Annotated in this window: 29 protein-coding genes (2 of these 29 cut by a window edge); 12 read left to right on the top strand and 17 right to left on the bottom strand. The window is 46.7% G+C overall.

Annotated features, from left to right (window positions below):
- On the bottom strand, positions 1-338 hold the 5' end (the start) of the coding sequence (locus tag H6570_07460) for a penicillin acylase family protein (GenBank protein MCB9319100.1). Its footprint begins 2,035 nt before the window's first position; the window shows 338 of its 2,373 coding nt (coding positions 1-338); it begins with the start codon at positions 336-338; its stop codon lies beyond the left edge, outside the window.
- Positions 339-568: 230 nt separating this feature from the next.
- Here H6570_07460 and H6570_07465 point away from each other — a divergent pair, with 230 nt between their 5' ends.
- The 3 genes from H6570_07465 (at position 569) to H6570_07475 (ending at position 14,573) form a co-directional block, all read left to right on the top strand.
- Positions 569-1,714, top strand: a complete 1,146-nt coding sequence (locus H6570_07465) for a galactose mutarotase (GenBank protein MCB9319101.1) — start codon at positions 569-571, stop codon at positions 1,712-1,714.
- A 450-nt stretch (positions 1,715-2,164) separates the two neighbouring features.
- Positions 2,165-13,561, top strand: coding sequence for a VWA domain-containing protein (locus tag H6570_07470; protein ID MCB9319102.1), 11,397 nt, complete (start codon positions 2,165-2,167; stop codon positions 13,559-13,561).
- A 583-nt stretch (positions 13,562-14,144) separates the two neighbouring features.
- Positions 14,145-14,573 (top strand): hypothetical protein, encoded by a 429-nt coding sequence (locus tag H6570_07475; GenBank protein ID MCB9319103.1) that lies wholly within the window; start codon positions 14,145-14,147, stop codon positions 14,571-14,573.
- 19 nt (positions 14,574-14,592) lie between these two features.
- Here the strand turns inward: H6570_07475 and H6570_07480 are convergent, their stop codons facing one another.
- The 4 genes from H6570_07480 to H6570_07495 all read right to left on the bottom strand — a co-directional run bounded on the left by H6570_07480 (position 14,593) and on the right by H6570_07495 (position 20,283).
- Entirely contained in the window at positions 14,593-15,840 is a 1,248-nt protein-coding gene (locus H6570_07480; GenBank protein MCB9319104.1) for an MFS transporter, read from the bottom strand.
- Positions 15,841-15,985: 145 nt separating this feature from the next.
- Entirely contained in the window at positions 15,986-17,590 is a 1,605-nt protein-coding gene (locus H6570_07485; protein ID MCB9319105.1) for an amidohydrolase family protein, read from the bottom strand.
- Entirely contained in the window at positions 17,587-19,503 is a 1,917-nt protein-coding gene (glgB, locus tag H6570_07490) for a 1,4-alpha-glucan branching protein GlgB (protein ID MCB9319106.1), read from the bottom strand. Before glgB ends, H6570_07485 begins: the two co-directional genes overlap by 4 nt.
- 3 nt (positions 19,504-19,506) lie before the next feature.
- The gene (locus tag H6570_07495) at positions 19,507-20,283 is read right to left on the bottom strand and encodes an esterase family protein (protein MCB9319107.1); all 777 of its coding nucleotides are present in this window, start codon (positions 20,281-20,283) and stop codon (positions 19,507-19,509) included.
- A gap of 216 nt (positions 20,284-20,499) precedes the next feature.
- Between H6570_07495 and H6570_07500 the strand changes: the two genes are divergently transcribed.
- The 3 genes from H6570_07500 to H6570_07510 are packed head-to-tail and all read left to right on the top strand — an operon-like array spanning position 20,500 to position 23,532.
- Positions 20,500-21,477 carry a hypothetical protein gene (locus tag H6570_07500; GenBank protein ID MCB9319108.1) on the top strand — a complete coding sequence of 326 codons (978 nt, stop codon included), beginning with the start codon at positions 20,500-20,502 and terminating at the stop codon, positions 21,475-21,477.
- Positions 21,478-22,305: a GMP synthase gene (locus H6570_07505; GenBank protein MCB9319109.1), complete on the top strand. Its 828-nt coding sequence runs from the start codon at positions 21,478-21,480 to the stop codon at positions 22,303-22,305.
- 21 nt (positions 22,306-22,326) lie between these two features.
- Entirely contained in the window at positions 22,327-23,532 is a 1,206-nt protein-coding gene (locus H6570_07510; GenBank protein MCB9319110.1) for a hypothetical protein, read from the top strand.
- Between the two features lie 75 nt (positions 23,533-23,607).
- On the opposite strand, the gene H6570_07515 is transcribed toward H6570_07510, so the two are convergent.
- The 4 genes from H6570_07515 to H6570_07530 form a co-directional block, all read right to left on the bottom strand.
- Positions 23,608-24,816, bottom strand: a complete 1,209-nt coding sequence (locus H6570_07515; protein ID MCB9319111.1) for an ATPase — start codon at positions 24,814-24,816, stop codon at positions 23,608-23,610.
- A 7-nt stretch (positions 24,817-24,823) separates the two neighbouring features.
- Positions 24,824-26,104: a glucose-1-phosphate adenylyltransferase gene (locus H6570_07520; protein ID MCB9319112.1), complete on the bottom strand. Its 1,281-nt coding sequence runs from the start codon at positions 26,102-26,104 to the stop codon at positions 24,824-24,826.
- A gap of 33 nt (positions 26,105-26,137) precedes the next feature.
- Complete coding sequence (locus H6570_07525; protein ID MCB9319113.1) at positions 26,138-27,571, bottom strand: glycogen synthase; 1,434 nt, start codon at positions 27,569-27,571, stop codon at positions 26,138-26,140.
- A gap of 131 nt (positions 27,572-27,702) precedes the next feature.
- Entirely contained in the window at positions 27,703-29,151 is a 1,449-nt protein-coding gene (locus H6570_07530) for a leucyl aminopeptidase (protein ID MCB9319114.1), read from the bottom strand.
- A 695-nt stretch (positions 29,152-29,846) separates the two neighbouring features.
- Here H6570_07530 and H6570_07535 point away from each other — a divergent pair.
- Positions 29,847-39,179 (top strand): T9SS type A sorting domain-containing protein, encoded by a 9,333-nt coding sequence (locus tag H6570_07535; GenBank protein MCB9319115.1) that lies wholly within the window; start codon positions 29,847-29,849, stop codon positions 39,177-39,179.
- Positions 39,180-39,419: 240 nt separating this feature from the next.
- Positions 39,420-41,063: a M1 family metallopeptidase gene (locus H6570_07540; protein MCB9319116.1), complete on the top strand. Its 1,644-nt coding sequence runs from the start codon at positions 39,420-39,422 to the stop codon at positions 41,061-41,063.
- 1 nt (position 41,064) lies between these two features.
- Here H6570_07540 and H6570_07545 read toward each other — a convergent pair whose 3' ends face one another.
- From H6570_07545 to gltB, 3 genes are read right to left on the bottom strand one after another with little or no spacing between them, the layout of a single operon-like run.
- Complete coding sequence (locus H6570_07545) at positions 41,065-41,736, bottom strand: DUF4918 family protein (protein ID MCB9319117.1); 672 nt, start codon at positions 41,734-41,736, stop codon at positions 41,065-41,067.
- A gap of 28 nt (positions 41,737-41,764) precedes the next feature.
- On the bottom strand, positions 41,765-43,192 hold the full coding sequence (locus tag H6570_07550) for a glutamate synthase subunit beta (protein ID MCB9319118.1): 1,428 nt from the start codon (positions 43,190-43,192) through the stop codon (positions 41,765-41,767).
- Between the two features lie 12 nt (positions 43,193-43,204).
- Complete coding sequence (gene gltB / locus H6570_07555; GenBank protein ID MCB9319119.1) at positions 43,205-47,743, bottom strand: glutamate synthase large subunit; 4,539 nt, start codon at positions 47,741-47,743, stop codon at positions 43,205-43,207.
- A gap of 292 nt (positions 47,744-48,035) precedes the next feature.
- Between gltB and H6570_07560 the strand changes: the two genes are divergently transcribed.
- Entirely contained in the window at positions 48,036-49,154 is a 1,119-nt protein-coding gene (locus H6570_07560; protein ID MCB9319120.1) for a hypothetical protein, read from the top strand.
- Here the strand turns inward: H6570_07560 and H6570_07565 are convergent.
- Positions 49,151-50,530, bottom strand: a complete 1,380-nt coding sequence (locus H6570_07565; protein MCB9319121.1) for a beta-glucosidase — start codon at positions 50,528-50,530, stop codon at positions 49,151-49,153. The genes H6570_07560 and H6570_07565 overlap by 4 nt on opposite strands.
- The gene (locus tag H6570_07570) at positions 50,527-52,392 is read right to left on the bottom strand and encodes a Na+:solute symporter (GenBank protein ID MCB9319122.1); all 1,866 of its coding nucleotides are present in this window, start codon (positions 52,390-52,392) and stop codon (positions 50,527-50,529) included. Before H6570_07570 ends, H6570_07565 begins: the two co-directional genes overlap by 4 nt.
- Before the next feature lie 156 nt (positions 52,393-52,548).
- On the opposite strand from H6570_07570, the gene mgrA reads away from it, so the two are divergent.
- Both mgrA and H6570_07580 read left to right on the top strand, forming a co-directional pair.
- Complete coding sequence (gene mgrA / locus H6570_07575) at positions 52,549-53,541, top strand: L-glyceraldehyde 3-phosphate reductase (protein MCB9319123.1); 993 nt, start codon at positions 52,549-52,551, stop codon at positions 53,539-53,541.
- The gene (locus H6570_07580; protein ID MCB9319124.1) at positions 53,541-54,212 is read left to right on the top strand and encodes an HAD family phosphatase; all 672 of its coding nucleotides are present in this window, start codon (positions 53,541-53,543) and stop codon (positions 54,210-54,212) included. Before mgrA ends, H6570_07580 begins: the two co-directional genes overlap by 1 nt.
- A gap of 38 nt (positions 54,213-54,250) precedes the next feature.
- On the opposite strand, the gene H6570_07585 is transcribed toward H6570_07580, so the two are convergent.
- The 3 genes from H6570_07585 to H6570_07595 all read right to left on the bottom strand — a co-directional run bounded on the left by H6570_07585 (position 54,251) and on the right by H6570_07595 (position 57,311).
- On the bottom strand, positions 54,251-55,354 hold the full coding sequence (locus H6570_07585) for a beta-lactamase family protein (GenBank protein ID MCB9319125.1): 1,104 nt from the start codon (positions 55,352-55,354) through the stop codon (positions 54,251-54,253).
- A 249-nt stretch (positions 55,355-55,603) separates the two neighbouring features.
- Positions 55,604-56,434: an FRG domain-containing protein gene (locus H6570_07590; GenBank protein MCB9319126.1), complete on the bottom strand. Its 831-nt coding sequence runs from the start codon at positions 56,432-56,434 to the stop codon at positions 55,604-55,606.
- Positions 56,435-56,615: 181 nt separating this feature from the next.
- Positions 56,616-57,311, bottom strand: coding sequence for a hypothetical protein (locus tag H6570_07595; GenBank protein ID MCB9319127.1), 696 nt, complete (start codon positions 57,309-57,311; stop codon positions 56,616-56,618).
- Positions 57,312-57,406: 95 nt separating this feature from the next.
- Between H6570_07595 and H6570_07600 the strand changes: the two genes are divergently transcribed.
- Positions 57,407-57,671 carry the 5' end (the start) of a U32 family peptidase gene (locus H6570_07600; GenBank protein MCB9319128.1) on the top strand. 1,010 nt of this gene lie beyond the right edge of the window, so 265 of the gene's 1,275 nt are visible here — the first part of the coding sequence; it begins with the start codon at positions 57,407-57,409; its stop codon lies off the right edge, out of view.

Raw genomic sequence — 57,671 nt, forward strand, 5'->3', positions numbered from 1 at the left:
TAATGATTCATCTCCTGGGTCAGATCACCCCGGTATTTGAACAGCCTGGTACCGATATCGCGGTTCAGCTCGCGAATGCCCAACCATTCAGCACACGTGCCGGTAGCTTGGCGCCGCCACACTTCAAATTGGAACAGCCGGTCGCGTGCTGCATAATAACCCTGTGAGAAAAACAAATCGTGTTCGTTCTCGGCGTAAATGTGCGGTACACCCCAATCATCAACCAGGATTTCAACGGGTTGGATTAGGCCTTTGGCATTAAATACTTCCTTTTGAGACCATGTAATTCCGGCCAAGAAAAAGCTGATGATAAAAATGGGTATGGTTTTTGAATACATGTGTTATTGTTGATATGTATAAAACAATCTTTTCAAGATATCAGTAGTGTAATTACTGTAATCCCATCTCAGAATTTTCGTCTTTTCCTAGGTGCTTCATGTAAGCACCTTTTTTTGTTTTTCCTGGATCCACTCAAGCGCTGCTTAAAATATCATTTCTTTCCGAGATATGCACCTTAACATGTATCTTCGGAGTGATAACCTATACAATTACTTACAGTGTATTCCTTATGAAATACGGAATCTGGATCATGATCTTGTTGGCGGTAGTATCATGCCGGCAGCAGAATGAGCAAAATGAATCGGCAATGGATAATGGATTTAAACTGGATATGCGGGAATTCGGCAAACTAAGTGACGGACACGTCGTCACCCAATACATCATCACCAATCCGGGTGGTATGGAAATGCGGCTGCTGGATTACGGCTGCCTGATGACCAATCTTTTTGTTCCGGACCGCAATGGAAAACCAGTTGATGTTTTGATGGGTTTTGATTCACTTTCTGATTACGTGGATAAGTCACCTTACTTCGGGGCAGTAATAGGCCGCTATGGCAACCGGATTGCCAATGGAAAATTCGAATTGGACGGTACAACTTATACCTTGCCGCAAAACAATGGCCCCAACACCCTCCACGGAGGGATCAAAGGGTTTGATAAAGTGATGTGGCAAGCCTCGCCGGTAATCGATTCAAATGAATATGGAGTCGTCTTCACCTATACCAGTGTAGATGGAGAGGAGGGCTTCCCGGGCAGTATGAATGCCCATATCCGGATAACGCTGAATGCACAGAATGAGGTTACATTGGACTATACGGCCGTTACGGATAAGCCTACCGTCGTCAATTTGACCCAGCACAATTACTACAACCTGTCGGGGGAGGGGAGCTGCCTGGATCAGGAATTGGCCATATTCGCAAACCAGTATACACCGGTAGACAGCACACTCATCCCCACGGGAGAACTTGTACCGGTGGATGGCACGCCGTTTGATTTCCGGACCGCCAAACCCATCGGTAAAGACATCGGGGTTGATGATATACAACTTAAATACGGACTGGGCTATGACCATAACTTTGTATTGAACAAAGCGCAGGCTGGCATCATTTCCCTGGCTGCTGAGGCCTATTCTCCCAAAACCGGAATTACCATGGATGTACTTACTGAGGAACCTGGTATTCAGTTCTATTCAGGTAATTTCCTGGATGGATCCTTTAATGGAAAACATGGTGCAAAATGCGAATACAGGGGTGCTTTCTGTCTGGAGACCCAGCATTTTCCGGACAGCCCGAATCAACCTTCTTTTCCAAGTACACGGCTTAATCCTGGTGATATCTATCAGACCAGAACGGTTTACCGCTTTGGGATTCGATAGGTGACTTAATAGGGTCATGTTCCAGGGAACCTATCGCACTTAAAGCACTCCACTTAAACTAAGCTCCGGATGTGTTTTTATTCTGTAACCAAGTTCTCCTTTGCCATATTGAATTTGGGAGGAAAAATGATATGGATTGCTGGCTGGTTTCAGTTGATCCATAATGCCATCATGTCCCATGGCCACATCGCCAAGCCAGATAGGTATAAGAAATAGTGTAGCTTATTCATATTAAAAAAACATATATCGAAATTGTTATAATTTATAAAAACACCTATATTTACAGCTTAAATGGATGTGAATCTCTAGCAATATTCCATTTAATGATGTTCTCTCATCTAGATTCAAGGTCTCTCAAAAATTGAGGAAACTGCAATCCGCAGTCCCTCAGGTTTTATGCAATGTTGTTCAGGCAAAATGAATTGCCTGGGCTTAAACCTTGGTGAACCTATGAGAGGTCTGTACAAAAACACTTTGTTTGTTTTAGGTATGGGTGCTGTTGCTGTATTTGCGTATGCACTCAAATCCAGAAATTCAGCTTCACCCGAGCATTATTTATCACCGCCAACTGCGATGATGATGGCTTCGGTTGGTGGATTACAATTTATCGGCTACGATGCGGATGCAACTTCAGGCTTCAGTTTTGTTATATTGGAACCTGTCACCGCGGGAACCGTGTATTATTTTACCGATAGGGGATGGAGCACAACTATAGGATTTCCTGCAGTAGGGACGGAAGGAATTCTCACCGTGACCTTAAACAATAATTATAGTTGTGGAACCGAATTTGCTGTTTACGATGCTTCAGGAACTTGGGTCGTGGAGTCTTCGCAGGGTGGAAGTCCTTCAGTGACAGAATCCGGTAATTTTAATCTGGAGACCTCTGGAGATCAGATCTTTGCCTATCAGACTTCTGAGCCAACTGTGGGAAATGAAGGGAATTTTCTAGCAGCCATTCAAATGAATAACGGTTGGAATGGCTCCAATACTGGAAATAATAATTCACAACAACCAGTCTTTTTTACTTCCGGAAACCCCGGAGTCGGTCTCGATATTGTACTAACCCCTGAGGTTGATAATGCCAAATACGATTGCAGTACAAGCACCGGTGCAGCCTCCAACATACTATCGGCCATAAATACCGAAGGTAACTGGGACACGGATAATACCAATGCATTTGATCTCACGGCTTATTGCGGTATGTGTTGTGATAATTCAGCACCGGTAGTCCTGGCTCCCAATACCGTCGATCTTAATGCTGCTTATACCCTAACCTTTAATTCGGTTTTGCCCCCGGGAGAAAGTTGGGAAATCTACACCCAGGGTTGCGGGATAGGGCCCGTGCTTACGTCAACGATGGGGACATCCGTCCAGCTTATCGCACCAGGGGTGGCACAGGAGTTGGTTTATTTCATTAAATCAACCTCCGGTACCTGTTGCACCCGGGTGACCATCTGTGTTATCGACCCATTTGCGGTGTGCACCGACTGTTCTACCGGGCCGTTTGCCTGTGGTGAATGCGTGCTTTCGGATCCGGCACCCAATCCTCCATTGAGTGCAACCTGTGATGACCTTCAACTGGTTTTTATTATTGACGAATCTGGTTCTATCGGCAGCGCGGGAGCTACCGGAGATGTCCGGGACGGAACGCTTGCATTTCTCAATGCGCTCAATGGCTCAGGCGTTGATATTGCCATCATTGAATTTAGTACTGAAGCTCGCTTAGTAACCAACTATGTACCTATTGACAATGCGCTGATTTCAGCTGTCACCGGATATTTCAACGGAACTCCGTTTAACTCACAAACCTATTCTCCATCAGGAAGCACAAACTGGCATCATGCCTTGTACATCGCGGACACCTTGAGTATTCAGCCAGACATGGTCATTCTATTTACAGATGGATCTCCAACTGCATATGGTACTTCAACTGGGATAAGTTGTAACAATGACGCATCCCTGGTTAACCCGGTCAAAATTGCCAACCGGATGAAAAATGATGGATCTCACATATTTATGCTCGGGGTTGGTACCGTCGATTCAACCAATTTGAAGGCAATGTCCGGAGAACTTAAATACAATGCCGGAGTCAATACCATTGGTACGGCAGACTGGACCAATGAGAACTTCAATAACCTGGCTCAGTGCCTGGAAGATTTTGCCTATGAATTATGTGCCACGGTTATTTCTCTCGAAAAATCCATTGTTGACTTATCCTGTGATACAGCTACTTTCCAGCTGATCGTGCGTAACCTGGGCGGAACGAATGTTGCAACCTCGGTTATGGTAGTCGATACATTTCCTGCTGGTTATGGATCGGTGATTTATACAGGTCCCCAATCAGTGTGTATCGGGGCAGCATGCATGCCTGGGCAACCTGCTACCACCTTCAAATGGACTGTAGGCAGCATTCCGCCGAATGGTAGCGACACTTTACTCATAAGGGCTACAGTACTCAATAGTGGCAGTCGACTTAATACGGCTTGGGCTACATCAAGTACTGCGGATACTGCCTCCGCCAGTGTCGATGGAGTCGATTTGCAACCAGATACCCAGTCACCAATGATCGCATGCCCTGCAGATACTACCATTGATTGCGGCACGAGTACTATGCCCCTGGCAACGGGACAGGCATCCGCAACCGATGATACGGATCCCAACCCGGTAATAACTTACAGTGATTTAACATTCAGTGGTACGCTGCCTTGTATAGTGTTACAACGTACCTGGTCCGCGACAGACCTCTGTGGAAATATCGCGAGCTGCAATCAAATGATTACCATTCAGGATTCAGTGCCTCCCACCATTATATGCCCTTCTAACAGAACGGTGACTTGCCTGGATGATACTTCTCCGGCAAGCCAGGGCATGGCGACAGCCAGTGATAATTGTACCATTACGCCGGGCATTGTGTTTACAGACCAGACAAGTGGTGGGTCGTGTCCTGCGAATTTTATTTTATCCAGAACCTGGATAGCTACCGATGCCTGTTCAAATACCAATACCTGCGTCCAGACGATTAGTGGTGTAGACGATATGCCGCCGGCATTGACGCCCGCCCGGGATACGGTGGTTGAGTGTGATGGTTCTGGAAATACAGCTGCCTATTCGGAATGGATTACATTGCATGGAAGGGCAACGGCATCTGATCTATGTTCTACATTCACCTGGTCCAGTCAAGTTATTAGTTCGATGACCGGATGTGGTAACACCAGGCAGGATTCCGTCCGGTTTATCGTCATCGATGCTTGCGGGAATGCAGATACAACCATGGCAAAATTTATCATTAAAGACCTCACACCACCGACCATTACACCCGCGACGGCCATAACCATAGATTGTAACGCTTCTCCCAATGCCTTGTCAGACTGGCTATCAGCCCATGGAAATGCTATGGCATCCGATGTTTGCGGTAACATCACCTGGAGTAATAATTTTACTAGTGCCCCGGAAGCTTGCGCTGGTAGTGGGGTCATACCTGTCACATTTTATGCAACGGATGACTGCTTGAATGTCGATTCAACAACGGCCAATTTGACTGTTTCTGATGACTCGCCTCCTCATATTATTCAACCTGCGCGTGATACCATGGTTCAGTGTGAAGGAGGTGGCACCAGCGCTTATATGATTTGGCGTACCAACCTGGGTGGCGCACAGGCTACGGATGACTGTGGGGAGGTCACCTGGTCAGACCGGGAAATCAGTTCGACGCCTGGATGTGGGCTTACACGCAGTTATTTGGTTCGCTTTTATGTAGAAGATGCGTGTGGAAACATGGATAGCACTCAAGCGACATTCTCCTACATTGATACCGTACCACCCGTATTACCGGCACCACCGAATGACACCCTGGTAGACTGTCCGCCTAACGCGCCGGGAATTGTGCCTTTGGTTGCGATGGATGCCTGTTCGGGAGGACCCATCCTCGCCTTTCCAACCCGTGTTACGGAGTCTTTTTCATGTGACTATTATATTACGGACAAATGGATCTTCATGGATGCCTGTGGTAATAAGGATTCACTGGAAAGGAGAATCCATGTCAAGGATTCCATTGCCCCGGTATTTCCGACCCTGCTGGCCGGTGATACCATTTACTTCGATTGCGACGATCCGGTGCCAGGCGACCTGCCAGGAAGCACGGACAATTGCGGAAGTGTTGAAGCCGGGTACATCGATGTGGATCTGATGGTTACCTGCCCAAGTGAGCGGATCATCGAGAGAACCTACATGTCAACCGATGTATGTGGTAATTCTTCGGTAATAGTCAACTATCTCATTTTTAAAGATACCACTCCGCCGGTCCTTTCACCTGCCATGGATACTCTGGTTGACTGTGATGGAACCGGTAATACAACTGACCTGGCCAATTGGATTGCCAACCACGGTGGAGCAACGGCTTCGGACAATTGTGCATCGATGATCATATGGTCAAACCGGACGATATCAAGTTCACCTGCCTGTCCGAATACGAGGGATGACCTGGTACGATTTTATGCCAGGGATGAATGTGGAAATATTGATTCCACGGAGGCTCATTTTATCATAAGAGATGTGACACCGCCACTATTTACAAATGATCCTCAGGATATTACCATCGACTGCGGGATGATGCAAGGAGCTCTGCTGAATGACTGGTTAATGAATAATGGATACGCTGTGGCCACGGAAGAGTGCAGTGTGGTCTCCTGGTCAAATGATTTTGGAGGTGAGCCAGGGGCTTGCGGGGACAATAATTCCATCACCATTACCTTTACGGCAACAGACCAATGCAATAATAGTAGTGTGCGCACCGCACAGCTTACCATTCAGGATAATATTGCACCAACAGTTCTCAATGAAGCTTCCGATACGACAGTAGATTGTGACGGTCGCGGAAATATGGCAGAATTTGGTTCTTGGATAAATCGTCATGGTGGCGCCACAGCCACAGATGATTGTTCGGCTGTTTCCTGGGATACGACCCTGATGCAAAGAACCATATTATGTGATTTTACATCCACCTCGACGTATTATTTCATTGCGACGGATGGTTGCGGAAATGCAGATACGAGTACGGCGACGTTCACAATACGTGACATTACCCCCCCGTCACCGCCTCAGGCTCCAGCCAATATAACTGTGACCTGTTCCGGTGATATCCCCTCAGCTGCCAGTTTAAATGCCATGGACGTCTGTGCGGGTATTATTCCGGCAGTGGTATCAGATGTAGTCAGTGATTCTAATTGTTTGAATCAATTTGAAGTTTCCCGTACTTGGATTTTTACTGATCCCTGTGGAAACACTAGCAGTGTGCAACAATCGATTTTGGTGAGTGATGATGTGCCTCCGCAGATTCATGGAGTCAATGACCAGGAAGTGATCATTGTGTCCTGTGACCAACCGTTGCCAACCTTTAATGTAACAGCATCGGACAATTGTGGGATGGTAAGGTTAGTGCCGTCTATATCTTCCGGTACTGGTAGTTGCTCTGCAGAATCCATGCAAACACTTACCTGGACTGCCATTGATACGTGCCAGAACAGGACAACGGTTTCTATAACCATACAAATTGTTGATACTACCCCACCAGTCCTTACTATACCTGGAGACAGGATGATTTCCTGTGAACAGGACACAGCAGTGAATATCCTCGGTTTAGCGACCGCTATGGATAATTGTAGTGGCGTGACCATCAGTCATAATGATCGTACAATTCCCGGATCTTGCCGTCAGAATTACACCATCAATCGTACTTGGATCGCGGTAGACCTATGTATGAACAGTGCTTCAAGGATTCAGATTATTGAGGTGGTCGATACCACACCTCCCACCTATACTCCGCCTCAGAATATCACCATTGATTGTGGGGCCGGCCAAGCTTCTGACTTGCAGACCTGGTTAGATAACCATGCCAATAGCACTGGCTCGGATAATTGCAGTTTGGGAGTTATTTGGCGCTATGATCCTGTCATCTCCCCAGATGCCTGTGGGCTTGACAATTCTGTGCCTGTAAACTTTTACGTGGCAGATAGCTGTGGAAATGAAGCTTCATTCACGGCAATGTTAACAATAGTCGATGAAGTGCCGCCAACGATTTCAAGCGCAGCCAGAGATACCACCGTTGAATGTGATGGGGCAGGAAATGTTGCTGATTTCAACGGCTGGGCGAATCGACATGGAGGTGCTTCAGGATCAGATGATTGTGGAACCGTAAGCTGGTCTTATCAGGTGCTAACCTCGACACCCGGATGTGCAAGTACACGGGTGGATTCAGTCCGGTTTGTGATAAGAGACCTATGTGATAACCGGGATACGACCTATGCAAATTTCATCATCGTGGATAACACGCCTCCGATGATACAACTCCCGGTGGATCTTACGATTTTATGTGATGAGCCCGTGGATCCGTCTTTTACAGGATTGGGAATTGCAATTGATGAATGTGGTGGTGCTACGATCCGGTTCAATGACGCCATCACTCCAGGGAGTTGCCCGCAAGAATATCAGATCAGCAGAACCTGGGAAGCTGTCGATGCATGCAACAATTCAAATTCACGGATCCAGCAGATCAATGTAGTTGACACGGTTCCACCGATGATGATATGTCCTCCGGATAGTTTTGCAAACTGCTTCGCTGCTGAAATTGATACCTTCTATCATTGGTCTCAATATGTAGCAGGCGGAGGTTCAGCTACAGATGCCTGTGGGCTGGATACCAGCAGTTACCGGTTCCTTTATGAAACATCCACTATGATTCCTCAGGGTTTCGAGGTGTTGAGGTATTACACCGTCAGTGATTCTTGTGGAAATGCGGACACCTGTACGCACCGAATTATCATTCATGATAATATTCCTCCAGTGGCATTATGCCGGGATAGCTTTATGATCATGGCGGATTCTGCCGGAAATGTCCGGGTCATAGCCGATTCAGTGGATATCGGGTCATACGATAACTGTGGGATAGCATCCATTACCTTCTCACCAGCAGTGGTCTCTTGTACTTTCTTCTATAATACCACCATCTGGCGTGAGGTAACCATGATCGTAAGGGATTACGCCGGTAATATTTCCACTTGCACGTCCACGGTTCAGGTACGGTGTCCTTGCCCCCTGAACACGTTGCCACCTTCCTGTGCTGACGATGTGACCATTAGCCTGGGTTCATCCTGTGACTTCAAGCTGGATGTCGCCGATGTTTTGTACAATGATGTGACCGGATGTGACGATCCTTATAAAATCAATGTCACTGGTCGTGCCGGGTTGTCATTGGGTGATGTAGTGACCTCGGAATACATGGGCGAGACCCTGATTTATAACGTGATCGATACCATGACCGGAAACCGGTGCTGGGGAAGAATTCATGTGGAAGATAAGTTGCCACCTCAGTTCGTATGTCGCGATCTGACCATCAGTTGTTTTGAAGATATTCCGCCTCCACCGACTCCGATAGAGAACTGTGGCGTGATACCGGAGCCCGAGATCCTGGAAGAGGTCTATACCTCTTACTCCTGTGAAGACAATGCTGATTTTGTCGGTTACCTCCACCGTGCCGTAAGAGTATCGGACATCTGGGGCAATTTCCGGGAGTGCAGTCAGGACATCTATATTCGACGGGAATCTCTGGACAACCTCGTTTGCCCTGAACCCACAGAGATAGACTGCTGCGCAAAGGATGCCAGTGGGAATGCGCTCTTATGGAATACGAATCTGGTTGACATCGATGACCAGGGTTACCCACATCCGAAAGTGTTAATTGATGCAAATGGGAAAAACGTAGGCATCGCACCTCCTCCATACTTTGTGGTCGACGGTGATACCGCTTATGCCTTTAATTTGAATCATGCCTGCAACATCGTGGTAGATTATCAGGATGAGGTGATTCCAAATTGCGGTTCGAGTTATATGATCCGTCGCAACTGGGTCCTGAAGGACTGGTGTTATGGCAGCGAATTGCAGTGTTCGCAGTTGATTAAGATCATGGATACCCTGGCTCCTGTTCCGGAGCGTTTGGATGGCATCACGGTAGAGGTCAATGCTCATGCCTGCAAAGGTGAAGTGACCATTACACCTCCTGCCATTGCAGAAGAATGTTCCTTTAAATTCTACAAGTCGGATGCAGCATCTGCTTATGCATCCATCGGATATCACTATGAGATCATTTATTACGACCCGTCCCATCCAGGCAAGATGTTGGTGCAACAGGGTGAGTTAGCTTTTGGTCAGCAAGAAAAGCTGTATCTGCCTGAAGGTGATCATGAGATTATCTGGACCATCAGTGACGGGTGCTGGAATCAGGGCACTTATGTTCAACCTGTTTGGGTTCTCGATAATATGCCACCCGAGCCGGTTTGTGATGAAATAACGCAGGTTACCTTTACCGACAGTTGTTGGGCGAGGATTTATGCTAAGGACCTGGATGACGGAAGTTATGACGGCTGTTGCAGCGATTTGCATTTTGCCGTTGCTCAGATGGATAGCATTGATTACTGGCGGGCGTATTGGAATAATGTTTACCTGGAATGTTATGGCGAGTACCAATATGTACACCACCACGAAGAAATAACTGCTACGATTGAGCACTGGATAGACTGTTACGTTTTCCGGGATTATGTGGATGTCACAGAATGCGGAGAAGAGCAGCTGGTCGTCCGGATCTATGAAGCATGTGGATTGCCAGTTCTGGATCCGCATACTTTTGCCGGTACTGAGCACCAGTGGTATTGCTTTAATCTGTACGATGATTATGCATGTTTCCTGCGGCTGCACTATGATGAATTACAGCATTATGCCAATCCCAGACCAGTATTGGGTTGCGATTACGAGACACAAATGTGCGCTTACAGGGATCCATTTAATCTTGGTTATGAGACTCAGCCCAATCCTTTGTGTTGCGATTATGAGACTGCACCGGCAAATGATCCATTGCGTATCAAGTGGGAGTCGGTCAAAGAAGCGTACCCTGAACTGGTGACTTTGAGTGCAAACCGATGGACCTTTGATCACAGTTACAGTGAGTGCATGGTTCAGTTGCTTAAAGATGATAAGGTCGCTCCGGTCTGTATAGCACCTGAAAATATTACGGTGTTTTGCGACGGTACCCCCTGGGAAGTTGAAGTTCCGTTCAAACTGGATGAATACAATAATCCTTATGTTTTGAGAGGTCCTGGTGCGGCATGGAAAGTCTGCTCGCCAAAGGGTGATTATCTGAGTAATACGTCTTGTCCGGATAACGGATGGTATAATGGGATAGTGGGCGAACGTTGTTGCCTTGAGGTTCCCTACCAGCAAACCGGAATTGGATATTACGGAGGACCGGCAATGAGCTATTATTATGATCACCCGGACGACGATTGCGGATATACCACCTGGTCACCCGAAATGATGGATGGAGCAAAGGATGACTGGATTTCTTGGAAACCGGTGTATTGTATGCTCTGGTTGTGGTTGGACACTTTTGATGATCCTTCCTTTGGTAAACCAAAATTTAGGTTCGGAGAGGCAGAAATTAGTGATGCCTGTACCCCTCAGGAAGAATTGCAAATTGATGTGGTCGATGATGGAGCATTAAACACCTGCGGGACGGGTACGCTTAAACGCACCTGGACGGCCACAGATAAATGCGGCAATCAAACCTCCTGCTCGCAAACCATTACTGTGCTGCCAAGAAGCGACTTTGAGGTGGTATTCCCGGCAGACATCTATGTAAATTGTTCAGATGGTTTAAATCTGGATGCGGATAGGCAGGGAGCTGGTGCGCCCATACTCATGGATGATGATTGCGAATTGCTGGGAGTTACTTATAGTGATGAAACGGTGGATATCGGGCAGAATGGTTGTTATACAATCCTGCGAACCTGGAAGATCATCGATTGGTGTGTGTATGATCCGGATAAAACCGGATACCACCATAGCCCGTATCCGGACGTAATTGTGGACGACCGTGTGGTAGCAGGAGACGACCGGTCGTGTGTTTACCGCTATTTAAAGGATAACGGGGATGGCATCATAGAATATGTCCAGGTTATCCGGATCACGGATGATATTGCTCCCGAGATCACCTGCCGCCAGCATACGGACATATGCAGCTTCAGCAATGATTGCCAATCTACGGATCTTACATTGACATTGGGATCGGCACAGGACAACTGCACGCCATCCAAAAACCTGGCTTATCGTTATACAGTCTATGAAGGCGGAACCAAAAACCTGGTGGCAACTGGTCAGGATACGGTGGTAACGGGAACATTCAGCCTGGATGTCGATTACGATGTTCTTTTTGTTGTACGGGACTGGTGTGGAAATGAAGATTCATGTCTGACTAGTTTTGTGATCAGGGACTGTAAGAAGCCGACCCCGTATTGCCACGATGGAATTGTTACGGTCATTATGCCGTCGAGTGGGGAGGTTACGATTTGGGCGAAAGACCTGGATGCCGGCAGTTATGATAATTGCACCAATCCGGAAGATTTGACATTCAGCTTTAGCGAAGATGGTTCACAGGATTCTACGACCTATACCTGTACCGATATGCCGGATGGAGAGGAAGTTATTTCTGAAAAGCAGATCTGGGTATTTGACAAAGCCGGAAATAAAGATTTCTGTTCAGTAGAGATCCATGTTCAGGATGGCAGCGGTGACGTATGTTTACCGGACTCCTCGGCAGCATTTACATCGCTGCAGGGTGCGGTGACAACACCATTTGATCAGGGTATTGCAAGCGTCAACATCTTTGTAGGAGACCGATTGCGGTCTGCAACTAATCCTAATGGAAGTTATACGCTGACCCATATGGATAAGCATCTGCCTCAGATGATCAAACCATCCAAACTGGATCGGGCGGACAATGGGGTCACCACGCTGGATGTAGTTGCCCTACAGAAACATATTCTGGGATTGTCACGCATAGAATCCCCGTACCTGCTGCTGGCCGCAGACGTCAATGGTGATGGAGCTATTACTGTGGTTGATCTGGTGGAATTAAGAAAGTTAATCCTTGGCAGTATCACTGAATTCTCCAGTTCCCCTTCCTGGATTTTCGTAGACCGTAATTATGCTATGGATTTAACCCACTGGCAAAAAGCTCCGAATTACATTGAATTTACCGATTCAATGATCGGGCGCTCCATGGACTTCGTCGGAATAAAAGTCGGTGACCTGAACGGGACAGCACGAGTAAGTGAGTTGCAGCAATTAGCTGTGCGGTCGGTATCCGATTATACCTTGATCGTTGATAACGAAACCTGGTCACGGAACCAGCCGGTCACCATTCCGGTTCGTGCTTCCAGATCGCTGGATATTTCAGGAATACAGGCCGAATTTGAACTGGATAATCTGGTGGATGCAGAGATTATCGGAAATGTATTGCCGGTGACTCCTGTCCATTATCGCCGGGACGCTAATAAGTTGTACCTGTCCATTGATGCGGCAGCAGGAATAATGGTTAAAGAAGGCGATGTTCTCTTTACCATTAAAGGTAAGGCCAGCGTCCAGGCTTCAACGTTGGATCTGATTGCGCTGACAGATCATGATCGAATGAATCCGGAATTGTATGATACACAGGCAGACATCCATTCCTTGAACCTTGGTACCGGCCAGGTGGACAAATTGCCAATGTTGTATCAGAATAAGCCTAATCCGTTCAGCGAGGAAACCATAATCCCCTTCTACATACCGGCGGCACAGGAAATCGAAATCCGGGTGTTGGCTGTTGATGGTACAGAGGTCTGGAAGCAGCGTAAATACCTGGAGCCAGGTAATCACCAGTGGGCGATTCAGTTACCAAGGACTTCTGAAGGCGGAATTTATTTCTATCAATTATTGTCCGGAGAACGTGTTATCACCAGAAAAATGATCTACATCACGAGGTAATCACATATAATCCCTGACCCGGCGTCAAAAGAGAAGAGGCTGTCTTATAATGTAGGCAGCCTCTTTTTTAATGATTATTAGGCCAGTTCCCCGGTTGAATGATCCATTTGGACGTGGATTATTTATTGGATATACTCACCAGCTACTACATGAACAAATATGTAGATGTGGTCACATTTTATCCTTCATCGTGTTATGGGTGCGAACACAGTCTGGTATTTCTACTTGTGCCGTTTCTGATGGCCCAGTCCATGGTTATTATCCAAACGTGCAGGAAGCATTCCGGATTCAATTTATTGGCAGATAGGTTGGCAGATATTATCAGGATAGACTATCTTTGAAGTATATACCTGCTTAAAGTATTAGGATCACACATCCCGAGAGGGATAGAAGAAGTCTGGATTATATGATCCGGACTTTTCTGTTTTAGGCATTTATTGTACGGACCGGAGTATTATCGCGTATTTGGAATAATTTTAACACGGCCTGTTAATCTATTGTTATGGTCCTTTCGTTCTTAAAGAAAATGGCCATCAATTTTTAGCTTCGTACACCAAGCAGGATCAAACGAATTACACTTTTAATGTCGATCTCCGACCACATATATCTCAATCTGATAGACCTGAATGCACTTCCGGCTATCCTGGCTTACCGCGATTATTTCTCCAATCGCGATAATAAGTTTTACCGTATTTCCAGTAATGATTTACAACCCTATGAATACCCGGAGGAGATCCAGGATTTCATCCGTAAATTGTACCAGGCCAACATCATCCAGCCTTTCAATTGGGTGGCGTGGAGAGAAAGCGACGAGGGTCAACAATTGATGAGCTATCCCTCCCGCATCAAGGAGGCCCCGATCGAAGAAGTAATCAAGTTGTTGATCGCCCATTTGCGATCAGACCGTTTTATTGCCGGCCACCTGGCTACGGTGATCGAAGAAGGCCAGATCAATTTAATTTTGGAGCGATTCGAAGAGTTGATTGGAAAACAGAATTTAACCCTCGCCTAATTTATCTGCATTCTCACTTTTAAGCTGCCTTACTGATTGTTTCTCTCCGTGAAATTTCCCGGTCAATTCGTCCCATTAACAAGGCTACCAAAATCATGGTACAAGAAACGACATACCCGAGTACATCGTATCGTTGTAAGGGTCCGCTATTCTGCTGAATGACGATCATACCAGCAATGGTTGACGCAATCCCTCCCGAAAATTGTTGAATGGAACTGCTGATGCTCATGAAAGCACCGCGATCTGCTGGAGCGGGGACGCCGGTCATCAGGGCAGAGCCGGATATTCTGCGAGCGGTAATGCCTAGAAACAAGACAACGTTTATTACAATGACCAGCGATAGGGGAGAAACACCTAAATGAGTGTAATAAAGAATGGTAACCAATGAGATGCCGGTTCCAATCGCAAAAAACAGGTACTTCCCATAACGGTCCGACCATCTGCCAATGAGTGGACCAAGGGCAATATTGAAGACGCCGGTGATGCCGTAAAGAACCGGTAACTGTTCCAGCGTCAGTCCGAGATTATGGACACTGAAAGCACTTGCAAATGGCATCAGCATAAATCCACCTGTTGTCATCAGTCCGGTGGCAATAAATGCCTGGATATGGGAAGGCTTGGTGATTGTCCGGAGCAGGTGTTTTACTGGTGATCCTGAAGACCGCTCATTCAGGTGGTCGCGTATGGGTTGCATATAGATTGCAATGACTGCACCTACAGCGATACCGATGCCGCCGATTAACCAGAACGGCGCATGCCAGTTGAAGTGATTTGCCAGTACAAGTCCAATTGGTAATCCCAATACCTGGCTGGCTGAGAATGCCATCTGGACGAAACCCATCACCCGGCCCCGGTATTCCAGGGTAAATAAGTCGGTGATGATTGCAAACCCGATGGAATTGAGAACACCACCAAACAATCCTGTGATGATCCTGGCGAACAATAAGAAATGGAAGTTCGGAGCCAATGCACACAACAAAGTGCCTAGCATGAACCCACTGTAGAAGAAAAGCAAAAGTTTTTTACGGTCAAACCGGTCAGCAAATCCTGCAGTCAGGAGACCGGAGATGGCTGCACTGAATGCATATGCAGACACAACCACCCCAAATCTGGCCGGCTCAAGTCCAAGCTGATCCATCAGTATCGCCCCCAGAGGTGACAGGACCATAAAGTCCAGGATAACCGTGAACTGCAGGAAGGCCAGAATGGCAATGATGAATTTCTGATAGTTGGACAGACCGCTATTGGCTGGCTGGTTCGTGATCATTGGTTGTTTCGGACACGATCTGATTACTTGAATGGACGAAGGTACGTTTTTACGGTGTGCACCGAAACAAGTTGATCAGGAGTGTTGGTCTTGGACACAATAATATCATTGAATCCAGGAACAATGGAATTTGGTAATGGACAGGCTATTTTTTGCGTAAAAGTTTACCGGCTTGACCCTGGATGGCCTGGTTATGCCAGGCAGGCAGGCCATTTACGAATACCCATTGAATGCCTGTCGCCAAAACATGGGGTTCCTGATAGGTCGCCGGCGCAAGGAGTTCATCCGGGTCAAAAAGAACCAGGTCTGCATAATATCCAGCCTCGATGATCCCGCGATGGTCCAGCTGCAGCGTTTGTGCCGGAAGTCCAGTCATTTTTCTTATGGCATCCGGCAGGGTCAATACCTTTTGATCCCGGACATAATCGGTAATGATCTTTACGAATGATCCGTAACCGCGAGGATGAAACATATCGGGGCTGCCATCGCTGCAGATCATCGTCATCGAATCCTTAAGTAATTCCACCTGCAGTGTTTCATCCATGATAAAGTAAGCTGCGGAAGCTCCGGACGGACCCAGATCGATAAGCACATCTTCAAAAGCCTTTCCCTGCTGTTGAGCGACCTCTGCCAATGTTTTTCCAAGGTAAGGGCCGGAACCGAATAAAGTGGCTTCGGGTCCATTTCTGAAATTCACCCTGTTTTTTAGATATGCCCGTAATTCCGGAAGCCGGTTCTCTACAGCACTTTGGTAGTCGTTTGGAGGTTTAGCCCATTCCGGGAACAATATGGAAAGGCCGGTATAACTTGCCGTATAGGGGTACCAATCCTGGGTTATGGGTATACCTGCAGCACGCAAACGGTGAAGCTCTTCGACGATCTCTTTTCCGCGGACGCTGCCTTTTCCATACACGGATTTGATGTGTGATACCTGAACCGGAGTGTATTTACCCATCCGGGCTAACTCCCTGATCGACTGGATGAGTACATTATCATCTTCATTGCGCACATGACTCATGACCAATCGATGATATTTACCCGCAATCCTGGCCAGGAGCTCAAGTTCCAGGCTATCAGCAAAGCCTCCTGGTTCATATTCAAGACCTGTAGTTAGTCCAAAGCATCCGGCCTGGAGGGCATCATCCAGCAGTCCTGCCATGGATTGGAGCATCCTGTCATCCGGTTTTTTGGCATATTGTATGCCGGACAACACCCGTAAAGTTCCATGACCAACCATGGGAATAATATTGATCAGCTGGGGCACGTTTCCGACCCGGCTAAACCAATCACGGATATCATCCACCATGGCACTGGTCCCATCCTGTCCAAGGCAAACAGAGGTTACTCCCATGGCCAGGAAGTTTACAAATGCATCTTCTTTCAGTGGATTTCCATGTGCATGGGCATCGATGAATCCGGGGGTTAAATATTTGCCATCTGCCTCAATTACCTGGTCAATCTTTAAACCGGTACTTTCAACCTTGCCGGCATATGCGATCCGGTCTTCCAGGATGAGCAGATCTCCGGGGTAGGCGGGAGATCCGGTCCCGTCCAGAATCATTGCGTTCCGGATTAAAATTGAAAAATGCTTATCCGGATGGTCATCGATGAATTGCTTCCAGGTGTTATCCTGTGCCCGGGTACAGCCTGCACTTAGCGACAACCACCAGACTATGATCAAACTCCGGATAATCGGGAAGGTGTGATTATTTGCAACCAGAGAACCATTCGTCTGACCGGGGATTCTCATGCATCGCGTTTTAGAATGGCGATTCCCAGTGGAGGAATATTCAGGTTGATCAGGTATTTTGGCATGATGCCGGTAGAAATGTGGACGGATATTTTTTCAGCATTGATTATACCGCTGCCACCGAAGTCAGGATGGTCGCTGTTCAATACCTCAACCCACTGGTGAGACTCGGGCACTAAAAACTGGTAGTTGATCCGTGGAACAGGAGTGAAGTTGCAGGCGGCAATCAAGACATCTTCCGGATTTTTACCTTTCCTTGCATAGATCAACAGGCTCTGGCGGTAGTCGGATATCACCAACCACTCGAATCCGGCCTGCTCATAGGCTAACTCATAGGCAGCTTTTTCTGTCCGGTAGAATAGGTTTAAGGCACGAACCCAGCGTTGGACCCCCTGGTGGCCGGGGTATTGCAGCAAGCCCCAGTTCAATTCGGATTTAAAGTTCCATTCATTGGTCTGTCCAAACTCTCCGCCCATGAATAGCAACTTGCTCCCCGGGTGCGTGTACATATAGCCGAAGAGCAAGCGCAGATTGGAGAACTTTTCAGCTTCACTTCCAGGCATTTTGTACAGCAGGGATGCTTTGCCATGAACTACTTCATCATGACTTAGTGGGAGAACATAATTCTCACTATATGCATAGATAATGCTGAAGGTGATTTGTCCATGATGGAACCGGCGGTGAATGGGATCCAGCTTAAAGTAATTCAGCGTATCGTTCATCCAGCCCATCATCCATTTCATACCAAATCCCAAGCCTTCATGATCTACGGGCATGGTGACGCCGGGAAATGCTGTGGACTCCTCTGCAATCGTCTGGACATCCGGAAATCTCCGGTAGACTTCATTATTCATATCCCGGATGAACTGGATCGCAGATAGATTTTCGCGTCCACCAAATTCATTGGGTTCCCATCCGCCATGTTCACGCGAATAATCCAGATAGAGCATGGATGCTACGGCATCAACGCGTAATCCGTCGATGTGGTAATGTGATAGCCAGAATAATGCATTGGATATCAGGAACGAGCGCACTTCCGGACGTTCGTAGTTAAAAATGAGACTTTCCCAATCCGGATGGTATCCTTTGCGTGGATCCGGATGTTCGTACACATAGGTGCCATCAAACTGACCTAACCCGTGGGCATCCGAAGGAAAATGACTGGGTACCCAGTCCAGGATGACGCCAATGCCGGCCTGGTGGCATTGGTCGACTAGATACATCAGGTCGTCCGGTGTCCCATAACGTGGACTGGCGGCGAAGTAACCTGTTATTTGATAGCCCCAGGAAGGTTCGTAAGGGAAGGCCATCAGGGGCATGAATTCGATATGGGTGAATCCCATATCCACCACGTATGGTATCAGCGTATCAGCCATTTCCCGGTAGGAATAGGAGTTGCCGTCGTAGTGTCTCCGCCAACTGCCCAGATGAACCTCATAAATGGTCATCGGGCTGTTCAGACTATTGCTGGCTTTACGTGATCCCATCCATTTCTCGTCATTCCACGTGTATTCCAGTGGCCAGACTACACTGGCAGTCTGGGGTGGTTCTTCCGCCCAAAAGGCATAGGGGTCAGCCTTCTCGATGTATTGTTCCGTGTAATTTGATTCAATTCCGTACTTATACATAATTCCCAGGTCCAATCCGGGAATAAATCCTTCCCAGATGCCCGAGGAATCGGGCCGGACATGTAGTGGGTGGCGATGCCTGTGCCAGTTATTAAAATCGCCAAGAACATATACCTTATGGGCTGCGGGTGCCCACACTGCAAAATACACCCCTTTCTTTCCATCAACTTCCATCATCCGGGCTCCGAATTTATCGTACAACTGGAAGTGTTTGCCCTGGCGGAAAAGGAAGACATCCAGGTCGGAAAAAATGCTGAATTCAATGACCGATTGAAGATTTTGCATGCTTTATTGGTTGAATATCCACTGGATGAGATTTGGCAAGGCATTGGCCCATGTAGAAGGCTCATGCCGTCCACCCTGGATTTCAAGATAAGCAATATCTTTTCCATTTTCATAGCCCAGTGACTCCAGCACCCGGATCACATCCTGCGTGTCGTCAATAGAGTCAATGATGCCATTATTGTTGCGGTCCGAGCTTTCATCGTCGGTGCCGGTTTGAAACCAAAACTTGAGCCCGGGCTTATAAAATGACCGGCTTAATCGATCATGCATGATGCGATGCGCATCCGGACTTGCCGGTGAAAAGGCTCTTGAACGCCACCAAAAGGACCCGGAAAACACGCCTACTTTCGAGAACAATTCCGGATGTGCCCAGCCAATGTCTAATGCAGATAAACCACTCAGTGAAAAACCTATAATGGCTGATCGTATTGTGGTCGGTTCAAATCGAAAGATCCGCTTGATGAATGGATATAATTCTACGACGAGGAAATGCTTGTATTCACCGGCAAGAGATCCCCGGTTTTTATAATCAGGCTGTCCCGAAACACCATAATCCTGTAACCGGTGGTCCGATGCGTGGATACCTACTGCAAAAGCTTGTAAACCAGCTCCTTCGATTTCTTTCAGAACTTGTGCTATGCGCACTTCATCAAGGATCTGTCCATCATTGAATACCAGGAAATAGGCATCCTCTGCCAGCTCGTCAGGAACATAAAAGTCCAGTGAAAATGACCTTTTCAGAACTTTTGCATAGAAATTGGAAATCGTCAATGTTTGCATACCTGCAAATATAACGTTGGACGTTTAATTATCAGATCCTGACTTGACTGAGGTATCCTAGAACAGACAGGCTAGCGTTCAAGCCACCCTATAATCGGATTCAATTATTTAAGTTTCGGACCCTTCCGAAATGGGTAATTCTGAGTAATTTTGCAGAGAACTAGCTTATTAGCTTATCATTACGCATTAACTTGTTTCGAATCGGAAATCACACGCATGAAAAAAATAGGAATCCTCTTTGGCCAGGAAAATACGTTTCCTCAGGCATTTGTTGATGAAGTCAACAGCCGCGGAGAAAAAGACATTGTCGCAGAACTTGCTCATGTCGATGAATTATTTCAAGGGAAACCTTCTGGCTACGCCGTGCTTATTGATCGCATCTCCCAGGACGTCCCTTTCTACAGAGCCTATCTGAAAAATGCGGCCTATACCGGTACCGCAGTGATTAATAATCCCTTTTGGTGGAGTGCAGACGAAAAATTCTTTAATAACGTCCTGGCTCAGGATATTGGGGTAGCTGTCCCAAAGACCATTCTTTTGCCCAGTAATACCATGCCGCCGGATACCAAGGACACCTCCTTTCGTAACCTGAAATATCCACTGGAATGGGAAAATATTTTCGAATCCCTGGGAGGCTTCCCTTTATTCTGTAAACCGCATGCCGGCGGTGGTTGGAAATCTGTGTACAAGGTCCATGATGAAAAAGAATTTTTTGATGCATATCATGAGACAGGAGACCTGGTCATGATGTTACAAGAGGCAATCGAATTTGAAAGCTATTTTCGGTGCTATTGCCTGGGCACCAAATGGGTACATATTATGCCCTATGAGCCGCGTAATCCACATCACCTTCGCTATGTTAAAGATGAGGGCACAACGGATCCTGCATTGCTGAAAACGATTGAAGAACAGGTAAGGCTTCTCAATGAAGCATTAGGTTATGACTTCAATACGGTAGAGTTTGCGGTGCGTGATGGGGTTCCGTATGCCATCGATTTTTGTAATCCGGCGCCGGATGCGGACATCCATTCCGTTGGTGAAATAAATTTCGCCTGGATCGTGAAACATGCTGCCGACCTTGCCATCGAACGCGCCAAAGCCCATAAGGAAGGTCAAATGAATTTACGGTGGGGCACGGCAATCCAAAGATCTGTGAAAGAAGGCTTCGGAACAAACTCCCGAAAAAAGAAATAAATGATGAATCCAAGGTGCAAAGTTGCCATTCTTGACCTCTATGATGGCACCCCTAATATGGGGATGAAAAACCTCAAGAATATTCTTAAAAACCATCCGCATTCATTCCAGGTCGAAATATTTGACGTAAGACAGAAAGGAGAAATCCCTTCGATGGATCATGATATTTATATCAGCTCGGGCGGCCCCGGATCTCCTCTTCCGGAAGGTCATGCCTGGGAAAAAGGATATTATCAGTGGCTGGACGAATTGATGGAGCACAACAACGATCATCCGGAAGCCCCTAAATATGCTTTTTTTATTTGCCATAGTTTCCAGATGCTCTGCTATCACTTAGGGTTGGGAGTCATCGAGCCAAGGCCTAAAAAATCATTTGGAATTTACCCGGTATCTAAGACGGCAGGAGGTAAAGATTTTGAATTGTTTGAAGCTTTGGGCGATCCTTTCTACGTGGCTGATTTTCGCCAGTTTCAGGTCGTGGATCCTGATATAAATGCTTTTCGGAAATGGAATGCATCGTTGCTGGCGATAGAAGTGGAAGATGAAGTTCAACTGAGGTTTGGAGCATTAATGGCCATCCAGGTAGGCGAGTACATAACCTCGACCCAATTTCATCCCGAAGCGGACCCTGAAGGTATGCGGGACTATGCACAGAAAGATGATTGGCGAAATACCATTTCCCAGCAATATGGTGAAGACATTTATTGGGAGATGATAAAATATTTAAATGATCCAGAAAAGATAGAAGTAACTTTCCAACAGGTGTTGCCTGGCTTTTTGGATAAATCAGTAGGCTCATTGCTCAATTCAGATGTTCTCATCTCCTGACCTTTTAATGTCAATGTCTCTATGTTAGACGTATACCGCGACCAGATCAATGCACTTTTTACACCACAATTATATGAGTCGTTTCTTGAGGACTTAGGTGGCCGATTCAACCACCGCCCCCAATTTAGAGTAGCGGAGTCTCCGGTTATTTTTGACCTTGACCTGCTAGGTTCGGCAGTCAAAGCAGGAGAGGAGGTGGTTGATTTTCTGGTATCGGATACATTCAAATCCATGAGCAAACGCCTGCTGGATCGAAAAGTTGACGTACCCAATGAAACGCCGAATACGCTTTTCCTCCAAGTCGATTTGGGTGTCTGCGATATTAACGGGAAACTAAGTCCCCGGCTCATTGAAGTTCAGGGATTTCCAAGTTTGTATTTCTATCAATTGGCGCTGGCAGAAGCCTATCAGAGAAGTTATCCTTTTCTAACCGGGTTGGATCATTTTTTTGCAGAGCTAAATAACGAGAGCTATGTTGATCTTTTAAGAAGACACATACTGGCGGGAGAAAATCCTGAAAATGTAGTCCTGATCGATATAGAGCCTCCTAAACAAAATACTTATATCGACTTTGTCGCTACCAGGTATTATCTGGGTATTCCGGTCCGCTGCATATCTGAGATTAAGCGATCAGGCCGTTCATTGTATTATCTGAATGAGGCCGGACAAAAGATTGCGATCCATAAATTGTATAACCGGGTCATTTTTGACGAATTATTGCGCAGGCCAGATTTGCCGCTGGAGTTTACATTGCGGGAAGATGTGGATGTGCATTGGGCCGGACATCCCAACTGGTATTTTAAGATCAGCAAGTATTTACTACCTTATATTAACAGTGAATTCGTACCAAAGTCCAGTTTTGTCCATGAGATTCTTGATGATCTCCCGGACAACTTACATGATTATGTCCTCAAGCCATTGTATTCGTTTTCGGGAGAAGGGATAAAATTTGATGTGACGAAAGAGGAGATAAGAGCACTTGAGAACCCAGATGAATACATCTTACAGGAAAAGGTTAATTACGCGCCCATAATCCGTACGCCAAGTGAGCCGGCTAAGGTTGAAATAAGATTAATGTATCTGTGGCCTTTCCACAAAGACCGTCCTATTCTTATTCACAATCTGATTCGCATGAGCAAGGGTAAAATGATTGGGGTGAAATACAACAAAGACAAGGATTGGGTGGGGGGCTCAATCGGATTTTACCAACATCCCCACAAAGCCTGAGTTAATAAACAGAATCCACTACAACAAGTCTTCGATGCTTGGACGCGGGATTTGTTCCTAATCAGCAGAAAGGGATTAATGCAAAGGGTTATTTGCTGGCGGAACAGCCGCATGAAAATGTTCCCGTATTTGAAATGCTAAATCATCCAATCGGTTTTTGACGCTCTGATCATCAGTACCCTGAACGATGCATCCTACATGGTGTGCTTTGCTGATCGTCCACACCACATCCGGGTCCTGATAAAACTGTGGTTGTGGATGCTCCATTTTTGCCAGTGAAATGATAATTCCGGTCGGTATGTGTTTGAGTTCAGGAAGTACGTACGATTCTTTTTTAGCAACTGCTGTTTCCAATTTCGCCCATTCTTTCCAAAGGTTCACATTGGTTGCCTGATAGATCATATCGGCCAGGTGAGCGCCACCTACCCGGGATGAAGTTTCGATCAGGTAGAATTGCCCGGTTTCGTGAGACCGCACCCATTCGCTGTGGCTCGCCGACTGGCGCATATTAAATGCCTTCATCAGGTCCTGATTGAGCTTAACCAGTTCCTGATGGTCGGGATGGTCCTGGGATAACAGCATAGACCGGAATATTCCACCGCCGTGAGCTACCTCGAATGGAGTATCCAGGTACTGGGAAACGCAGGTAAAAACATTTTTTCCTTCAAACGTAATGGCATCAACGTGGTAAATGGAACCGGGAATGAAGCTTTCGGCAAGGAATCGATGGCGGTCATCGCCCAATTGATGGACTGTATCCCAGAATGATTCTTTGTGATGGACTTTCCGTATTCCTGTAGCAGAAGCTTCTCCTCTGGGTTTAATCATCCAGGGAGGCTGCGTCTGCTCGAGAAATGTATTGATATGCTGGTCACTGAATAAAGACGTAAAAGGTGGTGCCGGAATTCCGGTTTCCAGAGCCCGTGTCCGCATGGAAAGCTTGTCCCTGAAATAGCGAGCCGTCGTATCGCCCATGCCTGGAATGCGAAAGACTTCACGGAGGTGTGCCGCTTTTTCTACATCAAAATCATCCAGGGCAACAATCATGTCAATTGGACGCGATCGCATCACAAAGGCCAAGCCACGCTCCATGTCCAACCAATTCCAGTTATGGTGCTCATCAAGTGATAAATAAAATACGTCATCAATGGAACCCCAAGGCCAGGCAGCTTCTTTCAGCGTGTCAGCAGTGAGGAGATAAACCGTATTGCCAAGTTCTTTTGCCTGGATGATAAAGTCAGTTCCTTTAAAATAGGAAGCGACGCATAAGACGGATTTCTGCATAAATAAATTACTTAATCAACCCTATTTGCGTATTGGCGGGTATCGACGCTTTTTTCTTAAGGACAATGATGCCGTCCCGGATTACATAAGAATCGGTTTCTGCATCTTCAAGACTGTCATCACCTAATATGGTCACATTGTTTCCTATTCGGCAATTTTTATCAATGATAGCATTTTCAATCCGGCAGGAATGCCCGATACCCATCGGTATGGGGTTCGACCGATCCATGATTTGATCCAGGGTTTCGAAATAATCATTACCCATAACAATGCAATTTCGGATCAGCGTGTCGTGACCAATTCTGGACCGGATACCGATGATGGATCGTTCGATTTCTTTGGCATGGATGATACTTCCTTCCGCGACTACAGCCCGGTTAAATCTGGTTCCAAATACTTTTGATGGAGCAAGCATCCGAGGCCGGGTGAAGATGACCGAGGTATTGTCGAACAAGTTGAATTTTGGAATATCGTCGGTTAACTCCAGATTTGCCTGGAAAAAGGATTTGATGGTTCCAATATCCGTCCAGTAGCCGTCGTAAGCATAACTCGCTACATTAAATCCTGATTTTATGGCATTCGGTATGATTTCCTTGCCGAAGTCAACCGCTTCCGGGTGATCTTCAAATAACTTGCGCAATATGCGTTTGTTGAAGATGTAAATACCCATTGATGCCAGGAAATGGCGTCCATCATTGGTGAAACGCTCTTCAACCTCCGATTTCCAGTCATCAAGTATTTCTTTCTTGGGCTTTTCCGTAAAGCGATCGACAAACCCGAATTTATTAACCTTCATGATGCCAAAACCCGTCGCATCATTGGCCACCACCGGTATGGTGGCAATCGTTATGTCAGCGCCTTGTGCTATGTGATAGCGGGCCATCAATTCAAAATTCATCTGGTACAACTGGTCTCCTGAAAGAATGAGCAGGTAATCAAAGTCCTGATTGACCAGGTGATGCATGGATTGCTTGACGGCATCTGCTGTACCCTGGTACCATTTGTCACTGCTGGGTGTTTGTTCTGCAGCCAGAATATCAACAAAACCGTTGCTGAAATTGTCGAAGTGGTAGGTGTTCTTGATATGCCGGTTTAAGGAGGCAGAATTAAACTGTGTCAGGACAAACATCCTTTTTACACCTGAGTTTAGACAGTTGGATATGGGTATGTCGATCAGACGGTATTTAGCAGCGATGGGTACCGCAGGCTTTGATCTGTCCTTGGTAAGTGGGTAAAGGCGCGATCCGGCACCGCCTCCTAGTATCAGGCATATCATCTTAATTCTCATGATATATAAAATTTTATCGTAATATATTATGAATTATTCGATTCCCATATAATATTTATACCAGCCGATATAATCCTGTGCAACCCGCTCCCAGGAGTGATCTTTCGTCATCGCCTCCTGCATGATCGCGTACATTCTGGATTTGTGCTGATACAATCTGATCGACCGGTGAAAAGCTGCAACAAGATCGTTTACATTAAGCTGGCTGAAACAAATCCCGGTGCCCTGCCAGTCATCGATATCGATCACTGTATCCTGCAAGCCGCCGGTGCGCCGGACAATAGGTAAAGTGCCGTAACGCATGGCATACAGCTGATTCAGTCCGCAAGGTTCTTCCCGGGAAGGCATCAGCAGGAAGTCGGAACCAGCATAAAGCTGATGGGATAAAGCTTCGTTGTATTGGATGATGGTCTTGACCTGGTCCCCGTGGTGATAGGCCAGAGATTTGTAGGGGTCTTCGTATTGAGCCTCGCCCGAACCTAATATGATGAACTGGATCTGGGTGGTTTGTTGAATAATACTCCAGATGGCATCAGCCAGGATGTCAACACCTTTCTGATGCACCATACGACCGATAAAGGTAAGAATGGGCAATCCCGGATCCAATCCGAATCGTTCGCAGAGAATGGCTTTATTCCCCCGTTTGTAAGCCAGGAAATCATCTTCCAGGTGAACCTGGATCATCGGATCCGTTTTTGGATCCCACACCTCATTATCGATACCGTTGACAATGCCGGATCCTTTCATCCATTCTTGCTGCAGAAGCCCTTCCAGTCCTAAGGAAGATTCTTTCATCTCTTCAAGGTAAGTCGGGGAGACCGTGTTATAAGCCCAGCAGCATTTAATAGCACTTCCGAGCATATTTATGCTGTTATCCCAATCCAGCATGCCCGCTGCAGGTCGTTCATAAAATGGTAAAAGATGGTTGTTACTCCAGCCGTAACGTCCCTGGTATCCGCCATTATGAATGGTCAGGAAGCTGGGCATTTCGGCAAGGTCTGCATAAATGGGGCAATAACGCATCATGAAAGGGATAAGTCCGGCATGATGATCATGGCAATGGATGTGGGTAATGGGTTGCTGGGTGACAATGATCCACTGGAGGACGGCTTGTTGAAAGCAAATCCACCGTTCAAACGAATCACCAAAATAGCCGTATTGATCGGAGTATATTCCGGCCCGGTCAAATTTACCTGGAATGTTAACCACGTACAACGTGAAGCCAAGATCATCATCGGTCAGTTGCTGGATCTGGTAAGATACGCTCCAATTGTACATCCGGACTTGACCGAAGAATATCTCCTGAAATTGATGGCGGGCAAACCAGGGTAAGGCATACTTTGGAATGATAACACTGGCTTGCATTCCTGCCTGGTTCAGATATTTTGGAAGTGCGCCAACGACGTCGCCCAACCCCCCGGTTTTTGCCGCTGGATAACATTCGGCACTAACGTGTAATACATGCATACGATCCCGGTTGCTTTGCCTTCAAAATAAACAATCTTAAAAGAAAGTGCGATGTTCTGGGTATGAATTCTTAATGACTTAAATTTTGAAGTCCAGGATCGGATAATGGAAAAGTGCCCGAATGAGACGGATTAGTTGCCTTGGAAGTTTTCGAGCCAGCTGATCAGTAAATCAACGCCAAAGCCTGTGCCCACTTTTTCTTTGCTGAATACCGTCTCCTTTAAGGCAACAGCCGCGATATCCAGATGTGCCCACGAAGCAAATCCTCCGATAAAAGATTCCAGGAACTTGGCTGCAACTGCTGCTCCAGCAAGCGGACTATTGTGAAAATGACGAATATCGGCAATGGTGGATTCAAGTTCCTTTTCATATTCTTCCCACAAAGGTAACGGCCAAATTTTTTCTCCCGATTCTATGGAAGCTTTCATGAGCTCATCGGAAAGTGAAGCATTGTTGGAGAAAAGAGCACCTCCCAGATAACCGAAGGTTTGTACTGCACTGCCAGTCAGTGTGGCCAAATCGATCAAGTGATCCAGGGTATAATTTTTAAGAATATAGCTCAACCCGTCTGCAAGGAGCAGCCTGCCTTCGGCGTCGGTATTGATGATTTCAATGGTCTTGCCGGAATAGGATGAAATGACGTCTCCTGGCCGGTACGCCAGACGGTCGATATGGTTTTCCGCACTGGGAATGATACCGATGAGCCGGATTGGCAGGTGCAGGTCCGCCGCCGCCAGGATGGTCCCGAGAACTGCTGCAGCTCCGCCCATATCGGACTTCATGTAATGCATGTTTTTCCCATCCTTAAGCGATACACCACCCGTATCAAAAGTTACCCCTTTACCAACCAACCCGACGGTGGCAATGCAGTTCTCCGGATGATAATCCATTTCTATCATAACCGGGGGATAACTACTTCCCTTTCCAACATTCCAGAGCCCCCACAATCCTTCCCGCTGAATGTCTTCAGCAGAATGAATGCGAATGTTGATCGGTCGGTTTTCCGCTTCCCGTAAAGCAAAGTCTGCCATGTATTGTGGGGTGCATACATTGCCAGGTTCATTGACCAGGCCACCTATTTTTTCCAGCAGGGCACCCTTATAACTTCCTTTGGATATGGCAACTTCCATTGACTCCCGTGATTCGTTGCCTGCTAAGGAAATGTTCCATGCCCTTGCCGGTACTTCATCCGAAGTTTTATGAAGTCCCAAATTTTGTCCGCCCCACCAGAGGCCTTCTGAAATGGCTTCCAGGGCCTGGGCCGAAAAGAGTGCCAGGTCGATCAGAATGATCGGGTTCGTATCTAGTTTGCGACAGTTGAAAATAGCTTCAGCTGCCAGGTTCTTGATCGCCGAGAACGTGTATGCCTTGGTCCTGAAAAGATGTAACCTGATCTTGCCTTCTTCCAGATACAGGGTAGGGGATTCATCCTGGTATGCCTGCAGGATAAGGTTGATGGGTAATGGGTCAGGGAAATTTCCGGCGAATTCCAGGAGATTTCGATCGATGGAATCTTTCAGACTAAAAAGCCAAAGAGGGCCTTTAAGGGATAGTGGTTCGGTTTTATAACTGATTTGCATGGAATATACTAGTAATAAGATGGACTCAATGTTTGGGGACTCAAAATTGCAAAAAAATAACAGATCGCTGTATGATGTACCTAATGACTTGATAACATTTATGGTATAACTGATAAAGATTTCTAATTGTTATCATTTAATTGACTTGGGGTCAAAAATAATTCCCGGATTATCTATTTGGCAAAATATTTGGGGTAGTAAAATGCTGGATTGACATGTCTTCACTTCCCCGCGACATGTTTCATGACAAACCCGAGTCTAAATTACCTCCATGCTCGGGCATTGTTATTAAGAAGGGATTTCCCCTTCCGGCGTTGAGTGACTGGAAAATAATTTTTGAAATACTTTATTTTGATTTCTTGAAATGTAGAATTTTTTGCAGCTTTGTAAAGCTTTTACCTCCCTGCATCTAATCTTGCCAATCCAATCTTCACGAATTGACTGTTTTGAATAGTCGTAATTAACGCTTACGATTTATTGCAAAATATATAAGTCAAGACAAGGTGAAACGATGGTTATACCTGAATCTTGCTGAGAGTGAATAGTGATCCCCCCTTACTATCGATTCCCAAATATTTTTGTTTTTTCTGTTAAGAGTAAGATTTTTTGATCCCTCCCTTTTGGAGTGATCCTGTTTTTGTTTTAGCCCAAATAAAACGTCCAAAGAGATGATCCAAATGTACAAGCATTGTACAATGGCAAGACTATTTTTGCCTATTGTACTCCTATTCTTGTTCTACCTGTTCTATCTGCCCTCCGGTTATGCCGGAAATGGTATCGGTGAAAAAATAACCTTCACCGGAAATTACGGTTACACGATTATTGGAAACACCGAAAACACCGGGGAAGCGGCCAATGAATGTGGTGAGGTCAATGGGACCAGCCGATATCTGAACATTCCATCCGGAGCCACTGTCCACAAAGCCTACCTTTATTGGTCAGGAAGTTCCTATTACGCAAGCAACGCTGTTTATATCGACCAGTCGGTAACACTAAATAGCCAGAATGTAGCAGCGGATGATGCGTGGACGGAAACCATTAACAATGGTGGATACTACCAGGACTTCTATGCAGCTTATGCAGATGTAACCTCAAAAATTACAGGTTCCGGTAACATCACCATCGATAATTTATCCTTTGACAAGGTAGTCTCCTGTCCCTATGGCAGTGTATATGGAGGATGGTCGCTGGTTGTTATTTATACCAAATCCGATTTGCCTAACCGGACCATAAAAATGTACGATGGCTTTTATGGTTATTGGCCCAATCCCATTAAAAACTTCTACCAACAATGGGATCTTGACGGGTTCACCATCCCAAATTGCCAGGCGAATATCGAACTAAGCTCCATTATTTGGGAGGGGGATAATTATAAAGGCGAAAAAACCTATATCGACGGTCAATACATGGGTGATAACCTGTTATCCGGAAGTAATTCTTTTAATGGAAGTTCAAATTACAATCTGGATATTGACCGCTATTATCTGGATGATATTCTAAGCCCGGGACAGACGGATTTTGTTTATCGTGTTGAATCGTACCAAGTCGGCAATGCCTGGGAATTTCACCTGGATAACGTATTTATTCTTCAGTACGATAATTGTGAAAATACCTGCAAGCCAACGGTGAAATTTACCAATAGCGATTGTTCTTCCGTGACTGTGAAAAAAGGAACTACCACGGTTGCAACCATCACAGGGGGGGGCTTCTGGAATGGGGATGCCAGTGATGGAGACGTATTTGATTTCTATTTAAGTACGAATAAGTTTGATAGCTACACAGTTGCCGGGTGTTCTGCACAAAATTATACCGTTCATCCGGGAGGTTGTTCCAATTACACCTGCCCGGAATCCTTGGTGGTGAATCCGAGTTTTGAAAACACCATCCAGGGATGGACAGTGGTAGGAGACTATAACTTCACAACCCATTATGCGGTTAATGGAAATTATGTTGTTTTCATTAAGCCTTCCACACAAGGCCAAACGGCCACCATTTCACAAAATGTAAACGTTACAACCGGGACAGTTTACAGCCTTGACTTTTTTGCCGGAACTCATGAACCAAGTTTTAATCATACTCTATCGATAGAATTTTACACTCAAGCAGGCACTTTATTGGGTTCTCAAAGTGTCCAGGTCGACCACGACGTTGACCCGAATCAAGACCTCAAAGCTTATAATCTGACGATGACAGCACCTCAGGGTTCCCGTTACGTCAAGATCATTGGAAGAGCCAGCGGAGACTATCTTAAACTTGATGCACTGTGTTTGACAGGCAATCCTTGTGATGCTACAGACCTGATATGTGAATACAACACTGGTAGCGGCTGGATCACCGATGATGACTGTGTGGTAAATGTCTGCTCCGGTTCTTCATTGTGGTTGTCAGTAAATCCCAATGGAATGTCCTCATACGTCTGGAGCGGACCCAATGGTTTTAGTGGGAATGGCGATAAAGACGGTAACATCTTAATTTCAAATTCAATTACCACGGCCAGCAATGGTGTGTATTCGGTGACATCGACGGATAACAAAGGTTGTACATCAACGAAGTCCATCACCGTGAATGTCAGCAATCTGTCTTTGAATATTGTGGCATACAATGTGAATTGCGCCGGCGACAACGATGGAGGTCTTGATCTGAGTGTTACCGGAGGCGTTGCACCATTAACCTATTCCTGGTCAAATGGGACAAAAACGGAAGATATTGATGGGCTCAGTCCTGGTGATTATTCAGTGACTGTAACGGATGCAGCAGGATGCTCCGCCGCAAAAAAGGCAACCATTAATCAACCGTCTAAAATTGATGCCTGGACCGAATACACCGATGTGACTTGTGGAGGAGGAAGTGATGGTACCATAACGTTGTCGGTGATAGGTGGAACAACACCTTATAAATACTTATGGAGTAATGGAGCCACTACCAAGAATCTCAGTGGTCTGTCCACTGGCGACTATTCAGTGACCATTACCGATGCCAATGGTTGTACCAAAGCCATCAAACGTTGGATTGATCAACCAGACAAGATCGACGCTACCTTAACCGTGACCAATACCGGATGCCAGGGTGGTGCCAGCGGTGCCATTGCTTTAACTGTATCCGGAGGGACCACCCCTTATTCGTATCATTGGAGTAACGGAGCGACAACTAAAAATATCAGTAATCTGAGCGGAGGGAACTATTCTGTCACGATTACAGACAATGGTGGATGTACCTTAGTGAAGTCAGCGTCTGTAAACTCTAGCGGAGGCCCGCTGGTCAACATAGCCTGCTCATCAGATCCGTTAACCAGCAGGACCGTTTCAAACAGCCACCAGAGTTGTGGCTCGCATGTTTCCTATGGATTCTGGAACGACAACCTGGCCGAAGCCTACACAAATAATCCATACTGGTCTGTCCAAAGCGGATCACTGAAGGAATACGATAATGGAACGGCATATCTGGAAATGAATGTTGTGAACATTGGGAATGCCAAGATTTCATTTACGATTAAGGCAGTGTTTAAAGGGAGGACCTTCAGTCCACCTGCTGACAGCCCAAAAGAAAATACCCAATGTGTTGGTGACATCAGCAACCAGGATTGGTATTACTATACAGAAACGTATGGATATGCCATCGGAGGCGGTGACCTGGCCGGTGCGTTGTTGCAGTTTGACCGCAATGGTCCGGCATTTCAGGTGGGCACAGGTGCAAACCTGAATACAGGAACAGTATTTGGCGCTTCAGGATGGCTCAACCTGAGCATTATATCTCAACCCAGCTCTGGCCCGGCACTAAATAACAATGCCTTACACGGAGATTTTAACATTAATCTGAGTGGCTCCACACTTCCACGGGAGCAAGAATGTTTGTTAACCTGTGCCGGCAATTCGGTTACACTGACTGCTGCACCCAATGCCGGAACTGCACCCTACTCCTATAGCTGGAGTACCGGCTCTCATGCAGCTTCTATCAGTGTATCGCCTAACACTACAACGACTTATCGCGTCACGGTAACCGATGCCAACGGATGTTCCACAACCGACGAAGCCACCGTAACTGTAAGCCAATCGATGGAAGCTTCCATCCAAAAGGTAGATATTTCCTGCCATGGAGCAAATGACGGATCCATTGACCTGTCGGTGACGGCGGGGACTGGTCCATTTACATTCCTTTGGTCAAACGGGGCAACCACGGAGGATATTACCGGACTGCAGTCCGGGGACTATTATGTGACAATTACGGATGGAGCCGGTTGCGAACTTGAAAAAGAAGCCAGCATCAACGAGCCGGCAGCTCTGTATCTAAGTATTCAAACGGTCTCCGAAGCCTGTACCGGAAACGGAGATGGCACTATAAATCTGACTGTTTCCGGTGGAACGGCGCCGTACCGATATCATTGGAGTAATGGTGCAACAACGGAAGATCTGACCGGTGTCAGTGCCGGCAGCTATTCGGTTACCGTAACCGATGCTTCGGATTGTTCGGCGAGTGATAATGCAATGATCAACTCTTCAGAACCGATGGTACTGACATTGACACCATCACCTGCTAGCTGTGCTGATAACCAGGATGGATCGATTGATCTGCAGGTACAAGGCGGAAAGAGTCCATATAAATTTGCATGGAGTAATGGTGCAACCACCGAAGATCTGGAAGGGTTGGGTGCCGGAACATATTCCGTGACAGTTACGGATGTGAATGGATGTACAGCTAACGATGAAGCGAAAGTGAGTGAACCAAACCCACTCCAGTTATATGCCGGTACAGAAGATCCGCTTTGTCATAATGATGAAAACGGTTCCATAGACCTTACTGTATCCGGGGGAACAACGCCTTATTCTTACCAATGGAGTAATGGAGCCACAACGGAGGACTTGAATAACCTTTCCGCCGGTTCGTATTCTGTTACGGTTACGGATAAAAATGGATGCAATGCTACCAAAGCATTAAACATTGCCGCTCCTGAAACCTTGACGATAACAGTAGACCATGTGAATGCCAACTGTGATGCAGCCAATGGTGAAGCCACAGCGCAGCCTCAGGGGGGCACCTCGCCTTATACCTATCTTTGGAGTAACGGTGCAACTACTGCGGATATTGGTTCACTGGGATCTGGGAATTACTCCGTAACAGTAACCGATGCCCATGGCTGTACAGCTGATGCGGATGTCTTTATCAATGGATACAGCAACCTGGCAGCGTCAGCTACTGCTACCGATGCATCCTGCCCCGGCTCGGACGATGGCAGCATAGTCCTTACGGTAACCGGTAATTCGTCAGCAGTAACTTACAAATGGAGTAACGGATCAACGACAGAGGACTTGACAGGTGTTCCTGCGGGTACCTATACAGTAACTGTGACCGATGCATTTGGATGTACAGCCGAGGCTGGTGGCAGTATAAAAAACAAGACCAGTATCCAGGTATCAGCGATACCAACCGGTATTGATTGCAATGGATCTGCCAATGGATCGATCATGCTGATTGTCCAGGGTGGTGTCTCCCCCTACACTTATTTGTGGAACACGGGAGCAACTACCAAAAATATTTCTGGGCTGGTCGCGGGTAACTATACAGTCACGGTTACCGATTTGAACGGATGTTCTTCAGAAGCAAGCACCCGGATCGATGAGCCCAAACCACTGGAAGTATCCCTGACAGGGTCCGATCTATCTTGTTTCGACGATCATGACGGGAGTATACAGGCCACCGTTTTAGGTGGCACGACTCCATTTCATTTTCTCTGGAGCAATGGAGCCACAACTCAAAATATTTCCGGCCTGAAAGGAGGATTGTACTCCGTTACCGTCACCGATGCCAATGGTTGTACCGCGCAGGCGGAGAAGAATCTGACCCGGCCGGACTCGCTGTATGTGAACCTGGATCATGTGGATGCCAATTGTGATGCATCCAATGGACAGGCTACAGCAATCCCGGGTGGAGGTATTGCTCCTTATACATTCGCGTGGTCTGATGGCCAGACGACACAGAGCATCACATCTTTACCTACGGGCAATTATAGCGTCACAGTGACTGACAGTAAAGGATGCCTGGTTACAGGAAATGTATTCATCAATGGCAAGAGTGATATCGCAGCAACAGCCAAAGCGAAGGACGCTACTTGTGCAGGTGTGGATGATGGCTCGGTTGACTTAACGGTCACCGGAAGCACATCGGCACTGACCTTTAAATGGAGTAACGGTGCAACAACCGAAGATCTGTCCAATGTGGCAGCTGGTAACTACTCGGTCACTGTGACCGATGCCTATGGCTGTACAGCGGAAGCTTCGGCTACGATCAAAAGCCATTCTACGATATCAATTTCAGCAATTCCATCTGCTGCAAACTGTAATGGCTCAACGGATGGCACTATTGAATTGATAATTCAGGGTGCAGTTTCTCCCATCACCTATCATTGGAGCAATGGTGCCACGACAAAGAACCTGACCGGCCTTGCTGCCGGCAGCTATACAGTGACCGTAACGGATGCCAACGGGTGTCCTGCAGAAGCTACTACAACCATAGAAGAGCCTGAACCTTTAGACATCATCCTAACGAAATCGGATATTACTTGCGATGGATTCGATGGAACAATAAGTGCCAGTGTCTCAGGAGGGACTGCTCCCTATAAATATATCTGGAGCAATGGTGCAACAACTCAAAGCCTTACCGGCTTACAGCCAGGGACCTATTCCGTGACAGTTAGTGATAAAAACAAGTGTTCCCAGGTGGCTTCAGCTACGATTGAAAAGGGCAATGGTCTGCTGATAACAATTGAAGCCAGTGATGCAAGCTGTAATGGAAGTTCCGATGGATCCATTTCAGTCGATGTTCAGGGCGGCGTCGCACCGTATGCATACCTATGGAGCAATGGAGTGACCACGAGTGAAATCAATGGTCTGGGATACGGTACCTATGGGGTTACGGTAACGGACGTAAATGGATGTTCTGCTTCTGGAGAGGCTAAAGTGAACATTCCGGACGCAATTAACCTTGATTTGGTTGGCTCAGGCACCACTTGCCAGGGAGGAGATGGTCAGGCGACAGTGACTGCCACGGGTGGCAGATTCCCTTACCAGTATGCCTGGAGTAATGGTGAAACTTCAAAGACCATCAAAGGCATTACAGCTGGCGAATATACGGTGACAGTGACCGATGCCAATGGATGTTCGGCAGCTGAATCCATCATTATTGAACCCGGCTCCGGCGTATTGACGGTTGAAGCAGAGGGAGGTGAGCTCAATTGTGAAAATGCATCGGTGTTCTTAACGGTAATCACAAGTACGGATGTAGAAATCTTTTCATGGACAGGGCCTGGAGGATTTACCTCAGATGAGGCGAAACCTGAAGTGAATATTCCGGGAACCTATTCGGTCACGGTAACCGATGCCAACGGATGCAGCGGATCCGGATCAGCAGAAGTAACCTCCAATGTGGACGTTCCCGAAGTTAAGGTGACCGGAGAAAACCTGAGTTGTCTGGTAAATGAGGTGCAAATAAAAGCAACCTCATCAATTCCGGACGTTGAATATATGTGGTTCGGTCCGGATGGATTTACTTCATCTGAACAGAATCCAATAGTAACAAAACCGGGTAAATACAACGTATTGGTCACCACAACTCAAGGCTGTATCGGACAGGGAGCCATCGAAATAAAGCTCGACCAGGCAGGCCCGGATATCGAGTTGAAAGCACCTGATTTTGGGTGTGGAAGCAGCCAGGTACAAATTGATATGTCGGTGAGCGAACCCAATGTAGATATCCTGTGGATTGGTCCGGGAGGCTTTGTCTCTACGGGTGAAGATCCGATCATCGAGTTACCCGGAACTTATCATGTGTCGGTGACCGGGGCAGGAGGATGTACTACGAAGGATGATATCACGGTAGGTACCAGTGGTAACTTTGAACTGGAGCTTTCTGCAGATACCATTACCTGCCCACATCCTGCGGTAACGATAACCGTCACTGGGACGGACGAAATTTCGAGCTATAAATGGATCGGGCCCAATGGCTATACGTCTGATCGTCAAACACCGTTGGTGGATGTTCCGGGTGTTTATACCCTGGTGGCGTTCAGTGTAAACGGCTGCCTTGACACCGCATCGGTTGAGGTTATCGAAGACACATTTGAGCCGGAAGTACAGGCTGAAGGCGGGATGATTACCTGTGAACAAGGGTATATCCAATTGTATGGTCATTCATCCACGCCAAATGTAATCTATGCCTGGACCGGTCCGGAAGACTTTGCTTCGAGTGAACCTGAACCGGAAGTTTCTGCGCCGGGCGAATATACCCTGACAGTGACAGGCGCCAATGGATGCAAAGTCGTCACGTTTGTGACCGTAACCAAAGAGCCCTGTGGGAAAATAGGCGATAAAGTATGGCTTGACGGCAATTGCGACGGTTTACAGGATACTTTTGAAATCGGTGTTGACAGCATCCTGGTTAAACTCTATACATGTGATTCTGTCCTGGTGGCTGAGACCTATTCTGACTCTAGTGGCATGTATTACTTTGAAAACCTGGTGCCGGACAGATACTATTTTGTGGCCGTTGACAGCCTGCCTTCCAGGTTCACTTTTGCGCCCCATATTGATTCCATTCCGGATTCCCTGGATACCGATATCATCTTGTTCTCTTCCCGGACCGAGTGTTTTTATGTAAGGCCTGGTATGGTGGATACAACCATCGACATTGGCTTATGTGCCTATGATACCTGCGTGCTGAATGTTGAGGCGGAAGAATACGTGATATCGTGTGGGATGGATAGTATTCAATTGATTCCTAAAGTCAATGAAACTGGATTGAGATATCATTGGGAAAGTACCAATGGCTTTTTGTCCGACGAAGAGCGGCCATGGGTATTTGAATCCGGTAAATACTATGTTACTGCTTCAGATGCCTATGGTTGTGAAGCCATCGCCTGTATTGTGGTCACGGAATCCAGTACTGTGGATATTGAAGTCATTGGTGGTACCGTACCCTGCGATGGTTCAGGCACGCTGATCTATGCTTATTCTTCTGATGAGCAGGTAATCTATAGCTGGGTTGGCCCTAATGGGTTCCGTAGCCTGGAGCAAAATCCTCTGGTGTATGAACCTGGTATTTATTGGGTCACCGCGCGGGACACGGTCTTCGGATGTTATGACAAGATGATGATTGAGGTCTTCCTGGAATGCTGCAATGTAACGGATGGAGGTATCCTGATTGGCGATGAAATCGCTTGTGGTCCTTATGATCCGTTGCCCATAATCAGCATCGCTGACGCTACAGGTGGCCGGGGAGAAATTCAATATATGTGGATGAAAACCACAAACCCTGATTTACCATTCAGCTTATGGACAATGATCTGGGATGCCCATGGACCTGAATATGATCCAGGATTGATTACCGAGACAACTTACTATACACGTTGTTCCAAGCGGGCTGCCTGCGAAGAATGGGTAGGAGAGTCAAATATTGTTGTGAAGAAAGTCATCAATATTCCGGTTGTCGATACCGTCTATGTAGGATCTGATGCGACCTGCGGGGACAATACGGGAGAAATCATCATTGAGCTGTCGGCATTTGATGACGGACCCTACATGGTTCGACTGATAGTAGATGGAGTTGAGAAGATATTTGGCCCCTATCAGGGAGGGCGAATCATTATCGATGGACTGGCTCCGGGGAGATATACCAGCCTGCAAATCAGCAATGCTTACGGTTGTTTCTCCGAGGTAATTGAAATCGATCTTGAGATCAAGTGGGTTGCTTGCGCCGGAACGGAGGATGCAACGGATCAGATCAGCATTCATCCGAACCCTGCAACAAATTACGTACAGATTAGCGCCAATCTTATTGAGAATGGTGATGATGACATACAGATCGAGCTGATCAATCTGACAGGCAATGTCATGAAAAGGATCAATAAAACGGTGGACCGCTCATCCGACCAGTTATTCCGGGACCGCATCGATGTTCACGACATCCAGGCGGGCATGTACTACCTGCGCATCAGGCATGGAACTGAAGTTAAATTCATTCCGGTGGAAATCCTGAAGTAAGATTAATCTCGGAATAAAGACAGAGGCTCTGCCCTTAAAGAAGTGGCAGGGCCTTTTTTTATGGTTGTCACACGTTATTGATTTTGGTGGGAATGTTTTTGGTAGAATTGGAATTGACAATGGAATGGTTGATTGGCATTTTATGCTGCACAGACTTGAAGAGGGAAGAATTGATTTGAAACCATTTATTTTGTAAAGCCTTTTCAGTTGAGGCAGCAGTTCTATCGTTTCTAACCTATGATGAATATGAAGATCGTCTTGAACTTTTTTTTGTTTTTGTTACCCGTATGCCTAACCGGCCAAAATTTCACGCATCAGGACACACTGCGGGGATCCATCACACCCCAGCGGGCCTGGTGGGACCTCCGATACTATCACCTTGCAGTCCGTGTAAACCCTGGGGACAGTACTATTTCCGGATCAAATACGGTTGGATTTACTGCACTTGATGCGGGAGATGTCATGCAGATCGATCTGCAATATCCGATGCAAATTAACAAAGCAACCTTTCAGAATAAGCCATTGTCCTACGAACGCCAGGGGAATGCATATTTTATTCATCTGCCCGGATCAGTCAATAAAGGGCAGAATGAAGAAATTGAGGTGTTTTTCTCAGGACATCCACAGGTGGCCAGACGTCCACCCTGGGATGGAGGAATCACCTGGAGCCGGGATAAGGCTGGCAATCCTTTCGTTGCTTCATCTTGCCAGGGATTGGGAGCCAGTGTGTGGTGGCCCTGCAAGGATCACATGTATGACGAAGTTGACAGCATGACCATTCAGGTCACGGTACCGGATAGCCTGCAGGATGTTTCCAATGGCAGGTTACGAAAGGTATCCAGTGCTGAAAAAGGATGGCACACGTATACCTGGGCGGTGGTGAATCCCATCAATAATTATGGGGTTAATATCAATATCGGAGACTATGTTAAGTGGAAGGATACCCTGCAGGGAGAAAAAGGAACACTGGATCTGAGTTACTACGCATTGTTGGAGAATGAAGATGCAGCCCGTTCCCAATTTAAACAGGTTAAACTCATGCTGCGGGCCTTCGAATATTGGTTCGGTCCTTATCCTTTCTATGAAGATGGTTATAAGATCGTCGAAACGCCTTATCTGGGCATGGAACATCAAAGCTCCATCACCTACGGGAACCATTATCGCAACGGGTATTTGGGAAATGACCTATCCGGTACAGGTTGGGGACTGAAATTCGACTTCATTATTATCCATGAGTCTGCCCACGAATGGTTTGCCAATAACATTACCTACAAGGATATTGCAGACATGTGGATTCATGAGAGCTTTGCCAATTATTCGGAAAGCTTGTATCTGGAATATTACTTTGGAAAGCAGGCCGGTCAGGAATATGTCATCGGAACCAGAGAACGGATTCAAAACGATCAGCCAATCATTGGAACCTATGGAGTAAACCACTCCGGTTCGGGTGATATGTACTATAAAGGGGGTAATATGCTCAATACCCTGCGCATGATCGTCAATGATGATGACAAGTGGCGTCAAATTTTGCGAACCATGAACGCGCGCTTTTATCATCAGACGGTCACTACAGAGCAAATTGAAAAATTTCTGGCCGATGAAACCGGTAATGATCTGAAGGCCTTCTTCAATCAATACCTGCGAGATACCCGGATACCTAAATTCGTCTACAAGATTGTAGATAATCAGCTGCAATACCGGTGGGAAGATGTCGTGACAGGGTTTGCAATGCCTATTCTGGTCAGCCGGGATAATCGTAATTTTGAGTGGATAAAACCAACTTCTAAATGGCAATCAATGGGAATAAATCCCAATCTGAAAGGAATCAGCGTTGATCCTAATTTTTACATTGAAATCGAGAATATTGGAATGCCCAAGGACTAGTTCAGGTAGGCCATTTTTCCTTGAATAGATCGATAAAGTGATCCAGTTGTTTCCTCCTGTATTGCATAACCCAGCGGGGGTGGGGTAGCGGAACGACCTCTTTGAACCAGCCGTACTCTTCATTCAGCTGAGTAAAAAACTGAGCATTTTTTCCCATTCCCAAACTAAAAGCTCTATCCCTTCGCGCACCAAATGCTATTTGCTGATTGATGTTGTCTATGATGTGCGGACGCACCGATTCCTGCAGATTCCGGTCATCGTAGTAATTAAAATTCTTGCCGTCCTTCACAAATCCCAGCGGACAGAGTGAAGTGATGTAATAGGATCCTGTAAATGCATGCAAGCCATGTAGTGCCTCGATAACCTGATAAATAAAAATACTGGATAACTCAGCTTTCTTCTGAAACGGATTAGGGATTCCGGCTATGGTTTCCAGACGGATTGGATCTGTGAATGGTACACCCGTGATGCCTGCCCCGAAACGCCCTGGATTTATACCGAATACAAAATACCGGGAATCCGCATCTGCGTAATACTTTTCATAAAATGCAGTAAAAGCCTGCCGGGTTTCCTTCGATCCGAAAGGAAAGAGCAATTCATATTCGGGTGGTATGTTCCAGTCCGGGGTGAGGGATAAATGAAAACGGATCACGTTCTCCCCAAATGTCGTCATGCGGATTCTTGTTTCCGCAAAGATATCATTACGCTTCCTGCATCAAAAATTGATGTGCTGCCTGGGCTGCTTGTCTTCCTTCATGAATCGCCCAGACCACCAGGGATTGTCCCCGTCGCATATCACCGGCCGAAAATACTTTGTCGACATTGGTCTGAAAATCATTGGCTGATACATTCCCCCGGTTATCGTAGGTCACCCCCAGTTCATCCAGCAGACCCTGGTGTTGGGGATGGAGGTAGCCCATGGCGAGGAAGACCAGGTCAGCGGGCAATTCACGCTCCGAACCTGAAATTTCTTTTAAGACCGTGCGACCTTCATCATTTAATTCCCAGGCGATGTCTACAATACGCAGCGCTTTGATCTTTCCTGAGCCATCGTCTACAAACGACTTGCTGCTCACAGCCCATTGTCGTTCACAGCCTTCATCGTGACTGGATGAAGTCCGTAAGATCAATGGCCATTCCGGCCAGGGGTTGGTTGCTGGCCTGTCGACCGGCGGTTTGCCCATGATCTCCAGCTGAGTGATGGTGGCTGCCCCATGCCGGTTGGACGTACCTACGCAGTCTGAACCGGTATCGCCACCGCCGATAACAATAACGTGCTTCCCTTCCGCATAAATTCTTCCGGCGCCATCTACGGAATCTCCCGCAACTCGACGGTTATTTTGTTCCAGAAATTCCATGGCAAAATGTACGCCCTTAAGTTCGCGGCCGGGAATGTTCAAATCCCTGGGAATGGTTGATCCTCCACAAAGGATGATCGCGTCATAGGCGTCAGTAAGTTCTGCTGCTGAAATATCGACCCCAACATTGATGTTGGATTTAAAGATCACCCCGCTTTCTTCCATTAGTTTCAGCCGTCGGTCCAGCACCCATTTTTCCAGTTTAAAGTCAGGTATGCCGTAACGCAGCAATCCTCCAAAACGGTCCTTCCTTTCAAAAAGGGTGACCAAGTGTCCTGCTTTGTTCATCTGATCAGCAGCTGCCAGTCCGGATGGGCCAGAACCGATCACAGCCACTTTTTTACCGGTACGGCTCAAAGGAGGTCGTGGTTGATAATAACCACGCTCCCAGGCGACTTCCGCAATACTCTTTTCGATATGCTCGATGGCAACGGCTGGCTGGTTGATACCCAATACGCAGGATCCTTCACAGGGAGCAGGGCAGATGCGGCCGGTAAATTCAGGAAAGTTGTTTGTAGATTCCAGGATCTTAAAGGCAGTTTCCCACTTCTCCTGATAGACGGCATCATTAAATTCAGGTATGACATTGCCCAGTGGACATCCCATATGACAGAAGGGTGTGCCACAATCCATGCAACGGGCTGCCTGCTGGATGGTTTTTGCTTTGGGGAATGATTCATAGATCTCTTTGTAATCATGAATCCTTTCTTCCGGCGGCCGGGATAAAGGCAATTCCCGTGTATAGTTTAGAAATCCTTTTGGATCACCCATGTATTGGTTTTATTAAGCAGATTTAACAATAGAAGGGATGCCTGCGGCAGTCTTCCGCAACTGCTGCTCCAGGACGCGCTTATACTCTCTCGGCATCACCTTTACAAAACACTGGACCTCATCATTCCAATCTCCCAGAATGTCAAAAGCTTTTGCACTACTGGTCTGCCAGCAATGTTCACGGACCAATTGTCGCAATTCAATCTGATCTTCGAGGGTCAGTGGTTCCAGATCAACCGTCTCCTGATTACAGAGCAAATGGAAAGTGCCGGCAGGGTCATATACATATGCGATGCCTCCGCTCATGCCGGCAGCGAAGTTTTTGCCGGTACTGCCCAGTACAACCACTCGACCTCCGGTCATGTATTCGCAGCAATGATCACCCACGCCTTCCACGACGGCTTTCACCCCTGAATTACGCACGCAAAAACGCTCTCCGGCCATGCCTTTGATGTATGCTTCCCCTGAGGTTGCTCCATAAAATGCTACGTTTCCAATAATAATATTTTTGCCCGGATCGAAATGGGCATCCCGGTCATGAGTCACCACCAGGCGTGCTCCGGAAAGTCCTTTCCCAAAATAATCGTTGGCTTCACCCTCCAGGATGAACTTCAGGCCCTTGGCCGCAAAAGCACCAAAACTCTGGCCTGCGGATCCACGGAAACGGAAGACAATGCTATCCTGGGGAAGCCCTTCTTTCTTGTAAATTTTTGAGATCTCGTTCGACAACAAGGTACCTACTGCACGGTCGGTATTTTTGATCTCAATTACACTGCTGATATTGGCTCCGGTCTCCAGAGTCAACTGGGCTCGCTTCAATAATTGCCAGTCCAGGATGTTCTCCATTCCATGATCCTGACCTACACAATGGAAGGTGTGTACCGGTTCATCGGCTTTAGCCGGAACAAGCAGCGGACTAAGATCAACCAGATTGTATTTCCAGTGACCTACCTCACGGCGGAATCGCAGCTTTTCAACATGGCCGATCATTTCATTTACGGTTCGGAAGCCCAGGCTTGCCATGATTTCTCTCAGATCCTGTGCAAGGAAAGTGAAAAAGTTCACCACATGGTCCGGATCGCCTGTAAAGCGACCGCGCAAAGTCTCATCCTGAGTGGCTATTCCTACCGGACAGGTATTCAAATGGCATTTGCGCATCATGATACAGCCTTCCACAACCAGCGCTGCCGTAGCAACACCCCATTCTTCAGCTCCCAGTAATGCTGCAATGGCAAGGTCTCTGCCGGTACGCATCTGACCATCCGTTTGCAGTACCACCCGGTCTCTTAGCTTATTCCTCACGAGTGTTTGTTGTGCTTCTGCAACCCCCAGTTCCCATGGTAATCCCGCATGGCGAATGGAAGTAATCGGGGATGCCCCGGTACCACCGTCGTGACCACTGATCAGGATTACATCAGCATGTGCTTTGGTCACCCCTGAAGCAATGACACCAACACCGGCTTTGGAAACCAGTTTGACGTTAATTCGCGCATCCCGGTTTGAGTTTTTCAAATCAAAAATGAGTTGAGCCAGATCCTCAATGGAGTAGATGTCGTGGTGGGGAGGGGGAGATATCAGTCCTACTCCGGGAGTGGAATGCCTAACCCGGGCTATCCATTCATCGACTTTGTGTCCTGGTAGCTGGCCTCCTTCACCTGGTTTGGCGCCCTGGGCCATTTTGATTTGCAATTCGGCAGCATTGGTCAGGTAATAGCTGGTTACCCCAAATCGACCTGAGGCTACCTGCTTTACCGCTGAGCGTTCCCAGTCGCCATTGGGCTTGGGTTCAAAACGGATTTCATCTTCTCCTCCCTCACCACTATTCGACTTCGCGCCGATACGATTCATTGCTATTGCCAGCGTGGAATGTGCTTCATGCGAAATGGAGCCAAATGACATCGCGCCGGTAGAAAACCTTTTCAGGATATTTTCCACAGGTTCCACTTCGCTTACTGGTATCGGCTCCTGACCCTGAAAGTCCAATAAACCTCTTAATGTACAGGCCTGGGTGGCCTGGTCATTGATAAGGTCGGCATATTTCCTGAACACTTTGAAGTCATTGGTCCTGGTTGCTTTTTGCAGCAGGTGGATGGTCTGAGGATTGAACAAGTGAAATTCACCATCTTTTTTCCATTGCATGAGACCTCCCACCGGTAGTTGTGGTTCGATCTCTGGCCGGATGGCATCCACCCATTTTTCATGGGCCTCCCGGGCAATGCCATCAAATCCTAATCCTTCAATCCGGCTTATAGTCCCTTTAAAGCATTTATTGACGACTTCCCGGTTTAAGCCGATGATTTCAAAGATCTGAGCTCCCTTGTACGATTTTAAGGTGGAGATGCCGATCTTGGATATAATCTTCAGCAGTCCTTTACCGACGGATTTGATGTATTTCTCCTGATAATAGTCAAGTGGCTTTTCCGTATCCAGTTCACCGGAGAAGTAAAGGTCTTCAATCGATTCAAAAGCGAGATAAGGCAAAACGGCATCAGCGCCAAAACCTATCAACGCAGCAAAATGATGTGCTTCCCGCACGTCTCCACTGCAAGTGATGATTGAAGTTTTAGTTCGTAAACCTTTGCGTATCAAGTGATGATGAAGTGCGCCAGTAATGAGCAATGAAGGGATAGGAATGTGACGGTGATCGGCATTTTCATCACTGATTACCAGAATACTTGCTCCGTTTTGAACTGCCATATCGGCTTCTTCGCAAAGAGCGTCAATCGCCGCTTCCAGTATCCCGGGAGCATTGTTCGTCCCAAAAACGGATTCCAGGCGATGCATGTGAAATCCTTTTGCCCTGGTATGTTCCAGCCTGGCAAGATCGCCCCGTGTTAACACGGGTTGATCGAGGTGGATTTGTTTACAATTTTCAGGTACCAGTTTAAGCACCTGGCCACTGGGCCCGAGGTGAGTAAACAGTGACATGACATTGCGTTCCCGGATCGGGTCGATTGGCGGATTTGTGACCTGAGCAAATAATTGTTTGAAGTAATTGGCCAGGTGTTGTGGTTTGTGCGAGAGAATCGCCAGTGGAGTGTCGGTACCCATTGACCCGATCGGTTCGTCACCGCTCTTGGCCATCGGCTGCAAAAAATATTTCAAATCCTCACGGGTAAATCCGAACATCTTCTGACGCTCCATCAGGCTGCACGCATAATCCGGCGCTTGTGGCCCGGAGCCGGCAGCAGGCAAATCGCGTAGGTAAAGCTTATGTTCCTTCAGCCATTCCTGGTAGGGTTTGTTCTTGCAAACCCTTGCTTTCAGATCGTCATCACCAATGATGCGGTGCTCATCAAGGTCAGCAATCAACATTTTACCCGGCTGTAACCGGCCTTTAAAAACCACCCGGCTTTGATCGACCGGCAGCGCCCCGGTCTCGGATGCCACAATCAGGGTATTGTCATCCAGTAAGGTGTATCGGGAAGGCCTGAGACCGTTGCGGTCCAGGGTAGCGCCTACCACGATGCCGTCACTGAAGCAGATGCTGGCCGGACCATCCCATGGTTCCATCAGGGTCTCGTGGTATTCGTAGAAGGCTTTTTTGTAATCAGCCATGAGATCGTCATGCTGCCAGGCTTCCGGAATCATGGTCATCAAGGCATGCGGGAATGACCTGCCATTGAGGAACATGAACTCCAGTACATTATCAAATGAACCGGAATCTGATAGTCCCTCATAACAGATGGGTAACATTTTTTCCAGATCTTCTGATGAGAAAAAGGAAGACTCGAGCAGGCTTTCTCGAGCCTTCCACCAGTTTAGGTTACCGGTAATGGTATTAATCTCACCATTATGCGCGATATAGCGGAAGGGCTGGGCCAGCTTCCACTTGGGGAAAGTATTGGTCGAAAAACGGGAGTGGATCAGGGCAATAGCACTGACTACATCCGGATGATGAAGATCCGGATAATAAGTTGACAGCTGGTGTGTCGTCAGTTGCCCCTTGTATACGATGGTCTTATAGGATAAGCTGCACAGGTAGAAAAAATCCTTCAGTTCCGGTTCTGCATTATGTACCTGATGGGTTCCATATTTACGTAGTACCAGTAGCTTCCTTTCGAATACTTTGGGTTCGAGATTTTCTTTGGACCGAAGGAATATCTGTTCCATATAGGGCTCTACAGCCAATGCACTCTTGCCCAGTCCCTCTGGGTTGGTAGGCACCGGACGGTAGCCGATGACTTCCATATTCATTTCTTCGATACAGGATTCAAAGATCGCTTTGCTGTACTGTTGTGCAGCCGGGTCCTTTGGTAAAAAGAGAAATCCTACGGCATATTTTCCAAACTCGGGCAGGATAATCCCCTGTGATTTCCACCAATTGCGAAAGAATAGATCCGGAAGCTGGATCAATATACCTGCGCCGTCACCCGTGTTGGGTTCGCAGCCACAAGCCCCCCTATGCTCCATATTGCTGAGCATCAAAAGGGCATCTTCAATGAGTTGATGGGACTTGGTGCCATTCAACTGTGCGATTAAGCCTGTACCGCACGAGTCTTTTTCCATTTCAGGCACGTAAAGTCCCCTCTGGTCAGAGAGGTCCTTCATGTCTAATTACTTTAATACCACTATCTATCGGTAACCTAACCGTTGCTAATTTTGGTCGAGCTAAAAATTAAGAAAGGCAATAACAAAGATACAATGGTTCACCCGTTTATTTAACCATTCAAAATAATCCGGCAAATTTTTAAAACATTTGTATCTATTGGTGTAAATGATTGAAATAAAATAAAACATTTGGTGGCGAGAAGGGTTATGGGGCAAATAATTGTTGGTGGCTGTAGGGAGTGAATCGCTTATAGATTTTAACATTTAATGACGTACAATTAATTTTGTTGCTATGAGGAATTCTATTCTACTGTCCATGCTGTCTTACCTTGCTTTTTGTTGCATGTTGTTCCAGTGCAAGGAATCCAAAAGCCTGGTATTGGTGAAACCGGAAGATCCTGCGCTGCATTATTCAGGTCGTGTTCATCCGGATGAGACTCAAAATATGGAACTGATAAGTTCAGCTTCATCTGTTTCTTTTGGCTTTTTTGGTGATTCCGTATGCCTGTTGTTGAAAAATGTAGCCTCAACCGATGAATACAATTATGTAACAGTAGTTATTGATCAACAGGTACTTGGACGGTTTCGCATCAAGGGAAGGGAAGTGGTGCCCCTTGGTTTTCGCCTGGACTCCCGGAAGCGGCATCAGTTACAATGTGTCAAAGCTACCGAAGCGATAAATGGGAGGATCGTGGTATGCGGGGTCGAGGCAACAAAGATATCTTCAACTCCTGAAATCAGCCGCCAGCAGATTCTGTTCATTGGTAATTCGATCACTTGTGGAATGGGTGCTGACATCACCGATATTCCCTGCGAAGCCGGAAAATGGTACGATCAACACGATGCTTATTTTGCCTACGGACCCAGAGTTGCCCGTCAACTGGGCGCTGATTATGTTTTGAACTCGGTTTCAGGTATTGGCATCTATCGCCAATGGAATACCGATGGTCCGGCAATGCCAGCGGTCTATGATCACCTGTATTTTGATACCACGTCCACTGAAACGTGGGACGATCACCGTGTCGATCCGCAGATCATCAGCATTGCACTGGGCACCAATGATCTTTCGTCCGGAGATGGCATCCATCCACGGCCGGAATTCGATTCAACTACGTTTATCACTTCCTATGTTGATTTTGCCCATCGACTTTACCGCAAATACCCGGAAGCCAGGTTCGTGTTGTTATCCAGTCCGATGGAATCCGGTGCTAAAGCCAGGATACTGGAGGAATGCCTGACTACCATCAAGCAGAAATTGGACGGTTCATATCCGGAAAGGTTTCCGGTTACCACCTATTTTTTTACTGGTGTTACAGATCCGGCAGGCTGTGGAGGCCATCCGGATGATGAAGACCATGCTGAAATGGCGAAGGAATTAATACCGGTTTTCAGAAAATTACTCGATCACTAAAATCCATTGTTTTTAATGACATTGGTGTACCAGCGTGCAGAATCCTTGGGCGTCCTTACCAAGGTGTCGAAATCAACATAATGCAGCCCAAAGCGCTTGCTATAACCCAATGCCCACTCGAAGTTGTCCATCAGGGACCATGCAAAATACCCGCTGAGCCGGACACCTTCCAGAGTGGCCCGGTGGATTTCCGACAAATAACCACGCATAAAGGAAATACGGTCCTGATCATGCACCTGGCCATCAACCACTTGATCCGGATATGCACAGCCGTTTTCAGTGATTACAATCTCGGGGTGGTGATAACGATGATCGATCCAGTGCAGCAATTTTCGGCAACCCCAGGGGACCACGGCCCATCCCATATCGGTCAAGGGCCAGGCAGGATCGGTAGAGAGGCTTACATTCTGGTCTTCACTCAGCCCTCCGTTTCCATATACCGGGTTACCTTCCGGTAAAGTCGTGGACTCTGCAGCAAGCATAGTCGTATAATGATTCAGACCGAAGAAATCGGAAGAGCCACGAAGCAGGTCATGTTGACCGGATTGGAATTCAGGCAAGCGGCCTCCAACCCTTTCACGCATTGAAGAGGGATAATCACCAAAATAAACGGGATCAGCGAACCATCCCAGGAAAAACTCAAGTGCCCGCTGAGCTGCCTGCTGATCCTCGATACTACTCGTCAGAGGTTCTCGCCAATCGCAATTGTTGGTGATTCCGATTCTGCCATTTTGTTTTGCCTGGTATTTCGATCGGTAACGATCTACTGCATAGGCGTGGGCCAGAAGCAAATGATGTCCGGCCAGGTAGGGATCGGCATTTGAAGTTCTGCCGGGGGCAAAGACACCCTGACCATATCCCAGCATGGCCACCACCCATGGTTCATTGAGTGTGATCCAGTTTTTTACACGATCACCGAAATGCATATAACAGAGATCGGCATAATCTGCAAACAGCCCGGGAAGTGCCGGCCCTAGCCAGCCATTTTCTTCCAGCTGTAATGCCAGAGGAAGATCCCAATGATACAAAGTCACCCAGGGTTCTATTCCTGCTTCCAGCAGCTTATCAATCATGCGGGAGTAAAATGCTATACCTTCCTTATTGATCATGCCACGCCCGGCAGGCATAAGCCTTGGCCAGGATATGGAAAACCGGTAGGCCTTAAGTCCTGCCTGTCGCATCAAAGACACATCGTCTTCCATCTGATGATAATGATCGCAGGCTATTTTTCCGTTTTGACCCTGAAAAACTTTACCGGGGATGGTACAGAAAGCATCCCAGATCGAAGGTCCTTTGCCATCCAGGTCAGCAGCTCCTTCGATTTGATAAGCTGAAGTCGCTGAACCCCAGGTAAAATTGTCCGGGAACCGGATCATAGTGCCGGATTTTGAGCAGTTCCGGTTTTTGTTGCCGGAGCTTCCGGTAATTTGTCAAACCAGGTCTTTTTCAAGATAACCGAGCAAATGATCGCTACGGCAACCGTAATAATGATTGGCACCGTTTGCAGCAACACCAGATATATCGGGAAAATGACCAACGCCGTTTGCCATATAGTGCCTATTACGACATTGAAGGTATCCCGCCTGAAATCGCGATTTGGGATAAATGTGGGATCTTCAGCCATGACTTTTTCCCGGATAGGTTTCCAGAAACCCCACGGACGCACCGTTTTGTAAAACTGTTTCAGTGTGTCTTCATTTACCGGAGGTGCAAGATAAGTTCCGATGATACAGCCTGCAGTGGCAATTAGAAGCATTAAGGGGAAGGTGTACAGGTCCAGTACCCCCGGAAAAATAAACCGGAAGGAGAGGGCAGGTACCAGGCCACCGAGCATGCCGTAGAAAAAACCGTGTCCATTAAATCGCCACCAATACCATTTGAGTACATTGGCTGCCACATAACTGCCATAAAGTCCTGATACGATCCACTGCAGAATGTCATTTACATCCCGGGCATAAAATCCAAGTAGGATACTGACCGCTACCATGATTAATCCGGCAAAATAATTGATGAATTTGATCTTGGTATTGGGTGCTTCCGGGTTAATAAACTTAAGATAGATATCATTCACAATGTATGCCTGCGTAGCATTCAGGGTGCCGGCAAATGTTGACATAAACGCGGCGAGCAGTCCGGCGAGCAATAAACCCAGGAACCCGACCGGTACAAACTCATGGATGGCTGAAGGCAGGATCTGCTCAAAATCAATGGTACCACCTACCAGCAGATCCAGCTGATCGTAATATATAATAGCCAGGATACCGAACCCGGCGATCATGAAATACCTTATCGGCATCAGGATCAGGCTTACTGACCCACTCATCAATGCAGCCTCGCGGGGAGAACGGGTGGACAGGATCTTCTGCATGTCGTAATTGGGCGCCGGACCGGCGAGTGAAACCAATACGCCTTTGAAGACCATCATCATAAAAAAGATGCCAAACAGGCTATACCCGTCACTGGCAATCTTGGCATTTACTTCGGTTAAGATATTGGTCCAGTCCAGGTCAAGATGCATTCCAAAAAAAGGTGTCATCCATCCATCCGGTACGGCCAGTGGATGGGACGCTACCGCATTCATCGCAATGACGCCGATCACAATACTTGATATGGCCATCAGGGAATATTGTACAACATCGGCCCAGACAATACTCATCATACCTCCGAGCAAAGAATAAAAGACTGCAAAACAGGTGAATATGATGCCGTAAAAATGGGGCACATAATCAGGGCTGATATCAAAAGGTATGTAAGGTGCCACCACTTCCCAGGGTACAAAGATTTCAATGAATTTTCCAATTCCGATGAATCCGTAAGCCAGATAACCTAAACCCATGATGATAGCAAATACGACTACTATGCCGTGGGAAAGCCTCGCCCCGTTTCGATTGCCAAATCGGGTTGAAATCCACTCAGCGCCGGTGGTTACTCCGGAACGTCTAAGCCAGATGGATAGAAAAACCATCAGGAAAATTTGGTTGAATACCGGCCATAACCAGGGAATCCATGCGCTTTTGAGGCCATAGACAAAAAGAAGGGTCACCAGCCACATGGTCCCGGAAATGTCAAACATGCCGGAGGCATTGGACAATCCCAGGAGATACCAGGGTAACCGGTTGCCCCCCAGTAAATAGTCATTCTTGCTCCTTTCGGCTTGTTTCTTCAGAACTATTCCTATCACAATCGTAGCCAATAGATAGAGCAATATGATGGCAATATCCAGAATGGTTAATTTCATGTCCTTCCCTTATTAATCCGTCTCCTCAAGATAGACCAAAAAACCTTACGCATCGCTGCTTGGTGGGGCCAAAATCATGATCCCTGTTTTGGTGGTGGGCAATACAGCTTACCTGCTTTGCTCCAGAATATTTTTATCTTTCGGAAAATCAAAACGATGGCTTATCTCCCTGCTGCTGACCGCTATGACGCCATGATCTATCGCCGCTGTGGTACAAGTGGACTTCTGTTGCCGGCGATTTCGTTAGGCCTTTGGCATAATTTCGGCGGTGTGGATCTCTTTGAAAACGGACGGTCAATGATCCATCATGCATTCGACCGGGGGATCACCCACTTTGACCTGGCCAATAATTACGGCCCGCCTCCGGGTTCGGCAGAGGAAAACTTTGGTAAAATGCTTGCTCAGGACCTGGGGGCTTACCGGGATGAGCTGGTCATATCCACCAAAGCAGGATATCGTATGTGGCCCGGCCCCTATGGAGAATGGGGTTCCCGGAAATATGTTTTGTCGAGCCTGGACCAAAGCTTGCAGCGGATGGGATTGGACTATGTGGACATCTTTTACAGTCACCGGCGTGATCCCAATACGCCCCTGGAAGAAACCATGGGAGCCCTCGATCAGGCCGTTCGCAGTGGTAAGGCTATCTATGCCGGATTGTCAAATTATAACCCAGAAGACACAAGTAGAGCAGCGGCAATCCTACGCGACCTGGGGACACCTTGCCTTATCCACCAACCAAAATACAGCATGTTTGTACGTACTCCCGAAGAAGGACTTACAGATGTATTGCAAGAGGAGGGTATCGGTGGCATCGCATTTTCCCCACTTGCTCAGGGATTACTCACGGATCGTTATCTGTATGGTATTCCTGCCGGATCACGGGCTGCCAGGCCGGAAGGTTTTTTGAAAACAGAACAGGTTTCCACCGAAGCAGTTGAGAAAGCCAAAGCGCTCAATGAGCTGGCAAAGCAACGTGGACAATCACTAGCTCAAATGGCCATTGCGTGGATACTCCGGTTGCCTCAAATGACCAGTGTATTGATCGGCGCCAGCAGTGTCCAACAATTGCAAACCAATCTTGCTGCTTTGGAAAATGTTCATTTCAGTCCGGAGGAGTTGGCTGCGATTGATAAAATTCTGCATCATTAATGAATCCGGAATTCGGAGCCCTTTTTGATATGGACGGAGTGTTGGTGGACACCAATCCGACCCATAAGCAGACCATACTTAATTTTGCCCATTTACACGGTTTGTATCCGGATGACCAATACCTGGAAGAGCATGTCTATGGTAAAATTAACCGGGAATGGATCCCAGCGCTTTTTGGCAGTCATTTAAGCATGGAAACAATCGATCGTCTGGCGGAAGAGAAGGAACAATTGTTTCGTCGGGTTTATGTCAGTCAGATGGTGCCATTGCCTGGATTGGTGTCATTCCTGGAGTTGCTCAGGGGATACGGGATATCGGTTGCATTAGCTACCTCAGCGCCGCCTGAAAATGCTGACTTTATCCTTGACGGCCTTGGTGTCCGGCATTTCTTTGATGCCATTGTACATTCCGGTCATGTAACCAAGGGTAAACCCGACCCGGATGTCTATTTGACTGCTGCTGCCCGGTTGGGTATGCCTCCTTCAAGGTGTCTGGTCCTTGAGGATTCACTGGCAGGAATTGCTGCCGGCCTGGAAGCTGGTTGCAAAGTAATTGGTTTGACCACCACCCACGATCGTAATGAAATGAACCATGCCCATCTGGTGATCGATGATTTCAATCAACTGGATCTGGAGACGTGCATGCAATTGTTTCAGGACAATCCCCGATAGAAGGACGACGGAATCATCAAACAGGTGCATACAACGCTTTAAATTTTTAGGTCTACGATCATATCCTGAACCGCAAAGAACAGCGGCCGGATAACATGGTCGTGATTGGCCAATATTATGACGGTATACTTCGAACCATCAGTCATCCGGTAATATCTGAGCTCTGCTCCATAGCCCGGTGAACCCCCGTTGTGTCCAAAAGATTTTGTGCCATTGGAAAAATCTGATATCATCAGGCCATAACCGTATTTCATTTTACCCATTCCAGGAAGTTCTCCTTCTGCGTGTTTTTCACACATCATCGTCAGATAGGGTTCAGCGATGATTTCACCATTAAACAGAGCTTGTATAAATACGAACAAATCGCGGGTATTTGTTATCAGTCCTCCATCCGAAAGAGGCACTGGAAACAAGTCGAGCGTCGAAGCCCATTTAGTACCTGGCTCACGTCGCCAATATCCTTTTGCGAGGCCATTCAAATTGTTCCTGTCCAGGGATATCCGGGTGTTCCGCATGCCCAACGGCCCCAGTATTTCCTGGTTTAAAACCTCTGCATAGGATTTATGGGTTACTGCCTCTATGATCTTACCCAGGATAATATAGCCTGAGTTGGAATATTCATGCCTCATACCGGGCGTATCAAATACCAGCTGCTGCGTTTCGATCAATGGGATGATATCACCGATGGTTACCGGCTTGGCCAGCAGAGATTGATAGACCGGGTGAACCATGTAATTGCCAAGACCGGAAGTGTGTGAAAGCAATTGCTCAATGGTAATTAGTTTTGCATTGGGGATCTGACATTGCGGTATGTAGTTGGATATCGGATCTTTTAAACTTAACAGTTTTTGCTGTACCAGTTTCATGGTTAATGTTGCAGTAAATACCTTTCCAACGGAGGCTATGCTAAAGACCGACCTGTCGCTGGTTTTGATCTTATTTTCTTCATCGGAATAACCAAATACCTTGTCATAGATAACAGGTTCGTTTTTGGCGATGAGGACTGCACCGGAAAACTCATGTTGTCTTGCTGATTCCGTAAAAATGGAATCAATCGCCCTTATTTGACTGCACAGAAAGTTGTTTAAAACCAAACTCACGAAAACCAGGATCAGCCATTTGATGATGTTGTTATTTTGCATGGTCCACTTGATTTATGTACCACCCAATGGAATTATCAGGTGAATTGCAAAATTTGCGGAAAGGAATATTAATCTAGGTTAAACATCCTTGCCGATGGTTAAACCATGAAGGTAAAGGGTGATTGGACGGGAAGTTCAAGGTTTTGTGGAGAACCATTGGTAAACCGTTGCATATTATGATTGGACTGTTATCCTTAGTATATCACCGGATTGCTAATTATTACTCAATATGTCATCTATGATATTTGTTTACAACATGTCTTGGTGGATTAATGATTTAGCGAAGCCATCAATTCCTGGAAATAATGATTCTGCAGTAATATTCATTGACTTTAGCTGCATTAAGAAATTATTCCTTAATTCAATTGGTATAATGATTTTTCTAATTGTTTCGTTTTTACTAAAATTCATTTGATTAAGATTGTCCATAAAGCTTTTTCTAAATGCAGTAGGAGCTAAGAAAACGCCTTGTTGTATTGCTAATCTTGGGTTTTGTTTTTTTAATTCTATGTATAGGACAATAGAATCGTCATAATCTTGTTCTAGGTTTTCAAAATTATTCTCATTAATAATTTGATTGGCACAATTGTATATAGTTTCTAGTTTAGAATATCTCAAAAGATGGTTTTTTTGAAAACCTTTTTTTGAAGCTAACTTAATGCCTTCATCAATTAGCCATAGATCATTTATTGCCCAAATACATGCATCTGTTGTTGAGTCAATTAACGCAAAATACATGGCAATATATATTGATTGAGTAAAATCTAAGAGTCTGGTTGGTGTTCCATGATGTTGCATCAATGCAAGCCAAGACAATGTATCAAGTGATTCAGGAAGATTGTCAATGTAAAAATGTGCTCTTGACTTAAAAGTCCTCAAGCTTGATCTTTCTGCATATAATTTATCTTCCCATCCTCCTTCATTTGGATATATTAACTTATTTCTCTCAATTACCCGTGTTAATGAGGTTTCTAAATTCCAACTAGCATCAGCATGTCCCCGATATATCCACCCGCCGGCTTCAGGTTCCAATTTGATTATATCATTCCATGATTTTATTGTTATTTTGTGGATATACATATCGATATATTTTGTTAATCTAGGCTATATTGAAAACAATTATCGGAGTAATAATCTGTGTCACGAAATGATTGGGGCGTCTGTCCCTGACCTGCTTGTCCATCCAATAACAGGATGAAAACGATGAAAACAGGAATTTGCTTCATGACACCTGAGGATTTGGAAGGTTGCAGACATTGGCTTATGGATGCAAAACCTTGTTCAGTTCATCCTTAATGAGTCTTTTCCAGATGTCATACCCTGATTGGTTCATGTGCAATTGATCTGAAATAAAAAGATCAGCCCGTGGTTTTCCATCCTGACCAAGGTATTCGGCACTGGTGGCGATAAAATACAGATCCGGATGCTTATTGCAGTAGTCCTGCATCAGGTGGTTGGCTTCACGGATTTGATCCCAAACAGCCCAGCGGGAATTGGTTGGGGTAATTTCGATGAGGAAGATGGGGACATTCGGTTTTACTTCGCGAACCTGTTTTACAAAGAATTCAAACAACTTCAACACTTCTTTTGGTTTCTGGTCCTGGTCGGAACCGCTGATGTCATTAGCCACGAAACAAACTACGGCCTGAACCTCATGCGGAGCAACCAACCGCTTGGTAAAATGGATCAGATCGGTAAAATGCGCTCCGCCGTATCCACGCCGGATGGCTTCGTAAGGGGCCATGTCTTCTTGAATGTTCTTCCATAACCGGATGGATGAACTGCCGACAAAAAGTATAGCCTGATCCGAATAGTGTTCAGTCTGGTCCAGTGCTTCCAGGCCTTCAATTTCTTTCTCCCAGGGAGGTGCCGTATCCGCATATTTCTTCAGAGGCGAACATGCAGCCAGAAAAACCAACAATGGCAGCAGGAAATAAAAACGAAATGCACTTGGCATGGCCGGTAAGTTTGAGCATTAATATAGGATTTTCGCCGGAAATCCTGCCCGGTTACGATGGTTCAGAGAAGTATCTTGTCATCTATGCTGGCAAAATGTACCTTTGCGGTGAATATTTTAAATCGCTGCAATTGGTAAAAGAAAGGATTGAGCTCATGGCTCCCGCCGGAAATTTTGAATCCATGATGGCGGCTATCCAGGGTGGAGCTGATTCGGTTTATTTCGGAATCGAACAATTGAACATGCGCGCCCGCGCCACAATGAACTTTACCCTGGAAGACCTGGGTGAAATCGCCCGTGTTTGCAATCAGCATGGGGTCAAGTCCTACATTACATTGAATACCATCCTATACGATCATG

Source organism: Lewinellaceae bacterium, from assembly GCA_020636135.1.
Classification (GTDB): Bacteria; Bacteroidota; Bacteroidia; order Chitinophagales; family Saprospiraceae; genus JAGQXC01.

What these genes read in the sequence shown, in the direction of transcription:
- H6570_07585 (MCB9319125.1), bottom strand. Translation starts at nt 55,354, where the DNA reads ATGCAAAATAACAACATCATCAAATGGCTGATCCTGGTTTTCGTGAGT.
- H6570_07495 (MCB9319107.1), bottom strand. Translation starts at nt 20,283, where the DNA reads ATGCAAACATTGACGATTTCCAATTTCTATGCAAAAGTTCTGAAAAGG.
- H6570_07525 (MCB9319113.1), bottom strand. Translation starts at nt 27,571, where the DNA reads ATGCATGTATTACACGTTAGTGCCGAATGTTATCCAGCGGCAAAAACC.
- H6570_07500 (MCB9319108.1), top strand. Translation starts at nt 20,500, where the DNA reads ATGAAAAAAATAGGAATCCTCTTTGGCCAGGAAAATACGTTTCCTCAG.
- H6570_07530 (MCB9319114.1), bottom strand. Translation starts at nt 29,151, where the DNA reads ATGCAAATCAGTTATAAAACCGAACCACTATCCCTTAAAGGCCCTCTT.
- H6570_07550 (MCB9319118.1), bottom strand. Translation starts at nt 43,192, where the DNA reads ATGGGTGATCCAAAAGGATTTCTAAACTATACACGGGAATTGCCTTTA.
- H6570_07540 (MCB9319116.1), top strand. Translation starts at nt 39,420, where the DNA reads ATGAATATGAAGATCGTCTTGAACTTTTTTTTGTTTTTGTTACCCGTA.
- H6570_07570 (MCB9319122.1), bottom strand. Translation starts at nt 52,392, where the DNA reads ATGAAATTAACCATTCTGGATATTGCCATCATATTGCTCTATCTATTG.
- H6570_07535 (MCB9319115.1), top strand. Translation starts at nt 29,847, where the DNA reads ATGGCAAGACTATTTTTGCCTATTGTACTCCTATTCTTGTTCTACCTG.
- H6570_07515 (MCB9319111.1), bottom strand. Translation starts at nt 24,816, where the DNA reads ATGCAGAAATCCGTCTTATGCGTCGCTTCCTATTTTAAAGGAACTGAC.
- H6570_07520 (MCB9319112.1), bottom strand. Translation starts at nt 26,104, where the DNA reads ATGAGAATTAAGATGATATGCCTGATACTAGGAGGCGGTGCCGGATCG.
- H6570_07480 (MCB9319104.1), bottom strand. Translation starts at nt 15,840, where the DNA reads ATGATCACGAACCAGCCAGCCAATAGCGGTCTGTCCAACTATCAGAAA.
- H6570_07545 (MCB9319117.1), bottom strand. Translation starts at nt 41,736, where the DNA reads ATGACGACATTTGGGGAGAACGTGATCCGTTTTCATTTATCCCTCACC.
- H6570_07510 (MCB9319110.1), top strand. Translation starts at nt 22,327, where the DNA reads ATGTTAGACGTATACCGCGACCAGATCAATGCACTTTTTACACCACAA.
- glgB (MCB9319106.1), bottom strand. Translation starts at nt 19,503, where the DNA reads ATGCAAAATCTTCAATCGGTCATTGAATTCAGCATTTTTTCCGACCTG.
- H6570_07475 (MCB9319103.1), top strand. Translation starts at nt 14,145, where the DNA reads ATGTCGATCTCCGACCACATATATCTCAATCTGATAGACCTGAATGCA.
- H6570_07485 (MCB9319105.1), bottom strand. Translation starts at nt 17,590, where the DNA reads ATGAGAATCCCCGGTCAGACGAATGGTTCTCTGGTTGCAAATAATCAC.
- H6570_07580 (MCB9319124.1), top strand. Translation starts at nt 53,541, where the DNA reads ATGAATCCGGAATTCGGAGCCCTTTTTGATATGGACGGAGTGTTGGTG.
- H6570_07595 (MCB9319127.1), bottom strand. Translation starts at nt 57,311, where the DNA reads ATGCCAAGTGCATTTCGTTTTTATTTCCTGCTGCCATTGTTGGTTTTT.
- H6570_07590 (MCB9319126.1), bottom strand. Translation starts at nt 56,434, where the DNA reads ATGTATATCCACAAAATAACAATAAAATCATGGAATGATATAATCAAA.
- H6570_07465 (MCB9319101.1), top strand. Translation starts at nt 569, where the DNA reads ATGAAATACGGAATCTGGATCATGATCTTGTTGGCGGTAGTATCATGC.
- gltB (MCB9319119.1), bottom strand. Translation starts at nt 47,743, where the DNA reads ATGAAGGACCTCTCTGACCAGAGGGGACTTTACGTGCCTGAAATGGAA.
- mgrA (MCB9319123.1), top strand. Translation starts at nt 52,549, where the DNA reads ATGGCTTATCTCCCTGCTGCTGACCGCTATGACGCCATGATCTATCGC.
- H6570_07470 (MCB9319102.1), top strand. Translation starts at nt 2,165, where the DNA reads ATGAGAGGTCTGTACAAAAACACTTTGTTTGTTTTAGGTATGGGTGCT.
- H6570_07505 (MCB9319109.1), top strand. Translation starts at nt 21,478, where the DNA reads ATGATGAATCCAAGGTGCAAAGTTGCCATTCTTGACCTCTATGATGGC.
- H6570_07565 (MCB9319121.1), bottom strand. Translation starts at nt 50,530, where the DNA reads ATGATCCGGTTCCCGGACAATTTTACCTGGGGTTCAGCGACTTCAGCT.
- H6570_07560 (MCB9319120.1), top strand. Translation starts at nt 48,036, where the DNA reads ATGAGGAATTCTATTCTACTGTCCATGCTGTCTTACCTTGCTTTTTGT.